This is a genomic window from Roseibacillus ishigakijimensis (genome assembly GCF_016595415.1).
In the GTDB taxonomy this organism is placed as follows: Bacteria; Verrucomicrobiota; Verrucomicrobiia; order Verrucomicrobiales; family Akkermansiaceae; genus Roseibacillus; species Roseibacillus ishigakijimensis.
The window spans coordinates 57,672-115,342 of the sequence record NZ_JAENIO010000003.1 but is presented as its reverse complement, the minus strand read 5'-3'; the positions used below and the strand labels follow the sequence as shown (position 1 = coordinate 115,342).

Here is a 57,671-nt window from a genome sequence, read left to right as displayed (position 1 = left end):
CTCCACCAAAAGCTCAGCGCCTTGCCCGACAGCGACCTGCTCCAACGCATCACCGCCATCGCCCGCCGCGAGGAAGAGCAGAAAGCCATTTCCCCCCGCAACAAGGCCAATCCCCCCGCCGACGAGGCCGAAAAAGCGCAACGCCAGCAACGCTACGACGAGCTCAAAGAAGAAATCGCTGAGCTCAAGGCAGGCAACGCCGCCTTCGCCATCACCCCCGACCTCGGCCCCGTGGCTGCGCAGTCCCTCCTCACCTACCTCGAATCCGAAGCGGGCCAGCAGGTGATCGCCCGCTTGGCCGAACTCGGCATCGACCCGGAATCGGACAATTTCGCCCCCACTCAGGAAGACCTCCTCGAACTCGCCGCCGACTCCGCCCTCGCCGGAAAAACCTTTGTCATCACTGGCACCCTCTCGCAATCCCGCGACCATTTCAAAAAGCTCATCGAGGAGAACGGAGGCAAGGTGAGCGGCTCGGTCTCCAAGAACACCGACTACCTGCTAGCCGGGGAAAAAGCGGGTTCCAAGCTCTCGAAAGCGGAATCGCTGGGAGTGACCGTGCTCAGTGAAGAAAGGTTGGGCGAGCTGCTGGGCTGAAAGGCTCTTTTTTCAGGAAAATCACCCAATCCCTGCTACTTTTTCCCTCCAAAGGCATTTAATGGCCTGACCCTCCCATGAAAATCAAACCGCTGGAATGGGCCCTCATGGCCGCCTTCATCCTCCTCGCCATTCTGGTCGGTCGACTGGTCGTCAGCGATGTGGCTGAGAAAACGCGAGGAAAAGCGGAAAAGCCCGCCCAGCGCACTCCCATCCTGACCCAGACCTCGCCCGAAGCCCGCCGCACGGAACGCGATCGGAAGAGCGCCCTTGATGTCGAGGTCGATCCCCGCCTCGCCCGTCGTAACGAACGTCTGGTCACCTTCGACACCGAAGAAGATTACCGCAATTTTCTCAACTCCCTCTCGGGTAGCAACCTGCGCCTTCTGGGGCAAATCGACGCCCTCCGCGCGGTCTGGCTGGGCTTCGACCGCTTGTCGGATTTCGATGGCCTCTTGGACGAAGACCAATTGGGTTACAATTACCTCGTCACTCTCCCCCTCCCCCCCGGGGACGGCGGAGTACAGGCCGGAGCCGTTCCCTTCGGAGGAAACGCCCTCGAATGGCTGGGCATCACCAGCGACAATTCCAGCTGGGGAAGCGGCGTGACCATCGCCATCATCGATACCGGCATCCTCGCTCACAACGCTTTACCCGAAAACATCCGCCATCTCAACCTCGTTCCCGGCGACGATCCTTCCTCCGAGTGGCACGGCCACGGCACGGCGGTCGCGTCTCTCATCGCGGGGCAGAACGGAACCACTCCGGGCGTCGCCCCCTCTGCGAATCTGCTGGACGTCCGAGTCGCCGATAGCAATGGTGACTCCAGCTCCTTCCTCCTCGCCCAAGGCATCGTCGCTGCCGTTGATGCAGGAGCCCAGGTGCTCAATATTTCCATGGGCAGCTATGGAGACAGCGCTCTGGTTGCCAATGCCGTAGCCTATGCCTACGCCAACGGAGCGGTCATCATCGCTTCCTCCGGTAACGAAGGCTACCAACAGCCAGCCTTTCCCGCCGGTTACCCCGAAGTAATAGCGGTGGGAGCCGTCGATGCCGCTGGCGAATTGGTGGATTTCTCTAACACAGGTGAGAATATCGATCTCACCGCTCCAGGGCTGGAAGTCTATGCCGCTTGGAGTGACAACAAATACATCGCCTTCACCGGCACCTCCGCCAGCGCCCCTTACCCGGCAGCCACCGTGGCCGCAGTGATGAGCGAGTTCAATTTGTCAGCGGAAAATGCGGTGGCCTTGATGATGCAAAATGCCAACGAGGCAGGCGAACCTGGCCAGGATACTTTCTACGGTCTGGGCCACTTGGCTGTGGATCGCACCATGAATTCGAACACTCCCGGACTCTACGATGTCGCGGCGGTCTCCAATCTGGTAAAAACCAACGATGGAAATAGCGTGGTGGCCATCGTGCAGAATCAGGGCACGGCCACTATTCCCCGGGGCGAAGTGGTCATTTCCACTCCCTACGCCCAGGTGCCCCAACGCTTGCATCAGCTCGCTCCCGGCGAAACCCAGGTCTTCGAGTTTCCCACCACCTTGCCCCAGGCTGGCGAAGCCTTCAGCATCACCACCAGCGTGACCCTCGATTCTTCGTTGCAAGAGATCGATAGCGAGAACAATATCAAGAGCAATCAATTCGTTCTCGACCCCGGCAACCCTTGAAAACCCTCGCTCTCCTCCTCCTCTGCCTCCTTCCCCTCGCAGCTCAGCAACTCGACTTCCGCGCCCCCCACCCCCAATTTCCTTACGTCGACCAAAACAAGGGCATCGGCAACTCCTGCGGCCCGGCCGCTCTCCTCAACGCCTTTGGCTCCGGCAGTGAAAAATGGCAGGCGGCCGCGGCCAAGATTCCCGGGGACAACGACCGCGCCCGCATCGCTTCCGTTATCAAGTCCTTTGGTCAAAAGCCTTCCAGCAACCTGCCCCAACGGGCTCGCTGGGAAATCCGCAGTGGAGTCAACTTTGCCGACCTGGCGGTGATGGCCGACGAATTCCGCTCCTTGCAATGGGGTCTGCCCAAGGTGCGGGCGGAACTTTACTTCGCGTCAGCGGGAGCGGACAGCGAGAAAAAGCTCCGCCTCGCCCACAAGCAGCTCCACAAATCGCTCGCCAAAGGCCTGCCGCCCATCCTCTCGGTGCGCCGCTTCGTCCATCGCCAAGGCCACTGGCAGAGCGTGCACGGCCACTTCGTGGTCCTCACCGCCCTGCCCCGTCAGCTTCCCCGAGGCAGCCAATCCTTCCCAGTGGAATTCGTCGACTCCTCCGGCGCCAAGACCTTTTCCGGCCTGATCTCCTTGGCCACTCAGGAGAGCGGGCTTCCCTGCCTCGTGCTCCATTGTCCGTCCAGTGAGATCGGCAAAAAACAAGTGCGTGCAGGGGAAGGAAGCGCGCTGGGACTGGCAGGCGCAATCGGGGCTTGGTAAGGTCGCCGCCTCCCGTCACCTTCCGCCACATGCGAGCCATTCTCCAACGAGTCAGCCAGGCCGAAGTCAAAAGTGAAGGCCGAGTCCTCGCCCAGCAAGGAGCGGGCCTCCTCATTCTCCTCGGGATCACGGAAGGCGACGACGCCACCGATCGCGATTGGCTGGTGCGCAAGATTGCGGCCATGCGCATCTTCGAGGACGAAGAGGGCCGCATGAACCGATCCGTGCGCGAGAGCGCCGGCGAGGTCACCGTGGTTTCGCAATTTACCCTCTACGCCTCCACCAAGAAGGGCAACCGCCCCTCCTTCATCAAAGCCGCCAGACCGGAAATCGCGGAACCTCTCTACGAGGACTTCTGCGCCGCTCTCGCCACCGCTCTGGAAAAACCGGTTGGACGGGGAGAGTTCGGAGCCATGATGACCGTCTCCCTCTGCAACGACGGACCCGTGACCATCATCCTGGACAGTAAAAATCCCGAATAGGTTTCCGAGAGAAGATGGTCCTCCCACCCGCAAGGGGCCCGTCTCAAACGGGAACAGCCTTTGCAGAAAAAAAACTGGCCTCGCCGGGCGGGATTCTGGACTCTCCCGCCCAGCAGACATGATTTTTCTCACCACCGCCATCGATTACCCCAACGGCTCTCCCCACATCGGCCACGCCTACGAAAAGGTGCTCACCGACGTGCTTGCCCGCTACCACCGCCTCTGCGGCGAAGAGGTCTACTTCCTCACCGGGGTCGACCAACACGGGCAAAAGATGGTGCAAACAGCTGAAAAAGAGGGAGTCAACGTCGCCACTCTCGCCAAGAAAAACACCAAAAAATTTCTCAAACTCCTCGATGCCCTTGCCATCTCCAACGATGGCTGGGCCGAGACCACCGACGAGCGCCACAAAGCCTGTGTCGCCAAGATCCTGACTGATCTGCACGAGAAGGGACAACTCTACAAAAAGAGCTACGCGGGATTCTACTCCGTGCGCCAGGAGCAATTCCTCACCGACAAGGAGCGCGGCGAAGACGGGGAATTCGGTCCCGAGTGGGGTGAGGTCGTGGAGCTGGAGGAAGAGAACTGGTATTTCAAGCTCAGTGAACACACTGCCTGGCTGCGGGAAGCGGTGGAGAGCGATGCCCTCAAGGTCACCCCCGCCTTTCGCAAGAGCGAGGTCCTCAACGCCATCGAAAAAGCCGAGTCCACTGACCTCTGCATCTCGCGGCCCAAGGAACGGCTCAGCTGGGGCATTCCCCTGCCCTTCGATCCCGAGTTCGTGACCTATGTCTGGTTCGACGCTCTCATTAACTACATTTCCTTCGCCGGATACCAGAAAGAGGCGGAGAGCGGTTTGCCGGATTTCGACAAACTCTGGCCCGCCCACTCCCACGTCATTGGCAAGGACATCATGGTTCCCGCCCACGCCATCTACTGGCCCTGCATGCTGCACGCAATGGGCTTCAGCAATGCCGAAATGCCCGGCCTCCTGGTCCACGGTTGGTGGAACGTGAAGAAAAAGGACGCTGCCACCGGAGAGGAGTCCTCCGAAAAAATGTCGAAATCGCTCGGCAACATCGTCGATCCCATGGAATTGGTGGAAAAAGTGGGCACCGATGCCGTGCGCTACTACCTCGCCCGCGACATCGCCACTGGCAAGGATTCCGACTTTGATCCCGAGCGCCTTTTCATCCTCTTCAATAGCGAGATGGCCAATGGCTTGGGCAATCTGCTCAATCGCTCGCTCAATATGACCAAGGCCTCCCTCGGGAGCGAATTGGCAGCCTACGAGCACGATGACGAAGAATGCCAACTGGTGCGCCGATCCCATGCCGCGCTTCTGGCCGCTTATCCGGAAAAAATGGCGGCCCGCGATCTGCGTGGCACCCTCGAGAGCATCGTCAGCTTCATCACCGACGTGAACACCTTTGCCGAGCGCACCAAACCCTGGGAGCTCAAAAAGGACGAGAGCAAGCGCGACCAGCTCACCGCCGTGCTTCACCACATGTGCGAGGCCTGCGCCCTCGCTTCCGTGCTCCTGCAACCCTTCGTGCCAGCTGCGGCGGAGAAGATGCAAGCCCAACTCAACGCCCCTCAGCTGGCGGACCTGACCCTGAGCGAGCTGAAGTGGGGCCTCCTGCGGGCCGGGCAGACCATCAACAAGCCCAAGCCCGTCTTCCCTCGTTTGCAGAAAGAAGAAGCGTAAACCAACTCAATTTCCTCCCCCGATGGTCGCCCCCAGGGAGCCATCGGCGGGGAAAAATCGATTCTCAACGCGAGCCGAAGGGAATGAGGGCCTTGAAGAAGGTGCCCAAGCCCCCGCCTTTCTCGGGCCGCTCCTCGTCCAGAATCTGGGCATAGCGAATGAGCCCGAGGGCGGTGGAATACTGCGGGTCCTTGAAGTAGGCGTGCACCCCGCTGACGTCGGGCCGCTCGGGCCGGTAAACGGGCAGGCCAAAGACTTCGCAGGCCAGCTCACCAATGCCATTCATCAAGCTAGTGCCACCGGTGAGAAAGACCCCCGTGCCCACATTCCCCCGCCAATCATTGGGCAGCCGTTTGCGCACGATTTCAAAAGTCTCCTGCAAGCGCCAACGGGCCACCTCATTGAGCTCCTGCCGCTGCACTTCCATGTCAGGGAAGCCCTTGTCATCGGCAATCTTGACCACCCCGATGGACTTGGCCGGATCGCCGGAAACATCCGCTTCGGTCACCTTGATTTTCTCCGCTTTGGAGGGCGGCACATGGGTCACGAGGTGAATATCATTGGTGATGTGGTCGCCGCCCACGGGCACACAGCCAGAGGCCGCAATCGCGCCATCGAGATAGAGAATGTAGTCGGTGGTGCCCCCGCCAATGTCGATGACCAGGGCCCCGGCTTCCTTGCGCGACTTGGTGAGGGCAATTTGTGCCGAAGCCACCGGGGCAAAGACGACATCGTCCACGTCCAGCGGCGTCTCGCGCACGCATTTGATGGAATTCTGGATGCGGGTCTCGATGCCGTGCACGATGTGAAAATCGGCCTCCAAGGTGCGTCCCAGCAGTCCCACCGGGCTATTGGAGTGTTGCTGCCCATCCAGGGTGAAGTGGCGGACGAGATTGTGAAGATAGACGTGATCGCCAGGCAGCTGCATATCGGCGGCGATTTCCTTGACCTCCTCGACGTGCTCCAGGCTGACTTCCTTCTCGTTGTCGGGAAGGCGAAAGGTGCCCACGTTATTCACTCCCTCAATATGACTACCGGTGACCGCGAGGAAAACGCTGTTGATTTCGACATCACTGGCATCTTCGGCCTCTAGGAGAGCGGCTTTGACACAAGCTTTCACCTGCAGAAAGTCCGCAATTTCCCCTTTGCGCACACCCGCTGAACGCCCCTCCCCCACGCCGAGAATTTTCACCGAGCCATCCGGCTTGACCTCTGCCACGACCATACAGGTCTTGGTGGTGCCGATTTCCAGTCCAACGTGAATGCGGGTTTTTGCCATCTTCTTTGAAAAAATTAGCTGCGGGTCAGAATTGCTTCGAGGTTGCTCTCCAAAGCAGAGCGCGGTGCGGTGAGATTGCCACCGGATTGGGTGAATACCACCGGAATATTTCGTTCCGGGATGAGATTGACCCGGGTGAGTCCCCGCGAGGTCTCGCGCGCATGCTGGAGAATGTAGAGCAAGTCCTTGATTTGCCGCTCATGCTCATAGAGACCGAAAGTCACCGAAGTGCCGGTGTGGGTCTTGGCCAGAAGGGAATAATCGTTGCGCAGCCCGACGGCGGGCAAACTCCAACCCGCCGGCTCGAGATAGCGTTTGGCGAGTTTGAGAAGCTCGAGCGCGCGGAGAAACTCACGTCCGGACACCTTTTCGCCCTCCCGAAAGATCGTGCCCTCCCGCTCCCCAGTGGTGATGACGGGAAGTTCGCTGACCAGAGACAACATCGAGCGCGAGGGCCGGAAGGCGACTCCCTCCTCATCGACCAGCAGGCCCTGCTGCACACTCCGCCCCACGATGCGGTCCCGGGGCGATTCCACCCAGGCCACCGGCACGCGCTCTTCGATGCGGATGCGAAGGACATTGGGCATGCGACGCGTGGCCCGCACCCGCTTGATCTCGGGCAGTGCGGTCAATTTTTCCTCCAGTTCATTGAGCTGAAAGGCAAAGATGCTGGCGGTGGGGTCCAAGCCCGTGATGGCGGCGAGGCGATTGGTGTCGATGAGCCGGGGCGCGTCCTCGTGGTCCCATTGCCGCAGCTCCACCCGCTCCAGGGTGAAGTCCTCGCTTTCCAAAAAAACCTGCTGCAGGGCGGAGCGCCCGGCGGCCACCGCAATGGCGAGAATGGCGAAAACCAGCACCCACTTGACCACGCGCGAGGTTCCCGCCTTGGCCCGGCACCACAGCACTCGCCCCGTCGTCGGGCGGAGATTGACCCCACGGGGGCCGGATTCCATTCGTCGGACTTTGCTGGTTCGTTTGCGCGCCATGGGGGAATAGGATGGGTTAGGAGTGAGATCCCCGCTTCTGCCACGACAATTCCGCGATGCGACGGCAAAGCCCCCCGAAGGTGTAGCCCGCCGCTTTCGCTCCCATGGGAAGGAGGCTGCTCGCCGTCATCCCCGGAATAGTATTGGCTTCCAGAACGTAAGGATTACCTAAGGAATCTAGCAAAACATCGACCCGGGAGTAAACCTCAATTCCAAGAGATTGATGGGCCTGTAGCGCCGCTGCTTGCACCGCCGCCACTTCTTCCTCCCTCAACTCCGCCGGGCACAGATAGTTACTCCCATTTTTCTGACCGCTCAACCAGGTGTATTTGGTGGCAAAATCATAGCTTCCACCCTCGGGGGGAATGATTTCCACCACCGGCAAGGCCTCGTCGGCGAGGATTCCCACCGTCAGCTCGCGGCCTGACACAAATTGCTCGATGAGGAGGTCATTGCTGAATTTTGCCCCGCGCTCGATGGCTGCTAGAGCTTGCTCCGGGTCTTTGACGATCTCGATGCCCACGCTGCTGCCCTCGCGAGGGGGCTTGACCACAAAGGGAACGGGAATGGTCGGCAGGCAAGCCCCGGCGCTCACATCCAGCACCTCGGATTGGGGGGTGGGAACTCCCTTCGCCAGAAAAACTTCTTTGCTCAGAGCCTTGTCGAAAGCCACGCGGCTATCCTCCACCCCCGCCCCGGTGTAGGGAATCCCCCGCTCCTCCAAGTAAGCCTGCAACTGGCCATCTTCGCCAAAAGTGCCATGGATCACATTGAAGACGAGACCGGTGCCGGCCGGAATCTCGGGTCGGGTATCGGTCACCTCCACCGCCACCGCCTGCAGCCCTTCTTCTTGCAAAGCTTGCAAAACGGCCCGACCGGAGGCGAGAGAAACCTCCCGCTCGGAGCCCGGCCCACCCATCAACACCGCAATCAAAATCGACTCGTCCATAGCGCGAGCCAATTGTCTTGCCCAGCGGAGGCAAGTCGAGCCCTAAGCAGTTCTTACCCTGCGGAAAGTGGGCCCTCTTTTGTCATCCCGCCAAGGGGAGGCTAGCGAATCTCCATCCCGGTCTTGGCGTGGATCCATTTGGCGAGTTTTCCTTCCTTGAAGAGAGCCTTGGCCTGCAGGGTCTTTTCCCCCAAAATGGTCATCTCGTTATAGGTCGCGATGCCGACCTGGTAATCGACCCCGTCGAAGGACTCATCTTCCCCTGCTTCCCAATTGGTCACCTTGGCGGCATCGAGCTCCACGATCGACCCATCGGCCAAGCTCGCTTTCATGGCCGCCACGATGCCCTCGGCATCCAGGGTGGTCGGCTCAGCGGGAGCGGGTTCCGGCTCGGGCTCGGCTTCCGCAGGTTCCTCGTTCGCGGCCACTGCCGCTGTCTCTTCCGCCGACTCTTGGGCCGCCACCTCTTGCTGTGCTTGCGGCGCGCCCCCACCCATGGCCGGTCCTTTTTGCCCCTGGGAGTTTGCCGCTACCGTGGTGTCCTGCTGCGTGGCAGGGGGGGTGACAGCCGCCATCCGACGCTCCATCCGCTTCTTGGCCACGCCCTCGGCGAAGTCAGTCTCTACCACCGGAATGGACCCGGTCAGGTGGGCGGCGAGGGCAGAGGTCACTTTCAACTTCAATTCGGCATCGAGCTCCAGGGGAGTGACCGGGCTGCCAGCATCGAGAATGAGCGGACTGAGGCCATTCTTATCGGTGAGGACCAGAGAGCTGGCCAGCACCACCGATTCGGGAAAATCCTTGGGATCGACCTTACGGTAATCGATGGTTTCGGTGATCGTGCCGGCCGGAGATTTGACTTTGATCTCCACTACGGAGGCGGAGTCCTCATTCTCCTCGTTGGTGCCCAGCAGGCTGGGGGCTAGCGGGCCATACATCATTTTGCCAAAGAAAAAGGCCCCGATGACCATCAACCCGTAGAAAAAATACTTCATAAAAAAAGAAACCGTTACTTGTCAGCTAGGAACGTTCCGAAAGCTGTTTTCTTCGCAAGACTTTCTCAAAAAACCGCAAAGCCCCCCCGAAAGCAAGACCAAGTGCTGACCGCCGCCGCGCGCCCGGAGAGTCCGCCGCACGGTGGAATCACTCGCCCAGCACGCTGGCTTTCAGGTCCAAGGCCTTTGCGAGAGCATCTTCTCCCAAGAAATTGGCATGACCACATTTGCGCAGCCCCTGGGTGCCGGACTTGCCATAAAGATGCCAGGTGACGTTCTCTCCCCCGCCCAAGCTACCGAACAAGTCCTCTCCCCGCCACAGGTCTCCCAGCAGATTGAGCATCACCACCGGGGTGTGCAGCCGACTGCTCCCGAGGCGAAGACCGGTGATCGCACGCAGCTGCTGCTCGAATTGCGAGGTGACACAGGCATCCATGGTGTGATGACCGGAATTGTGGGGCCGGGGCGCCATCTCATTGACCAGCAGCCCATCGGAGGCTGAAACAAAAAACTCCACCCCCATGATGCCTACATATTGCAGCCCCTCGGCCAACTTGCGCGCCCACTCGCGGGCCTCTTCCGCCAGAGAGGGCTCCACCCGTGCCGGGACGATGGAGTGGTCGAGGACATGCTGGCGATGGACATTCTCCGCCACATCATAGACCTCCATGGAGCCATCCTGCCCCCGGGCCACCATCACCGAAATCTCGCATTCAAAGGGAATCCATTTCTCCAAAACCGCTCGTGGGTAGTCGAACTCGGCCCAGACCTTTTCCCAATCCATGCCCTCCCGCACCCGTAGCTGCCCCTTGCCATCATAGCCAAAGGCTGCCGTCTTCAGCACCCCCTGGCCACCCAGCGCGATGATCCCTTCTTCCAATTCCGCCGCATTGGTGATCACCCGGAATGGAGCACAGGGAATGCCCTTCCCTTGCAGAAACATTTTCTCGGTTTCGCGATTCTGGCAAACGGCCACCGCTTCCGGCCGGGGATGAAGACCCACGGCGGCATCGACCGCCCGGAGGACATCGTGGTCGATATTCTCGAATTCCACGGTCGCGACCTGGACTTTGGCGAGGAATTCCGCCTGAGCTTCGGCATCGGTAAAGGGTTTGAGAATCACCTCGTCAGCCACCCCTACAGTCGGTTCGGCGACCTCGCTGCCGCTCCACACCACCGTGCGGTAGCCCATGCGCCGGGCTTCCAGACAAAGCATGCGGCCCAGCTGGCCTCCTCCCAAAATTCCGATTGTTCCTCCCGGTAAAATCATGATCTCTTCTTCAAAAAAACGCTCTCTCCCTAGCCCTGCGGGGGAAGGGTCTTGGCCAGCACGGTATCCCGCTGCTGCTCACGAAAGGCAAGCAACTTAGCCGTCAACTCCTCGTCAGAAGTAGCGAGAATGGACACTGCGGAAAGGCCCGCATTGGCCGCGCCCGCTTCTCCGATGGCGTAAGTGGCCACCGGAATGCCCTTGGGCATTTGCACGATGGAGAGCAGAGAGTCCATGCCACTGAGAGCCTTGGAACGCACGGGCACCCCGAGCACCGGCACGATGGTCGCCGCCGCCAGCATACCGGGTAGGTGGGCCGCCCCCCCCGCCCCGGCGATGATGCACTTCAGTCCCCGCTCCTGCGCGCTCTTGGCATAATCCATCAGAAGGTCGGGCGTGCGGTGGGCGCTGACCACCCGGGCCTCATAGGCAACCCCGAATTCCGCGAGGACCTCCACGGCTTTTTCCATCGTGGGCCAATCCGAATCACTGCCCATCACCACTCCCACTTGCACCTTTGCTGCTGCCATGGGGGAAACCCTGCGCAAAGCAAGGCCCGCCGACAAGGGCAAGTTTTTTCCCGCCCGGACTTCACGCAAACTTGAGCCCCAGAACCCCCGCCAGAATGAGGGCCACACAGAGAAGCCGTCCGGCAGTGGCAGGCTCGTTGAAGAGAAAGATGCCCAGCACGACCACCCCGATAGCACCAATCCCGGTCCAAACCGCGTAGGCAGTGCCAATAGGGAGCGACTTGGCCGCCAATCCCAGCAAGAAAACGCTCACCGCCATGGAAGCCAGGGTCGCAACCGTGGGCCACGGGCGGGTGAATCCCTCGGTGTATTTCAATCCCACAGCCCACCCGATCTCAAAGAGACCGGCCAACAAGAGCAAAATCCAAGGCATGATAAGGTCAATCGCAACCGAGGTCGTCCCCGTGAAATGACGAGCGGCGGGGTCGTCCCCGCTTCGTGGTGAAGCCCCCTTCTCGACCAACTCCTCCCTTGGGTCAAGGCCGCTTTGCCGCAGCCTCCCGAAAATACGCCACAAAAAATACTGCCCAAGCCCGGCCGGGCGGTGCAAGGTAGCCGCGATGGCGCGATTTCTTGCTTTCTTGCCTTTTCTGCTTTTCCTCACTTCCTGCGATCCTCAGAGCGATGTCGCGCAGGCCAATGAGGAAAAGATCCTCATCGTCGGCAACTCCAACGAGCCCAAGGGACTGGATCCCCACTTGGTCTCGGGGGTGCTGGAATCCAATATCATCCGGGCTCTCTTCGAGGGCCTTTGTGTGGAGCACCCTTCGCAGGATGGCCAAGCCTTGCCCGGCGCCGCCACCCGCTGGGAAGCCAGCGACGACTTCACCCGCTGGATTTTCCACCTCCAACCGGAAGGCACATGGTCCGATGGCGTCCCGGTCACCGCCCATGACTTCGTCTTTTCCTACCGCCGCCTCCTCTCCCCCGACCCGAACTGGCCCGCCAAGTATGCTGAAATGCTCTATTTCCTTGAGAATGCGGAGACCTATTCCAAAAACCGCCGGGGCGAAATCCTCTTCTCCCACGACGAGAGCTTTCCCACCAGTTGGGAGACCCTCGCGCAGGTAAACTTCGGTGGCGACGCTACCATCGACCAAGGCCCTGCCGCCGGAATCCCATTTGACAAACTTTCCTCCGATGAAAAGGCAAAAAGACTGGCTGCCAGCGGACTCGACAAGCTCACCCCGGAAGAGCTGGACTACCTGATTGCCCACCCCGCCGCCTTTGCCTGGCCGGAAGAGGTTCCCCCCGAAGTGCGCACCCTCGTCCTCACCCGTCTCCGCGAGCACCACGGGCAGGACCTCTGGCCCCTCGCCCGGGTGGGCGCGACCGCCCTCGATGACTACACTCTCGAGATTCGCCTCCGCGGCCCAGTCCCCTTCTTGCCCGAAATCACCAAGCACTACACCTGGTATCCCGTCCCCCGCCACATCATCTTGAAGCATGGCGAAATCAACACCGCCTTCTCCTCCCCCTGGACCAAGGAAGAAAACCTTGTCTCCAACGGCCCTTTCCAGCTCAAAACCTGGCGCACCAACCACCTCATCGAAGTCGAGCGCAATCCCCATTACTGGGACAGCGAACAAGTCCAACTCAACGGCATCCGCTACCTGCCCATCTCCAACTACTACACCGAGAGCCGCATGTTTGGCGACGAACAACTCCACGTCACCTACACCGTGCCTTCGGAGCTCATTCCCTATGCCCAGGAAAAATACCCCCGCGAATTGCGGCAAGAACCTTACGTGGGCGTGCGCTTCCTCCGCAGCAACATCCGTCGCAAACCCTTCGACAATCCCAAGGTGCGCCGGGCCTTTGCCCTCGCCATCGACCAAAAGGCCATTTGCGAAAAAATTCTACAGGGAGGACAGACCCCGGCTTCCGGAATCGTGCCCCCCTTCGGCGACTACGAGCCCCCCGGCCTCATTTCCTTTGATGCCGAAAAGGCCCGGGCCCTCCTCGCCGAATCCGGCTATGCGGCCACTTCCTCCTTCCCGGATATCACCATTCTAACCACCGACTCCGATTCCGGTCGCCGCGAAGCCGAAGCCCTGCAAGCCATGTGGAAGAAACACCTCGGTATCAATGTCCGCATCGTGCAGCGGGAGTGGACCACCTACCTGCAGAAACAATACGACGGCGACTTCGACCTCTGCGTCGGTGGTTGGATCGGCGATTACCTCGACCCCACCACCTTCCTGGAAATGTGGATCAAGGACGGGGGCAACAACAACACCGGCTGGAGTTCGCCGGAGTTCGAGAGCTTGCTCCACCAAGCCGAAAACACCGCCGAAGTGCCTGCCCGCATGGCCACCCTCGCCCAAGCCGAGCGCGTCATGATGGAAGAAACCCCCGTTCTCCCCATCTACTGGTATACCACCAACTACCTCATCCGCCCGGAGGTCAAGAACTGGCACCCCTTGCTGCTCAATAACCACCCCTTCAAATTCGTCCGGCTCGAGCCCTGAAGGCGACGGGTTTTTTCCACCCGATGAAGGAGATGGCCACGACGAAACGTTGACTCTGGAGAAATCGCAGAGAAGCTCTCACTAACAAAAGGGTGCAATTTTCCATCAACCAACTCCACTTCACCGCCCCCGCCGCCTACCTCTGGCTGGGCGGCGTCCTCCTCCTCGCCGTGGCCTTCTTCTCTTGGACGGCATTCCGCCGCGCCACCCGGCCCGTCCGCACCGGCTTGCTGGAGCTTCTCCGCTTCCTCATTGCCCTCCTCGTCTTCCTCCTCCTCCTCCAGCCCGAGTGGCACCGGGTGATCAATCCCACCGACGAGCCCGAGGTCGTCATCCTCGCCGACGCCTCCGGCTCCATGAGCACGGTCGATGCCGCGCGCGATGCCGGGACCAGCCAACCCGAAATCATCTCCCGCGCCCAGCAGGTGCAGGACATCCTTTCCTCAGAATTCTACCTGCCGCTCCTGGAAGACGGCAAAACCAAGGTCAACATCGAGACCTTCGCCTCTCCCCCGGAGGCAGACAAGCCCGGAACCCAGCCCGGCACCAATCTGAACGCAGCCCTCGACAACCTGCTCGAAAACCGTCCTCATCTCCGCTCCGTGGTCCTCCTCAGCGATGGCGATTGGAACCAAGGCCCACCACCAGTGACCGCCGCACAAAAACTCCGTCACCGCGACATCCCCCTCTTCACCGTCCCCATCGGCTCCGAGACCCGCCTCCCCGACCTCGACCTCGTCTCCATCTCCGCCCCCACCTACGGCATCGTGGGAGAAAATGTGCAAATCCCCTTCACCGTCCGCTCCTCGCTGGACCGCGACCTGCGCACCGTCATTCGCCTGCGCGATTCCCAAGGCGCCGAGTTCACCAAGGACCTCCTCATCCCCGCCCGCAGCACCGTCTACGAGTCCATTCTCTATCGCTTGGAAAAAGAAGGAAGCAGCACCCTCTCCCTCACCCTTCCCCCTGCGGCCGGAGAACTCCTGCCCGACAACAACAGCCGCCAATTCACCATCTCCGGCAAGCCGGAAGACATTCGCGTGCTCGTCATCGAGACCCTCCCGCGCTGGGAATACCGCTTCATCCGCAATGCCCTCTCCCGCGACCCCGGGGTGCAAGTGGACTGTCTGCTCCTCCACCCCCAGCTCAATCCCGGCGATGGCCCCGATTACATCCAGGAATTTCCCGAAAAGCCGGAAGATCTGCAGAAATACGACGTCGTCTTCCTCGGCGACATCGGCGTGGGCGACAAGCAGCTGACTCCCACCCAGGCGGAACTCCTCAAAGGACTGGTGGAAAATCTCGCCTCCGGCCTCGTCTTCATCCCTGGCAGCCAGGGAAATTGGGAGAGCCTCCTCACTTCCCCGCTGGGTGACCTCCTCCCCGTCATCCTCGACGAGCAACAGCCCAACGGACTCTCCGAGAACACCGCCGCCCCCCTCGAGCTCACCAGCGAAGGCCGCTCCTCACTCCTCACCATGCTCGCCGATACCGAAGAGCAAAACCCTGCCGTCTGGTCCTCCCTCCCCGGCTTCCACTGGCACGCCCCCGTCATCCGCTCCAAGTCCGGCACCGAGGTCCTCGCCGTGCACAGCAACCGCCGCAACGAATACGGACGCATCCCCCTCCTTGTCACCAACCGCGTAGGCAGCGGCAAAGTCCTCTTTCTGGGCCACGACTCCGCCTGGCGTTGGCGTCGCGGCGTCGAGGACCTCTACCACTACCGCTTCTGGGGCCAGGTCGCCCGCTGGATGTCCTACCAGCGCAACATCGCCACCGACCAACGCATCCGCCTCTACTTTTCCCCCGAACGGCCCAAGCCTGGCGACCGCGTCACCCTCACCGCCAACGTCTTTGATGCCAATGGAGCCCCCTTGCAGAAAGGCCCCATCCCCCTCGAACTCACCGAGCCCAGTGGACGCACCACCCGCCTGGAATTGGAAGCTGGCGAAGGCGAAAACGCCTGGGGCACCTTTACCCGCAGCTTCCCCGTCACCCAGGCGGGAGAGTGGCGGATCGACGCCTATCTACCCGACGAAACTAGCGAGGAACCCCAGCTGAGCACCGTCATCCTCGCACAAGACGAACAACTGGAGAAAGTCGGCCAACCGGCCAAAATCGATGTTATGGAGGAACTCGCCACCATCTCCCGGGGCGCGGTCGCCCGTCCCGACGAACTCTCCCGCCTCCTTCGCGAACTCCAACTCCTGCCGACCCCCCGCCCCCAGGTCATTCCCTTCCGCCTCTGGGCCCACCCAGGCACCGCCGCCCTCCTCATCGGCCTCCTCGGCCTCTTCTGGACCGGTCGCAAGCTCAATGGCACCTTCTGAATATTTTCCCTAACCCCCGGACGCAGACCCCCCTCGGCCCCTCTGCCTCCGTCCCAACGAAGCTTCGGTTTTCAGCCGACTCTGCTGGCGCTTTGCGGCGGCCCCGGCAGGCCCCTCCCTACCGGAAAGCAGCGAGCACGGTTGGCCAAGCCCCGGGTCGGGAAGGTGAAGAGAAAATCACTCTCCTCCCCGGGATTCGATCAGTCCCGCATTGGGATCCTGAAATTCGGGGTCATGGCCTTTGGCGTAGTTGAAGAGGTGCTTCCAGCCATATTCAAAATAGGCCTCCTTTTCTTCTTTGTTCAAGCGCTCCCAGATGGCGACGTTGAACGCCCGGGTGACCTTCATCATCATCTTGAGGGTGAGACGACGCCCTTTGCGCGCCCGTTGCACCTGCTTGTGGGTCAGTTGCTCGGTCGAGATTTCCACCAGATCATGATTATCCAGCCCCCACGCGGTCATCATCGCGTCGAGGGGCTGCGGGCCGAGGTCCATTTCTTCCATAGAGGAGGGAGTCTAGAAGGCTTTGCGGAGCGGGAAAAGAAGGAAGCGAAAAGAAGTGAAGCCGCTCCCCCCTACTCCCACTCGATGCTGGCCGGAGGCTTGGTGGAGACGTCGTAGAGGACGCGATTGACGCCATCGACATCGTTGAGAATGCGGTGACTGGTCTCGCGCAGAATCTCGTAAGGCAACTCCACCCAATCGGCGGTCATGGCATCTTCGCTGATGACCGCGCGCAGACCCACGGCCCACTCGTAACTGCGTTCATCACCCTTCACCCCCACGGTTTTGACGGGAATGAGGCAGGCGTAGGCTTGCCAGGTCTTGTCATACCAACCGTGTTCGCGGAGCTTGCCGATGAAGATGGCATCCGCTTCCTGAATGATGCGCACGCGCTTGCGGTCAACAATGCCAGGGCAGCGCACCGCGAGGCCGGGCCCGGGGAAGGGATGGCGATTGACGATATCGGCATCGAGTCCGAGGGCGAGGCCGAGTTCGCGGACTTCGTCTTTGAAGAGTTCGGCGAGGGGCTCGAGGACTTTGCCCTGCTTCTGCAGCTCAAGAATGCGGTCCACCCGGTTGTGGTGGGTCTTGATCTTGGAGGCCTTGGAGCCTTCGTTGGAAGCACTCTCGATGACATCGGGGTAGAGAGTGCCCTGGGCCAGCAGCTCGGCATCGCCCACCGCGTCCCAGAAGACATCCACGAAGAGATTGCCGATGATGTCCCGCTTTTTCTCAGGCTCGGCGACTCCTTCCAGTTTCTCGAAGAAAAGCTCGCTGGCATCGACGGTCTCGATGGGCACGCCCATGCGCGCGAAGTTCTTGCGCACTTCTTCGCCCTCGTCCTTCCGCATGAGGCCGTGGTCCACGAAGATGGCCCGCATGTTGACCCCGGCTTCGTTGAGGAGAACGGCGAGCACGGTGCTGTCCACTCCCCCGCTCACGCCACAAACGACCTGGCGATCACCCACGCGTTCACGAATCTCGCGCAGAAGCTCCTGCTTCATATCTTCGATGCGGAACTCGTTGAGGTCTTTTGCCAAAGAGAGAAAGTTTCGCAGCACCTGGTTGCCCTCATGACTGTGAGTCACCTCCGGGTGGAACTGGATGCCGTAAAAATCATTGCCAAAGCCGAGGCTGACCGGAGTGCCGTGTTGATTGCTGGCGAGCACCTCGGTATCGGCCGAGAGGTTCTTGACCGTATCGGAGTGGCTCATCCAGATTTGCGAGCGCTCCGACATATCGGCGAACAGTCCGCTCTTGCAGGCGGGAATGAGCTGAGCGGGGCCATACTCGCGGCGGTCGCTGGCTTCCACCGAGCCACCGAACTTGAGGTTCATCAGCTGCATCCCGTAGCAGACCCCGAGGACGGGCACCTGATGGGCCTTGAGGACCTCAAAGTCGAGGTCGGGGGCATCGGGATCGGCCGTGCTCTTGGGGCCGCCGGAAAGGATGATGGCACCCGGCTTGCCGATTTCCGACAAATCCTCCGGGCGGTAAAGTTTGGCAAAATAGCCCAATTCGCGCACGCGGCGAACGATAAGCTGGGTGTATTGCGAGCCGAAATCCAGCACCGCGACGTGATTCACTTCTTCCATGAAAAATTCAGTTTGAGATTGGTTGGGTCAGCTTCCGATGGGCTGATAGTTGGTCGGTTCTTCAGTGATGGTGACATCGTGGGCATGGCTCTCGCGGAGACCGCCCGGGGTGATGCGGACGAATTCGGCAAACTCACGCAGCTCCGCCAGCGAGCTGGCACCGACATAACCCATGCCGGAACGCAAGCCGCCCATGAGCTGGAATAGGACATCGGCCAAGGGGCCCTTGTAGGCCACCCGGCCTTCCACGCCTTCCGCGACCAACTTGCCACTGCTATTCTGGCTGTAGCGATCGCCGGAGCCCTTCTTCATGGCGCCCAGAGAGCCCATTCCCCGGTAGGTTTTGAAGCGACGGCCCTGATAGTGAACGGTCTTGCCGGGACTCTCGCGCGTGCCGGCCAGGAGAGAGCCGAGCATCACGAGGTCGGCTCCCGCCGCGATTGCTTTGACAACATCACCGGAGTAACGGATGCCGCCATCGGCGATGACGCGCACACCGGCCTCGCGCGCGACCTCGGCGACATTACGAATGGCGGTGAACTGGGGCATGCCCACACCCGCGATAACCCGGGTGGTGCAGATGGAGCCCGGCCCCACTCCCACCTTGATGGCGCTGGCACCGGCCTCGATCAGGTCACGGGCACCTTGCGCGGTGACCACATTACCCGCCACCACGGGGAGATTTCCCATAGCCCGCAATTCGCTCACCACTTCCATCACCCGGTCGGTGTGGCCCGTGGCGGCATCGATGAAGAGAGCATCGGCACCAGCCTCGATGAGCGCCTGGCCCCGGTCCCGGAAGTCGGGTCCTACGCCAACGGCAGCCCCGCAGCGAAGACGGCCATCGGGGTCCTTGGCCGCGCTGGTGTAGGTGATGCGCTTTTCGATGTCCGCTCCCGTGATGAGACCAACCAACTTGCCGGAATCATCAATCAGAGGGAGTTTTTCGATGCGGTTTTCGTAAAGGATACGGCGAGCCTCCTCCATGCTGGTATCGGGACGACCGGTGATGAGACGCTCGCGCGGCGTCATCACCTCGGCCACGGTCTCATTCTCCCCATCGAAATAACGCAGGTCACGCCCGGTCACCATGCCCTCCAGAATGCCTTCCGCATTGACCACGGGGAAACCGGAGAACCCGCGTTCTTCCACCAAATCGCGGACTTGACCGAGAGTCATCTCCTTAGTCACGATCTCCGGCTTGTGAATGACCGCATTTTCCGAGCGCTTGACCCGGGAAACCATCGCCGCCTGTTCACCAATGGGGCAAGCGCGGTGGATCACGCCGATTCCACCCTCGCGGGCGAGGGCAATGGCGAGTTCGGACTCCGAGACCGTATCCATCGCGGCGGAAACGACCGGCGAAGTGAGTTCGATATCAGGAGTCAGGGAACTGCTCAAGGACACCAGATTGGGAAGCACGCTGCTTCGCTGCGGGACCAAGAGAACGTCGTCGAAAGAAAGGCCTAGGATGGGCTCTGCCATGGGCGAATGAAGGGGACTCAGCGCCGATGTTCAAGCCCGAATTGAGGACAATTTGCCATTTAGACCACATGCACGGGAGCGGGAACCGCAACCACTTGCATGCCTGCCAATTGGGCGGCCATGATTCCCGGCGCAGCGTCTTCAAAGGCCACGCATTTGGTGGGCTCCACTCCGATGCGCTCGGCGGCCTGCAGGAAAACCTCGGGATCGGGCTTGCCCACTTTGACATCGTCAGCAGTGACCACTTCGTCGAAAAGATCGGAGAGTTCCAACACTTGCAGAGTCTTCTCCACCACCATGCGGGAGCCGCCGGTGGCGATGGCCATGGGGACCTTGCCCCGCCAAGAACGGGCGTAATCGACGACTTCATCAATCACGGTCACCTGGTCGAGACGGGAGAGAAAAGCCTTCTTTTTGGCAAAAGCCACGGTATCGGGATCCAGCTTGAGATTATTCTCGGCATTGAGCTGCACCACGATGTCCTTGGTAGGACGACCGCCCATGGCATAAAAAACATCTTCGCCAAATATCCCGGCGGCTCCAACTTGATTGAGAGCCTCGCACCAAGACTCGAAGTGAGCCGGCATTGAATCAATCAACGTTCCATCCAAATCAAAAACCAAACCTTCGAATCCGTCCGTGGGAAAATCCATATCGCGGTTCCGCAAGTGCCGAAAAGTGACCCATCCTGCAAGCGGATAATTAGCGATTTTAGAAACAACTTTGCCACGAACCTCTGCTGGCGGGTTTATAAAAATCAATTTAGCGCCCGAAATCCACTTTTCCGACGGGACCGCCGATCGCTTTGCGAGTGCCGGTCCAACGAGTTCCACTGGCTCCGGCATCTTTTTCCAGACTCCAGAGGGCCACGATCGGGCCTTCCCCTTCTCCGGCAAATTCCGCAAGGTAAAGTTTGCCTTGGGAATAGTTGAACCCCTGCACGCGACGCCCGGCGGCCTCACCGCGCACGAAGCGGGTGTGGTGCCACTCCAGGGCCACGGCCAATTCTTCCGTCCCGAGGAGACCGGTGTATGGGGTCAGCGCGACCTCATGGGCCACGGGATTGGAGGGCTCCAGACGGCGCAGAATGACGGGCGATTCCCGTCGCCGTTCGTCGAAAAACCGTCCCCGCAGATCGCCGTCCTCTTCGCGCACAAAGCCACGACCGACGCGGGAACCTTCCTGCCAGGCTTCGAAAACCACACCGCCGCGCTCCATCTTTCCCCCGTAGAAGACCATGGCATCTCCCCGGTCAGCGAGGAAGACTCCCCGCCACAATTCCTCCCCCCGCCACTGTCCGGCAAGGATGCCCGGCACATTTTCGACCTCCGCCTGGTAGAAGATCATGGCCTCGGCGCTCTCCTCATCGCCCACTTCTTTCTTCCAGTCGCGAACCGAGTTGTTGTCCCCCTGATCGGCGAGACGGCTCTCGCCCGAGGCCAGACCACGCGCGCCCACTTGCTCGGCTTGCAAGCGGGAAAGACATCCTTCCAAGGCCCGGGTGCGGTAGCGGGTCAGCTCCCGCATGGTTTGGAAATAGGCTTGGGGGTAGCGGGCCTCGCCACTGACCCCGTCGGCATCGGCCTTGGCCTGCTCTTTCACGTATTGCACCCACTCATTCTGCGCAGTGAGAAAAAGCCGCCCCCGTTCACTATCCTCTCCCACCAGGGCGAGGATCTCCGCCAGGGTAGCTTCCATGACGCGGCGCTCCGCTTCTGCCGAGGAGGCCGCCCGCTCATTGCCAGCCACGATCTGTTGAGCGGAAAGTGGGAGCGGGAGGGAGAACAAACCCACCGCCAGCAAAGGGGCGAGCGGTTGAAAAACTGGTTGGGAAAGTTGGGGAATCACTCTCGCATTCTTGGCTTTACCCGGCGACCAGTCAAGACTCCGCCCTGTCCCCATCAACTGCCCCGAGCGGTGCTGAAAAAGCGACTTTGCCAAACAAATCTCCCCCGCGCACACGCTAGCGGCGTGCAGATGGCGGCACGGACCGCTCTTGCGGACGGGAGGAGAACTGCTACTCTTACCGCCATTCACCCCTTATGAGACTCCCTTTTTTGTTTCTGATTCTGTCCAGCGGACTTGCCATCGCCCAAGAGACAGAGGCCGGGCCCGCAGCGCCGCCAGAATCACTTCCCCCCATGCCTTTGATTGAAATCCTCGGTCAGGGCGGGGTGATGATGATTCCCCTGGCTCTGATGGCCCTGCTCGCCCTGATCCTAATTGCGCTCTACACCCTGACCATTCGGCGGGCCGCAGTCGTCACCAACCGCTTCATGAATGCGGCCGACGGGATGCTGCGCAAAAAGGATTTCATGGGCCTGCTCTCCTACAGCCATCGTCGCTCGGAGATGGTGGCCCGGCTGACCTCGCGGACCCTACAGTTCGTGACCGAAAACCCGGGGGCGACCACCACCGAGGTGCGGGATGTGGCCGAGACCGAGGGCTCCCGCCAGGCCAGCATCCTGGCCCAACGCATCAACTGGCTGGGTGACATCGGAGCCATCGCCCCCATGTTGGGACTGTTGGGCACCGTCATCGGCATGATCAAATCCTTCATGCTCATCTCCCAGGGATCGGTGGGCAATCTTCCCATGCTCTTGGCCAATGGCGTCTCGGAGGCACTCGTGACCACTGCCAGCGGCTTGGTCATCGGCATCACCGCGATGGTTTTCCACTCCTTTTTCAAGGGGCGGGTCAACCGCCTCCTCTCCGAGTTCGAGGCCGCCTCCACCCACCTGATCAACCTCCTCATCTCCCAAGCGAAGGCCCCGCGCCCGCCCATCCAAGCGGCCCCCCAGCCGGCCAATGCCCCCGGACTGGTCTCGGGTGAAATGTATGGCCCTCAGGATGTGGTGATGCCGCAGGAATAGTCAGCCCCCCTTTCCCTCTTGCTGTGAAATTCAAACGTCCCGAGCCACAACCGGCGGGCTTTCAGCTCGCCCCCATGATTGACATCGTCTTTCTGCTCCTGATCTTCTTCATCGTCACCTGGCAATTTTCGCGCTCCGAGCTGGACCTGAAGGTCTCCGTCCCCTCCTCCACCGATAGCAAAGAGCGGGAAAACCGCACCTATCTGGAAATCATCATCAACGTGCGGGCCGATGGCTCGACCTACGTCAACGGCGACCCCATTACCGCCGAGGCCCTTTTTGACAAACTCTCCGCCATCACCCGGGTGGAGCGCAACCAGCCCGTGCGAGTGCGGGGGGACGCCAACACCCCCTTCCAAGACATCGTGCGGGTGATGGACATTTGCACCCGCGCCGGGGTGTGGAATGTTTCCTTCGCCACCCAGACCTCCGGCGGAGCCAGTTGAGCTCCCGGAAACTCCACCCACCACCTCAATCCCCGTTTTCTAAAATGTTAGAAAAACCGCTTCTCTCTCTACTGTCCCTCGCCCTGGCGTCCACCGACCTGATGGCCCAAGAAGGTGAGCCCTCCCCGGCCCCGGACGAACCCGCCCCCCTGCAGGCCGACCCCGCCCGCGACCTCTTCGAGGCCGGGCAGCTGGCCTACGCGGAGGGAAAGGCGAGCCCAAACAAGGGCGAGCAACAGGTGGCTTACGAAAGCGCCCTGCGCACCTTCGACCGCTTTCGACAAGCTTTTCCCCAACACCCGAACAGTGCCGAGGCCCAGTTCTACATGGCCTCCTGCTACGAAAAACTGGGCCAACAAGGCCGGGCCCTGGCCACCTACACCGCCCTCGCCAACTCAGGATTGACCAGCCCCCTGGTGGAGGCTGCCGCCCAGCAAGTGGCAGCCACTTATTATCAGGCAAAAAAATATGCCGAAGCAGAGCCTATCTTTGCCCGCTTGGCCCAGGTCACCGGCAAGGCGCAGACCCGGCACCTCGCGCTTTACCAGCGGGCCTTGTGCCTGCAGCATCTCGACCGCCAGGCGGAATTGAAAGAGGCGCTTCGGGCCGTTGTCTTTGATGATGGCTCCCCCTACAGCGAAAAGGCCCGGGCCGCAATCTCCGCACTCTACGCCAAAACCGGCGACAAGGAGCGGGCCTACGCCAATTATCGCCTGCTGGCGGACAGCAGCGACAAGGCCACCGCCGCCAACGCCATCCTCCAGAGCGCCTTGCTCGCCCGCGAACTGGGTCGCGAACGCGAGGCCGCAGGCTGGTTCGAACGCATCCTCACCACTCCGGAGCTGGGCAAATGGCACGGCAAAGCTCAGCTAACCCTGATGACCCGGGCCTACGACGAACCCGATTTCCCCACCGTAGTCCGGCTTTACGAGCGGGGGACCTACTCACTGCCCAAGAACGAAGAGGCCCAGCGCCTGGCCTTGGCCGCCGAGGCCTACCGGCAGATCGGGCAAGGAGAAAAAGCCAATCAGCTCTACGAACGGCTGGCCAAAGTCTCGACCAACAAGAACCAGGCCTTTGATGCCGCCTATGCCGTGCTCACCCGGGAATACCAGAAGGGTCAGGACAGCTTCTTAAAGGCTGGCGAGGACTTCCTCAAACAGCATGGCAAAAACCATTCCGGGGACGGGCGCCTGGACAACGTCCACCTCATGCTGGCGGAGAAATACTCCAGCCGAAAGAAATTCCGCGAGGCAGCCCACCACTATCAGGCCCTCGACTTGACCCGCGTGGCCGCCGACAACGTGGCCCAGGTGCGCTACCGCTTGGCCTATGCCCGGATGAAGGCGGGACAACTCGCAGAAGCGCGAGACGCTTTCGCCGACTTCCTGCACCACCACCCGAAGGATAAAAATGCGGTGCGCGCGCTGGCCCACCGCGCTTCCCTGCTGACCCAAAGCGGGGCCCACGAAGCAGCGATGGCTGACTACGAACGCCTTCTCACCCTCACCGACGACCCGGCCTTCCGGCTACCCGCCCTCTCGGGCATGGCAGAGTATTACCGGGAGAAAGAGGACTTCGCCAAGCTCATCGAGATTCATGAAAAGCTCTTGCGCGAATTCCCCCAGCGGAGCCCGCGCGAGCAAGCCGCTTCCCACTTCGTGCTGGGCTGGGCCCACTACAAGCGGGAGAACTGGCAGCAGGCGACCCCCGCACTGACCCGCGCGCGGGAACTCAACCCCCAGGGAGTGGGCCGCGACGCCACCATTCATCTGGCGCTCATTCATTTCAGCCAGCAGGATGAAAAAGCCCTGCAAAGCGAGCTCGACCGACTGCAACGGGACTTCCCCGGCAACGAGCTCCCCCGCCCCATCTATGCCTGGCTGGGGGCCAAAAAAGCCTCCGAGGGCGCGTATCAAGAAGCGTGGCAATACCTCCCCCAAGCGGTGACCCTGGAGGATCCGGCAGAGACTAAAACCGCGGTTTGGAAGGCCTACGCCCGGACCGCAGAGGTCCTCGGCCATCACCGCGAGACGTTGCAAGCCTGCGACATCCTGCTCCCCACGGAAGACAGTGACTACCTGCGGGCCGTCCTGCTCCACCGCAAGGCCAAAGCCCTGCTCGGCTTGCGCCAATACGAAGAGGCGACCACCGTGGCCAAAACGGCTCTCGAGCTCAAGCCCCAGGGGGAGCTCAATGCCGCCCTGCGCCTGACCCTGGGCGACATTGCCCGCGGCCAGAAGCTCATCGACGAGGCCTTGGGCCACTATGTGGTGGTGGCGGAAATCATCGGGAAAGGCTCTCACCGCACCACCGCCCTGCTGCGGGCTATCGAGCTCTATCAAGAAAAAGGCGATGCCACCTCCTTAGCCGAGGCCGCGAAATACCGCGCTCTGCTCCCCTGAAAAAAAGGGCAGCCATCTCTGGCTGCCCCGGGAAGTTTCTTATCGTGAGGCCCAGCCCCCTCAGTTGGTCACCCGCATGGGCATGAGGACGTAGAGGAAGTTGCCTGCCGCCCGGAGGACCCCCGGGCTCATCTCATCAATCAAATCGAGATGAAGCTCGTCCTCCTCCAGAGCCCGCAAGGGAGCCATCAAAAAGTCGGGATTGAAGGCAATGGCAAAGGTGGGACCGTCATACTTGATGGGCATGGACTCCTTTGCCTCCCCGATTTCCGGCGAGTTCGCGGTCACATCGAGATTGTCAGGACCAAAGACCAGCTTCACCGAATTGGATTTCTCCGAGGAGAGGAGGGAGACCCGGCGCACGGTTTCGTAGAAAGACTCGCGATTGAGGTCGAGGCGCTCCTTGCGCTCGCCGGGGATGACCTGTCGGTAATTGGGGTAGTTCCCTTCAATCAGTTTGCTGACGATGATGCTATCGCCAATTTGGAAAGAAATCTGATTGGACTGCAGCTTGACGAGCACCTCGCCCTCCAAGCCCGAGAGGCGGCCCAACTCTTGGATGGCCTTGGTCGGGACAATGATTTCGGTCTCGTGACTGGCAGGGAATTCCAAGTCGTTCTCCACCATCGCGAGGCGCCGGCCATCAGTCGCCACCAGGGTGATGCGCCCTTCTTTGAACGAAATGAAGATGCCGTTGAGAACGTAACGGGTCTCGTCTGAAGAAATGGCGTAAGAGGTCTTCTTGAGACCTTCTTTGAAAAGAATCTGCGGAATGCGGTATTCGCGCGCGTCGTTAAAGTCAGGCAGCGGAGGGAACTCCTCGTGGGAAAGGCCGATGATTTTGAAGAAGCTGGGACCACTGGTGATATTGGCCACATTCTTGCCATCAATGGCGATTTCCACTTCCGCAGAGGGAAGTTCGCGAATGATGCTCAAGAGCCGCTTGGCAGGCAAGGTGGTGGCTCCCTCCTTCAGCACTTCCGCCTCGACCGTGCCACTGACCCCGACATCGAGGTCGGTGGTGGTGAGGCGAAGCTGGTTATCCTTGGCCTCGATGAGGACATTGGAGAGAATGGGCAGCGTGGTGCGAGTGCTCACAACATGCTGGACTTGTTGCAAGCCATCGAGAAAGGCTTCCTTTGCGATACGAAACTTCATAAGGGTCCGCCCGAAGGCTACGCAAGGATTCAAAGAAGCCCGCCGCATTGCAAGCCCTTCATCCGGTTATGACCTGATGGCAGTGACTTTTCGCCCTTTTTTCAGCGATTGAGGCTGGCGGCGAGGTGTTCGATGGCCTCGCGGGTCTCCTCTTCACTTTCCATCAAGCCCTTCACTTTCTTGACGGCGTGAATGATGGTGCCATGGTCGCGCCCTCCAAAAGCATCCCCGATTTCCACGAGAGAATTCTTGGTCATGGTGCGGCTGAGATACATGGCCACCTGGCGGGCGTGGGCGATATTCTTCGGTCGGCGACGACCCGTCATATCTGCCACCCGGAGGTCAAAGTATTCCGCTACCTTGCGCTGGATGGCATCAATGGTGACCTTGCTGCTGGCCTCCTCGCGCAGAATGTCCCGCAGGAGATGGTCGACCCGACTGACTGAAAGATCGCCATTACCAAGGGAGGTGAAGGTCGCCACCCGCACGAGAGCCCCCTCCAACCGCCGCACACTGCTGCGCACCCGCTCCGCGATGTAGACGAGGATGTCGTGGGGAATGGTCGCCTTCCACTCCTCGAGCTTCTTTTGCAAAATGGCCACCCGCATCTCCAGGGAAGGCGGCTCCAAGGCCACCGTGAGCCCACTCTCGAACCGCGTCATGAGGCGGGGCTCGAGACTCTGGATCTCGCAAGCCGGCCGGTCCGAGGTCAGGATGATCTGCGCCTGCAGGTCCAAGAGCGCATTGAAGGTGTGGAAAAATTCGTCTCCGGTCTTCTCCTTGCCGCGCAGGAACTGGATATCATCCACGATGAGCACTTCCGCCTTGCGGTAATTGGCCCGGAAGCGGGAGAGACTCCCCTTTTGCACCGCATCGATGAACTCGTTGGTGAACTGCTCGCAGGTCAGGTATTGCACCCGCGTCTTGGGGCTGGTGCGCAGGATTTCCTGCCCCAAAGCCTGCGCCAGGTGGGTCTTGCCCATCCCCGAACCTCCATGGAGAAAGAGCGGATTGTAGGCCTGCCCCTTGCCTTGGGCCACCGCATAACAGGCGGCATGCGCAAACTCGTTGCTGCTGCCCACCACGAAGCGCTCGAAGGTGTTGTCAGGGTTCAGCCGTGCCTTCTTGATCAGCCGCTTGAGGCTATCCTCTTCCTCGCCAAGACCGTCCCGGGGGGAAACCGCCTCGCGAGCGGCTTTCCCACGGGACGCTCCTCCCTCCGGCCCCACCGTTCGGCCTCCCAGAGAGACCTCGGACTCGGACCGCACCCGCACCTGATGGGCCAGAGCGGGGTCCAGCACCGTGCCCAGGGCGGCACAGAGCTCGGGCATGTAGTTCGTTTCAATCCACAGGCAATGCGTATCGCTTGGCACGGTCAGGACCCGCGTGCCATCTTCTTCCTCTTCCAAGCGGGCCTCGGCGAACCAACGGTCGAAGACATTTTCGCGCACCAAAGTGCGCAATTCGGGGGCGATTTGGCTCCACAGGGCCTCGGCATTGCCCTCCCCCTCGCGCTCGCGCGGTGCCGCCTGTCCCTCTCCTGAAAAATCAGGTCGGGGAGTCACGTTGACATCGGGAACTTCGGAGTGGGGGTTGAGACTGAGCATCGTTTTAAGAGAACTAAGAGGGTTGGCATGGGGCGTTGCTTCCGCTGTGAATGGGCGAGGCCTTCACACCTGGACGGGAGCCGCCGGGAGGGGAGTTCTAGATAAGAAATCGGGCCCTCGCCAAGTGTTAGAACGCCTCTTTCGCGGGGAACTTTTTCGCTCCTAGAAAATCGAGGGTTCCACGGTAAAATTTTTCTCAGGCTTGACTCCCAAATCGCTTAAGAGGGGCAAAAGAACTTGTCACAGAATCGTCACCCACCGCCCCTAGACCGAAAGAAAAAACCGACAACCGACTCTTTTTTAGACAGATAAGAAAACACTCAAAAACTCCCGCACGCCTTTCTTCGTCCGCTTAAAAGTTTTACCCTCCCGCGAAAATCTTTCAAAAAAAACAAGATCAAGGAGTTGAAGACGAGGCAGGGAGGCCGTCTGCGGAAGCGCCGGAAAAGCCTTTTTACCATCCCTCGCAGCGGGCTGAACTTTCTCGCGAATGACCTTGCGCGATGGGCTCCGCAGAGCCAAGGGTGAGGCATGCTGACTCTCGGAATTCTGGGCTCGGGTTCGGGCTCGAACATGCAAGCCATCATGGACGCCATCGCCTCCGGGCAGCTTCTTGCCCGCATAGGCGTCGTTCTCTCGGATCAACCCGAAGCCTTCATCCTCGAGCGGGCGCGCCAAGCGGGACTGCCCACCGGGGTCATCGACTGCGGGGGCTTCCGCAACAAATTCCCCGAAGATGCCCAAAAGGCCACCGCGGATCGCTTGCAGGAAGCGGGGGTCGACCTCGTGTGCCTGGCCGGCTTCATGCGCCTGGTCAAGGCCCCGCTCCTCACGGCCTTCCCCGAGCGCATTCTCAATATCCACCCCTCCCTCCTCCCCGCCTACCCCGGGATGGCAGCCTGGGAGCAGGCCCTCGCCGATGGGGCGAACGAAAGTGGCTGCACCGTCCATCTGGTGGACGCCGGCATGGACACCGGTCCCATCCTCGCCCAAGCCCGGGTGCCTGTTCTTGCCGACGACACCGCCGCTAGTCTGCACCGCCGGATTCAGGACGAGGAGCACCGCCTTTATCCCGAGACGGTAGCGAGCTATTGGGCGCGGATTTCCCGCTAGCAGCAAGGGGATGGCCCTCAATGGGCAGGTATTCCCACTCCCCGAGATGGCGCGGACCGGTGTCCAGGATGCGCACATCGAGCCACATCTTGACCCGTGCCCCCACTTCGCGCAGCCGCGTTTTCCACCCCGCCTCGGCCTTCAGGTCCCGGGCATTGTAGCCCACGTAGGAGAGTCCTTCACTGCGCGCGATGTAAGCCGCCCGCTCATTGTGGAATTGTTGCGAAATCAAGACCACGGAGGGCGCCCGAAAGACCTTCTTGGCCCGCACCACGGTATCGAGGGTGCGCAGCCCGGCGAAGTCCCGCACGATGACCTCCTTGGGCACCCCACGCGCCAGGAGAGCATCCCGCATCATATTGGGCTCATTGTAAAAACGCTCCCGATTGTCCCCTGAGACGAGGAGGCATTCCACCTTGCCCGCTTCCCAGAGCTCCACCGCCGCATCGATGCGATGCACAAAGTAGAGATTGTCCTCCTCCCCGATCTTGTCAGTCGTTCCGAACAAGAGACCGACCGGCTGAGGCGGAACGTCTTCCACCCGATCGAAAAGGAGTCCTTCGCCCGCCCGCTTGGCCGCCAGATTGGTATAAAGCACGAAGGCTCCTGCCAGCACCATCCCCAGCAAGGCGAAGCGGGCCGCCAGACCCACCCAACGCCACCATCTGGAGCCCCCACTCTTCATTTATGCGCATTCCATGGCGACAGGCCGCGAAGAAATTCCTCCCACTTCGGCACCGCCGCATCCTTGGGAGCCAGCACCCGCAGCTTTTCCGGGATATTGTGAAAAGTGGCCACCTGCGTTTTTCCCCAAAACTCCCCGTCGACTTCCACGGGGATCTCCCGCTCGCATTCCACGCGCAGGCCGCTGGATTGAAAGTAACTCACGGTATCGGAATGCTCGGCGAAGCCGCCCCGCGCCACTCCGGCCAGAGAGTCCGCCACCAGCTTGTAGCCCGCTTCCTTAAAAACGAGCACATCCAGCAAATCGTCCGCATTGTTGGCTTTGCCAAAAAGCCGCACCTGACCGCCGTAGAGGGAGCCATTGCCCACCAGCACCGCGACCCCTTCCTCGGTGTGACCCTCCTCGAAGTTCACCGTCATCTTCGGCGGTTTGTCGCCCAGCACCTTCATGGCCGAGACCAGGTAGGCCAGCGGACCCAGCGCCTTTTTCGATTCCCACGAGGTCTCCTCAATGATCTGAGCATCAAAGCCGACCCCTGCCATCTGCACAAAGGGAGCCTGGTTCATGGCAAAGAGATCCACATTCACCGTCTCTCCTTTGAGAATAACCTCGAAGGCCCGCTTGAGCTGATCAACGGGCAGGCCCAGCTCGCGAGCAAAGACGTTCATCGTCCCCGTGGGCAGGATCCCCAGCGCGGTCTGGCTGCCGGCCAGGCCCTTGACCACGGCATTGAGCGTGCCATCGCCCCCAGCGGCCACCACCACGGGTTCGCCACTGCTGGCAAAGGCTGCGGCCAACTCCTCCGCCTCCGCTGCGGAATTGGAGGCAAATACGGCAAACTGTCCCGCATGATCCATAATGAAACGCCGCGCCCCATCCGCGCGCGCGCTCCGGGCCTTGGGGTTGAGAATGAGCGGGTAGCGACTTCCGTGACTGGTCTGAATCATTGCGCAAATTTCTGAAGTTCTTCCACCACCCGGCTGACCGGTAGGCCCATCACATTGTCCCGGCAGCCGACCACTTCCGCGATGATGCGCTCACCCCCATCCTGGATAGCATAGCCGCCCGCCTTATCGAGCACTTCCACCCGCGCCTGGTAATCGGCAATCTCCTCGTCGCTGAGTTCCTTGAAGCGCACCCGGGTCGTTTCATGGAACACCTCCTCGCCCTGCGGCGAAAGCAAAGCCACCCCGGTGACCACCTCGTGCCAACGCCCGGCCAGCAAGCGCAACATCTCCGCCCCCTGCGCCAAATCGCGCGGCTTGCCCAGGGTGCGGTCATCGACCACCACCACGGTGTCGGATCCAAGGACCACCGCCGAGCGCTCACCAGCAAAGATATCGCGGGCCTTGAGGAGAGCATTTGCGCGCGCCAGCTCGACAGGAGGCAGCGCTCCCGGAGCATGCTCTTCCACGGGCGAAGGAAAGACCGTGAAGGTCACCCCTTCGCGGGCCAACAGCTCCCGCCGCCGCGGGGAGCCTGATGCGAGAACCAACTTCATAACGCATTCATGGCCTCGGACCCTGAAGCGCGCAAGCCACAGCCGCGACTGCAGACCAGAAATCTGGGCTCACCCCTCCAGCGCACCAAGGTCATCCAATCCCGCCAGCTCACAAACAACCGCGAAGTGCTCCTTCTCCACCGGAGTGATGGACAGGCGATTGCCCTTGCGCAGGGTCAGCATTCCCTCCAGCCGTCCTTCGGCCTTCATTTCATCCAGTGGAACGTAGTGCGGCATCCGGCAGACAAACTCGAAGTCCACCAACAGCCAGCGCGGCTTGTCCTCCGAAGACTTCTCGTCATAATATTTTGCCTTTTTGTCGAACTGGGTGGGATCGGGGTAAGGTCGACTGGCCACCTTCACCACCCCCGCCACCCCTGGAGGCTTCGTGTTGGAATGATAAAAGAGGGCCAAGTCACCAATCGCCATCTCGTCGCGCATGAAGTTGCGGGCCTGATAATTACGGATACCATCCCAAGGCTCGGTGCCCGCCTTCTCCATTTCGTCGATGCCAAAGACATCCGGTTCCGATTTGATGAGCCAATACTTCATGCCCCGCAGGGTAGCGCGCCCTCCGGCCGGCGCAAGGGAAGCACGCCGCGAACAGTGTCACCCCGAGGCGAGAGGGCGGATCAAAGTGCGAACTGCTTGAAGCCCTCTGGCCACACTCCGCCCGCGCCCCGCTTTCCCTGTTGCAATCAGCCCCCCGATGTTGATTCTCGCCCCATGCAACATTCCGTCTCCTATTGGCCCTTTGCCGACATCCCCCTCCGCCAGTTTGCTGTAAAAATCGCCCCCCTCGGCTACTCGGGCATTGACCTGCTCCATCCCAGCCAGGCTCGCGAGCTGGCTGGCACCGGGGTGGTCGCCAGCGTCACCGCCGCCCCCGAACACCCCTCCGGCTTGGGCTGCATCGAGCGCGCCTTCAATCGCCTCGAGCATCACGACACTCTCCACGAAATCTACCGCTCCCTCATCCCCGCCGCCGCCGAGGCCGGCATCCGCCAAGTCATCTGCTTTTCCGGCAATCGCGAGGGACTCGATGACGCCACCGGGCTCGCCAACTGCGCCCGTGGACTGGAGCCCCTTCTGCCCCTCGCCGAGGAGCACGGCGTCACCCTTCTGATGGAACTGCTGAACTCCAAGGTGGACCACCCCGACTACCAGTGCGACCACACCACCTGGGGAGTGGAACTCTGTGAAAAGCTCGGCCACAACCACTTCAAGCTCCTCTACGACATCTATCACATGCAGATCATGGAGGGCGACCTCATCCGCACCATCCGCGACTTCCATCCCTATCTGGGCCACTACCACACCGCGGGCAATCCTGGTCGCCACGAAATCGACGCCTCGCAGGAAATCCACTACCCCGCCGTCGTGGAGGCCATCCGCGAGACCGGGTTCGCGGGATTCTTCGGACAGGAATTCGTCCCGACCCGCGAGCCCTTCGCCGCACTGCAGGAAGCCATCGAGATCTGCCGCCCCTAGCTCCCAGCCACCCCCTCCATGCGCTCCTTCTTGCTCCTCGGCCTACTCCTCGTCAGCCTCCCTCTCCTCGCCCAGCTCCCGCCCTCCCTCGGGCTGGCCCCAAGCGAGCCCCTGCCCGACGAAGACGTGGAAGCCGCCCTCTACGTCACCGGCTGGGAGGTCATCCTGGAAATCGTGGCCAAACCCCTCCCCCTACAAAATGCCCTCGGCCTCGGCTGGGATCCCGCCGCACCGATCACCCCCGCCCAACGGGCCCTGCTGGCAGAAAAAGCAACTGTTCACTTCGCCGACCATTCCACCCTCCTCCTGGATGGCGAGCCGGCCAAACTCATCACCGACTCGGTGCAGTTCATCACTCCCGACAAGCTCACTCCCGAAACTCTTCCCGCCGACGCCCTCGTCAGAGGAGAAGACTTCCGGATCATGGTGCAAGCCTCCGTCCCCCTGCCCAGCCTGCAGACCCGACTGACCCTCAACTGGCACCAGTTTCCACCCGGCCAGGACCTCCTCCCCCTGCGCGTGGCCGACTCCATCGGTTCCCGGGCCTACCTCCTCACCCCCGACTCCCCCGAGCTGACTCCCGACATCCGCCTCGCCAGCAACCTCCGCGACACCCCGCCTCCCCCCCCCCAGCCGGGAATCCATCCCCTCCCCCTGCGCTGGATTCTTCTCCCCCTGCTCGCTCTTCTCGCCCTTTGCCTGCTGCGCAAACTCTGGAAGCCAGCCCTCCTCGTGGTCTTGCTCGGTCTCCTCGCGCTCCTCCTCGTCACCACTCACAATGCCCGCTCCCTGCAAAAACTCGCCCATCAAGTCAGCGACGAGGAGGGCAAAGAAATCACCGACCGCATCCTCGAAGGCGTCTATCACGCCTTCAACTTCACCAGCGACGAACAGCAATACGACGTCCTCGCCCAGGTCCTCGCCGAGCCGGCCCTCACCGAGACGTTTCTGGAAACCAATCGCACCGTCGAAGCCCGCAAGCGCGGTGGCTCCCAGGTGCGCGTGCAAAACGTCACCGTCGAGGCCCTCACCGCCTCCCCCCTCCCGGACGGGAAAGCGGGCTTCCTCGCCAACTGCCTCTGGCGCACCCGCGGCCAGGTCGGCCACTGGGGACACTTCCACGACCGCAGCAATTTCTTCACCGCCGAACTGCATATCGAAATCGTCGCCGGGCGTTGGAAAGCCACCGCCATCGACCTCCAAAACCGCATCCGGGAGTGAATTTTGACCTTCGAAAGGTAAAGAAAAATGCTAAGAAATACTCTCATCATCAGAATCCCGAACTCATGAACCGTCGTCTCATTTCTCTCAATTTTGTTTGGCTTCTCCTTGTAGTCGCCAGCATTGCGAGCGGCCAGGAGGACAGGCCGACTCAAGTCTTTGACATTCCGAGCGTCTTCGCACGCCCCATTGAGTCTGCCAATTTGGAAAGCTTCCTACCGGTTTCCTTTTTCAATCTGAAAAAAGAGATGACCCGCGAAGAAATCATTCAGGCTTTCCCCAATCTGAAGTTTCAGCAAGTCCGTAGCTTTCCTCACATCTATGGGGAAACCCCTTCCGAACACTACTTGGAGAGAATTGATTGTTTTTGGGAGGATGATCGCCTGAGGAACGTGTCGTTGTCTTCCGTTCGGCTTCCCCCAACCCAAGGCCAATTGAAAGAATGGATCTCTGAAATCGGAATCCTGACCGAAGCCGAACCTCTGGCTTTCCACCGGTTTCGATACGAACGGGCCCAAACCAACACTCTCATTCTGGAATGGCACCGCGAACCCCACCTCCTCAGACTCACTCTAGACCAAAAAGATACCACACTCTTCACTAATTTGGATTACTATCCAGGTCCTGGCAACCCGGCAGTCCCCCGGATTCGTAAGACTCCGGTAGCGACAATTTCCTTCGAATTCGTTCAGAGCCTTCTCGATTACTATATAAGGGAAAATGAGGTCTTTCCCGCTGGAGAGGGACCCCGAGGGCCGCTTCCCCTCCCTGAAGGAGAGAGGCAGATGCTCGAATCTTTTTCGAAATTGCGCTCCAAAACTGACCCCAACTCCCGGGATGGAGTGCAATACTGGATTCCTTTCGAAAAAGAACTCATCAAAGCCCTGAACGCTCACTACGCGCCCTTAGGAAAGAAAGGAGCTTTCGAACGACTCATCGATATCGCCCGCGGCAAGGTCCCAGCGATCCGAACGGGCTCCGCTCAAGTGGGGGCTGCCGCTTTCCTCGCAAAAAGCAAAAATCCCGATGTCATCGAATATCTTTTTCGCGGCCTTGAAGTTGAGCTCCCTTCAGGCGTCGAGTCCCATTGCGCAGAAGGCCTCGCACGATTTTGCACCGGCCCCGTCATGGACCGTGTTCTCCTCTACCTAGACGACGAATCGGAATCCAAGCGCGAATCCGCAGTCAACATTCTTTCTGCCATCAAGACGCAAGCGCAATTAAAAGAGCTGTTAGGCAAAGCTCGGAAACAAAAGCCCGAAGTGAGAAGTCTTTTGCACGTCGTAGTCACCCAGCGGATTCGAGAATTAAAGAGGGATTCTCGGTAAGGACGACAGGCTCTCCCGCGAGCTCCACTCACCGCTCGTAAAGCCCCCTCCGGTAAACAATCGCAAACCATCGGGCGGCTTAAGGGACTGCAGTCCGAATTTGCCAGTGGGCTCGTTTTCGTTAGGGTGGGTCATGCAGATTACTTTTCTCGATGCTTCCACCCTCCACCGCGACGACCTCGATTTCTCGCCTTTTGAGAAATTCGGCCCGCTGACGTTCCACGACACCACCACTCCCCTGCAGCTCCCCGACCACGCCGCCGGAGCCGACGTTCTGGTGACCAACAAGGTGCCGCTGACGGCGGAGAATATCGCCCAGCTGCCTGACCTCAAACTGGTCCTCATCGCCGCTACCGGCTTCAACCACATCGACCTCGCCGCCACCGCCGCCCGCGGCATTCCCGTCTGCAATGTGGCGGGCTACTCCACGGCTGCGGTCGCCCAGCACGCCTTCGCCCTTCTCCTCAACCTCGTCACCCGGGCCCATCGCTTCGATGCCGAGATCCAAAGCTGGTCCCAGTCCCCCATCTTTTCCTCGCTGGACTATCCCGTGGTGGAGCTGGCGGGAAAAACGATGGGCCTCGTAGGCTTGGGAGACACGGGAAAAGCAGTCGCCCGCGTGGCCGAGGCCCTCGGCATGTCGGTGCAGGCGCTCGCCCGCGAGGGAGCCTCGCCCAGTGAGTATCCCCGCCTCCAGCGGGAGGAATTCTTCGCCACCTCGGATGTCATCTCCCTGCACGCTCCCCTCAATGACGAGACCGCCAAACTCATCAACAGCGAGACTCTGGGCCTGATGAAAGCCAGCGCCTATCTCATCAATACCGGACGCGGGGGACTGGTAGACGAGCCCGCGCTGGCGAAAGCCCTGCGCGAGGACAAGCTGGCCGGAGCCGGACTGGACGTGCTCTCGGTCGAGCCTCCCACCCCAAACAACCCCCTCCTCGCCGCCGACCTACGGGCCAAGAACCTCGTCCTCACCCCCCACACTGCCTGGAGCGCCCTTGAAGCCCGTCAACGCCTGCTCGCCGGATTGCTCGCCAATTTGGAAGCCTACCTCTCCGGCGAGACCACCAACCAAGTCAACTAAGCACCGCCCACGATCATGGACGATCCCGAAATCCTCGCTCTCCTGCCCGCCATCGCCGAACAACTGCAATCGCCGGAGACCCCCTTTGTCAAAGAGGCCTACGAGCACCTCCTCGCGCAAGAAGACATTGAGGAAGAAGAAGCCCGCTACATGCTGGCCTTCTGCCTGGCGGATGAAATCGAGAAAATGAACCGCGAGGAGCGGGGCTTCGACTTGGCCCGCTATCAAATGCTTCTTTCCCTCCTACCCGCTCTGCCGGAGTAAGAAAGACGCCTGCAGCTCCTTTTCTCGACGAAAGAGTCAAAAAAGCTTTACTTGACCCTTTCGTCAACTAAGGTGCGCCCGCCCATGGGAAGAACCTCCACCGCCCCCCGCCAACTGCAGGAAGCCCTCATCACCTTGATTTGGGAGCAGTGCTACACCCACGTCACCATCGATGCCATTTGCGAGAAGGCGGGCGTCAAGAAAGGTTCGTTCTACCATTTCTACAAATCGAAATCCGAGCTGGCGGTGGCGGCCTTCGAGCTTCATTGGCAGGAGGAAAGCCGCCCCCGCTGGGACGCTCTCTTCTCGGCCTCGACCCCGCCTGACCTGCGCTTTGTCAACTGGTTGCGCTACGGCTACGAGAAAACCCTGCGTCAAAAAGAAGAATGCGGCCGCATCCTGGGCTGCCCCTTTTTCAACATCGGGCAGGAAACGGCCACCACCGAGCCTGAGGTCAGCGCCAAGGTGCGCGAGCATCTCGGTCACATCCACGCCTACCTCGCCAACGCCCTGCGCGACTGTAACGCCGCCGGACTGACCACCATTACCGACCCCGAAGCAACCGCCCGCAATCTCTTCAATCTCGCCCAAGGGGCCCTCACCCAAGCCCGGATCGAAAACTCCGCCCACCCCTTGGCCGAACTCCCCAGCGCGGTTTCCCGACTGACTGGTCTAGAAATCCCCCTCCATCCCGATTCCCTAGCCACCCCGACAAACAACTAGCAAATAATCTATCAATTTCAGGAATAAGCCCGCGCCCTTCTCCTCCCACGGGCCTGCCCCGGAGTCCACGCCTCTCACCCAATCACCATCACAAACCATGAGTTCGGAATCTTCCTCTGCTACCAAGAAACAAACCGGCGGGCGCCTGCTCCGCTTTCTCCTCCTCGCCGCCCTGCTCGCGGTGGGAGTCTGGATTGGTCTGCGCACTCTGCAAAAGACAGAACCCGCCGGAGCCACGGCCGGTGGCGGCGAGGCCCCTCAGGGACCTCCCCCCTCGACCGTCAAGGTGACCCGCGTGGAAGCGCGGGCCTCCCAGAATACCCACCGGGTGGTGGGCACCATCCGGGCTGTCAGCCGGGCCGATGTCGCCGCCCGCGAGGACGGAGCGGTCATTGAGATTCTCGTCAATGAAGGCGATACCGTGGAGCAGCATCAGGTGCTGGCCCGGCTCGATGCCCGTCGCCTCGACGCCCAGATTGCCCAAGCCCAGGCCAGTCTGACCGCCGCCCGCTCCCTCATCACCCAGCGCGAGGCGGAGCGGGAACGCAACGAGACGGACTTGAGCATGAAGGAAAAGCTCTTCGCCGAGAAAGCCATCTCGCAGGCGGAATTCCTTGATGCCGAACGCTCCCAGAAGGTAGCCGGCTCCCAGGAGCAATCGGCCAGGGACTCCCTGAAGGCCGCCGCCGCAGCGCTCGATCTCCTGCAAGTGCGCAAGGACGACCTCGTCATCCGGGCCCCCTTCGCCGGCCGGGTGGTGGCTCGCCACATCGAGCCCGGCGAGTGGCTCAACCCGGGCCAGACCGCCTTCACCCTCGTCAATTCCGGTCGCGTGGAAGCCTGGCTGCAGGTGCCCGAGCGCTTTGCCAATTCGGTGGGCGGTAGCGACATCGTGGTCGAGGTGGCGGGCCGCGACTACCCGGCGACCAACCTGCGCCCCGTGCCGGAGGCCAACGAAGTCACCCGCGTGCTGACCGTGATCGCCGATATCGAAGACTCGCGTGACGAACTGGTCCCGGGTCTGGCGGCCTCCGCCTTTCTGCCCGTGACGGAGGAAAGCGAGCGCCTGGCAGTGCCCAGCGACGCGCTCGTAACCACCTACGCCGGACGCGCCCTCTACCGCGCCCAACCCCAGCAGAGCGGCCTTCCCATCGCGGAACAGCTCCCGGTCACTGTTCTCTTTCAACAAGATGGCATCACCTACATCGAGAGTGACGTCCTCCAGGAAGGCGATCTGGTGGTGACCGATGGCAACGAACGTCTCCGCGCCGGAGCCTCCCTCGCCATCACTCCTGCCGAACCCCAGACCGCTGCCAACTAATTTTTTCCCGCTCTCTGTCTCGTGAAAAACCTCATCCAAGCCGCCGTGCGGCAACCGATCAGCGTCTCCGTAGGCGTGCTTCTCGCCGTCTTTGCCGGCATTCTCGCCATCTCCCTCGTGCCCGTGCGCATGACCCCGGAGGTGTCCTCCGTGGTGGTCTCGGTGACCACCAATTGGGAATCCGCTTCCGCCGAAGAAATCGAGTCCGACATCATCGAGGAGCAGGAAAAAGTGCTCGGTGAGGTCACGGGTCTCACTTCCATGATCTCCACCTCGGCCGCCGGACAAGGTTCGGTGCGCCTGGAGTTCGAGACCGGCACCGATATCGAGAAAGCCAATGCCGAAGTGCTGCAAAAACTGGACGAAGTCCCCGGCTATCCCAGCGGCGTGCTGCAGCCGGTGGTGGAGCCCATCGATATTGAGTCCGTGGACTGGATTGCCTGGGCCGGCCTCTCGTCCTCGGACCCCGACTTCCCCGCCGAGACCCTCTACGACCTCATGGTGCGCCGCATCAAGCCCCGCTTCGAGCGCATCGACGGTATTTCCCAAGTCGGCATCCGGGGCGCGGTGCAGTCGGAGCTCCACATCCGGGTCGATCCCGAGGCCCTAGCCCAGCGCGGCATCACCTACTCCGAGCTGCGTAGCGCCATCCAGAGCGCCAACGCCAACTTCTCGGGCGGACGCATCGAGGACGGCAAGCGCGACCTCCGCCTGCGGGCCACCGGGCGCTTCGATGACCCCGAGTCCATTCGCGAGACCGTCATCCGCCGCACGGAGGCCGGCAATGTGACCGTGGGTGACATCGCCACTGTGGAGATGTCTTACAAGGAACCCACCTCCTGGGTGCGCGCCCGGGGCAACCGCATGCCCTTCTTCAACTTCCAGCTCGAACGCGGCGCCAACCTCCTCGAGACCATGGGCTTGCTGAAGGCCGAGTTCGCCGAACTGAACAAGCCCGGCGGTCTTCTCGAACAAGAGGCCATCAATCTCGGCATGGATGGCACCCTCAAAATCGTGCAAACCTACGATTCCACCACCTATGTGGAAGACGCCATCGAGCTGGTGAAATCGAACATTTTCGTGGGGGGCATTCTCGCCACCATCACCCTCCTCTTTTTCCTGCGCTCCCTGCGCACGGTGGGCATCATCGCCATCGCCATCCCCGTTTCCATCGTCACCTCGCTGGTCATCCTCGTCGCCCTCGGCCGCTCCATCAACATCATCTCCCTCGCCGGACTGGCCTTTGCCATCGGCATGGTGGTGGACAACGCCATCGTGGTCATCGAAAACATTTACCGCCACCTCGAGCTGGGCAAAAAACCGGCCGAAGCAGCTCTCAAAGGCACCCAGGAAGTGGCCGGAGCGGTCCTGGCCTCGACCATGACCACGCTCATCGTCTTTGCCCCCATCCTCATGATTCAAGAGACGGCGGGCCAACTCTTCCGCGATATCGCCCTCGCCATCATGTCAGCTGTCGGCCTCTCCATGATCGTCTCCCTCACCGTCATCCCCACGGCGGCGGCACGCTTCTTGAAGGAGAAGTCTTCTGACGGCGAGCCCAGCGCCTTCGACAAGGCTTTTTCCAATCCCTTTTTCCGCATTCTGGGCCTTCCCTTCGCGCCCCTGCTGTGGCTCTTCAACCACATGCCCGACATGGTGGCGCGTGGCGTGGCGCGCATCAATGCCAACTGGCTGACCCGCACCGCCGTAGTCATCGGCTTTACCGCTCTCACCCTGGTGGGCACGGCCAAGCTGCTGCCCCCCCGGGACTACTTGCCGAAGGGAAACCGCGAGATTATTCTCAGTCTCCTCTTCCCCCCGCCCACCTACAACCTCAAGCAAATGTCCGACATCGGGGCCGGCATTGAGGAAAAAGTGCGCCCCTTCTGGGAATCCACCGAGGACAAGTTCGAGATCGAAGGCGTCCTCCGCGGCGAACCCTCCCAAGGCGTGGACAAGCGCCACGAGGTCGCGGTCATGCCCCCCGAGCCCGGTCGCCCGGAAACAATCATGCCCCCGGCCGTATCGCAGTATTTCCTCGTCTCCTTCGAGGGCCGCATGTTCCAGGTCATTCGTTCCGAGGACAAGAAGCGGGCCATCGATGCCAAATACATCTTGCAGGAGGCCATCTCGGGCATCCCCGACACCATGGGCTTTGCCTTCCAAGCCCCCCTCTTCCGCGTCGCGGGCACCACAGGCTCGGCCATCAAGATCGATGTGCGGGGCAACGATCTCGACGATATCAGCCGCACCGCCGGGACCTTCCTCGGCGCTCTCATCGGCAAGTTCGGCCCTTACAATCTGCAGTCCTCGCCCCCCAACTTCACCCTGCCGGTGGAAGAGGTGCGGCTGCAGCCCGACGATGAGCGCTTGCGCGAAAACGGGCTCACCCGCACCGACCTCGGCCTCGCCACCCAAGCAGCCGGCGAAGGCATCCTGCTTTTCCGTGACTACGAGCAGAATGGTGAGCTGAAAGACATCAAGCTCATTAACCAGGGAGCTTTCTCCGAACGCCCCTTCGAAAGCCTCCTCGATACCCCGGTGGCCACCGCCAGGGGCGAGGTCACCGACCTGCGCTCGCTCTCCACCATCCAGCGGGTGCAAGGGCCGGACCAGATTCGCCACGTGGACCGCCTCCGCGCGGTCACCCTGGAGGTCACCCCCCCTCCCGGCCTGGCCCTGGAGACCGCCATTGCGCAAGTCGACGAACTCGTCGAACAGCTCAAGGAAGCGGGACAGGTCGCCCCCGGGGTGACGGTGGAGATCGCCGGTTCGGCCGGCCCCCTGGCCGAAATCACGACCGCTCTTGTGGGCGATGGCACGTTCTTCAAGACCCTCACCTCCTCCGTGGTGTTGGCCCTCTTCGTCATCTACCTCCTGCTGGTCATCCTCTTCCAGAGCTGGTCCTACCCGCTGGTCATTCTCCTCTCGGTCCCCCTGGCCACCTTTGGCGGCTTCCTCGGCCTCTTTCTCGTGCATCAATGGTCCCTTTCCGATCCCTACATGCCGGTGCAGCAACTTGATGTCCTCACCATGCTGGGCTTCATCATCCTCGCCGGAGTGGTGGTCAACAATGCCATCCTCATCGTGCACCAGACCCTCAACTTCATGGAAGAAGACCCCACCATGCTGCCGGACGATGCCATTCGCGAGTCGGTGCGCTCCCGCGTGCGCCCCATTCTGATGTCGACCCTGACCTCCGTTGGCGGCATGCTGCCCCTGGTGGTCTTGCCCGGCTCGGGCTCGGAGCTCTACCGCGGCCTCGGAGCGGTAGTGGTGGGCGGCCTCGCCGTCTCCACCATCTTCACCATGTTCCTGGTGCCCGCCGTCCTGAGCATTGTCCTGAACCTGGCTCACCGCGAAAACACCCAACCCGATCACGCTTAACCTCATCTTCCCGAAAACCATGTCGCGCCCCTTGCCCGCTCTCGCCATCAGCCTGACCACCCTGCTCGCCCTCGGCAGCTGCACCACCGTCGGCCCAGACTACCATAAGCCCACCGACAACCTGCCGGAGGCCTTCAAGAACGCCAACTGGCCCGCCGCCCCGGCCCCGGGCGACCCCTACGCCGCCTTCCGCGACAGCGAACTCAACCGCCTCCTGCACGTGGCTGAGAAGAACAACCAGGACCTCGCCGCCGCCCTCGCCCGCATCGACCAGTCCCGCGCCGTGCTGGGACTCTCCAAGGCCGACCAGACCCCCACCCTCGTGGGAGACTTCGCCGGGGCCCACCAGCTCGATAGCCGCAACACCAACATGCCCTCCGGAGGGGCCTACCGCGATTACGATGCCCGCCTGACCCTCAACTACGAAGTCGACCTCTGGGGCCGCATCCGGCGCCAGGTCCAGCAAGCCGAGGCCAACCTGCAGGCCAGCGAAGCCGACTACCAGGCCGCCCTCCTCTCCCTCAAAGGCGAAGTGGCCCGCAACTACCTCACCCTGCGTTCCCTGGATCGCGAGATGGCCCTCCTCAAGCAAACCGCCGACCTGCGCCAGCAGCGCCTTTCCCTTTTCCAATCCCGCCAAAAGACCGGCACCTCCAGCGGACTCGACGTCGCCCGCGCGGAGACCGAATACCAGTCCACCCAGGCCGAGATTGCCCGCCTCGCCCAACGTCGCGGCGAGCTGGAGAATGCCCTCGCCGCCCTCACCGGCGAGGCCGCCTCCACCTTCACCCTCGCCACCCGGGTGAGCGACGGCCACATCCCGTCCATCCCCGGCGCGGTCCCCTCCGACCTTCTCCGCCGCCGCCCCGATATCGTGGCTGCCGAGCGCCGCCTCGCCGCCAGCAACGAGGGCGTGGGCCTCGCCATCGCCACCTACCTCCCCCGCCTCACCCTCACCGGCACCGGCGGCACCAGTGCTCTCGACGCCAGCGACCTCTTCGACCCCGCCTCCGTTTTCTACTCGGCCGGCGCGGGCCTTTTCACCCCCATCATCCAAGGTGGGCGCGTGAAGGCCGACCGCGAGCAAGCCGAGGCCCGCTTCCGCGAAGCCCTCGCCAACTACCGCCAGGTCATGCTGGAAGCCATCCGCGATACCGAAAACGCCCTCCTCGGCACCCGCACCCTGGAGCAAGCCCTCGCCTCCCAGCGCAAGGCCGCCGAGGCCTCCCAGCGCACCGCCCGCCTGGTGCGCGTGCGCTACGACGGCGGCCTCGACTCCCTCTTCGAGGTCACCGAGACCGAACGCCAGACCCTGGAGCAGGAGCGCCTCCTCACCCAGACCGAACTCGCCCGCCAACTGGCCGCCGTCAACCTCATCCAGGCTCTCGGCGGCGAGTGGAAAGCCGCCAAATAGCCCCCTAACCCACATTTTTCTCTTTTTTGCAAAAAAATCACGTCGAGAGACGTTTCTGACTCTGATTAGACCCTGTCTTTCCGTTTATTGATTATGAAAATGACCACTTCCCGAGCCCTCGTTCTGGCCTCCTCTCTCCTCCTTGCCGCGCCGCTCACTGCGGCCTCGGAAGAAGCCTCCCCAAAGGAAAAAGCCGCTGAAAAAGCTCAAAAGGACACCCCTCCAAAGGCCAAAAAGAGCAAGCCATCTCCCACCGAAAAGATGGCCGAAACCAAGAGCAAGCTCGAACTGGAAAACGCCCTTGCCGCCGAGAAATCCAAAAAGGAACTCGCCAATCTGCGCTCCAAGGTCGCCCGCCTCAAATTGGAGAAGGAACTGCTCACCGAAGAACTCGCCCTCGCCGAGCTGAAGCAGAAGAAAGCCCTCGCCCAAGAGACCGCCAAGTTCCAAGCCGAGACCGCCGCCCTCAACCTGGAGACCCAGAAGGCCAAGATGGAGGCTGAAAAGATGACCTCCCAGCTCAAGACCCAGCAGGCCAAATTTGGTCTCGAGCTCTCCAAAAAGGAGAAAATCGTCAAAACCATTGAAGCTGACAACCAGCTCGCCAGCTACGCCAAAGCCAAGCCCGTCTACCTCAAGGATCCCCTGCAAGAGGACGGCACCCTCGTTATCTCCGACCGCCGCATCGCCCTCAATGGCCCCATCGGATCCGACACCGCCGATCACGTCACCGAGCGCATCAACTACTTCAACAACAAGACCACCGAATACCCCATCTTCATCGTCATCGACAGCTCCCCCGGCGGCTCTGTAATGTCCGGCCTCAATATCCTGAAAGCCATGCACGGCTCGGAAGCCCCCGTCTACGTGGTCGTCAAGCGCTTCGCAGCCTCCATGGCGGCCGGCATCACCACCCTCGCCGAGCGCTCCTTCGCTTTCCCCGATACCGTCCTCCTGCATCACCAGGTCCTGGCCGGCAGCTACGGCAACCTCTCCGAAACCCGTGAGCACACCCGCCAGATGGAAGAATGGTGGAGCCGCCTCGCCACCCCCGTGGCCGAGAAAATGGGCATCACTAAGGAAAAATTTATCGAACGCATGTATCAGCAAACCGTCACCGGGGACTGGACCGAGTTCGCCGACCAAGCCGTCAAGCTGAAGTGGGTCGACCATGTGGTGACCAACATGAAGGAGACGTCCCTACTGAAGAATCCCGACAGCAAGAGCGCGCCTTCCGCCCCCTCCGCCACCACTGAGGAAAAGGCCGATCACCTTCTCGAGCGGCTCAATCCCAAGGACATGCTCTACCTCTACAATCCCGACGGCTACTACCAGTTCGCCAAGTAAGGCCCTCCTTATCCACCCCCGAACCTTTTCCCACGCCTGCTCCCCGGAGCAGGCGTTTTTTTATCCCCTCAGCCCCCCTCCCGGAAGCTTCCCCTTTGGCCTAGCCGCTTGACAACTTCGCCGCTTGCTGATGCCGCAGCAGCAGCCCATAGTGCGCGCCCATTCACGCCATGCACTACTTTTCTTTCCACGACAATTCCCTTCATGCCGAGCAGGTTTCCCTAGTCGAGATCGCAGAGCAGCAGGGCACCCCCACTTTCGTCTATTCCGCGAACACCATTCGCGATCAATTCCGTCGTCTCGATGAGGCTCTCGCTCCCCTGAACCACGAAGTGGCCTACGCGGTGAAGGCCAACTCCAATGTGGCCGTGCTCGCCCTGCTGCGGGAAATGGGCGCTTCCTTCGATATCGTCTCCGGGGGCGAGCTCTTCCGCGTGGTCAAGGCGGGCGGCGATCCGGCGAAATGCACCTTTGCGGGGGTGGGCAAGACCCGGGAGGAAATCGAGTATGCTCTCGAACTCGGCATCCACGCCTTCAATGTGGAGTCCGAAGCCGAGCTGGCCTTCATCAATCAAGTGGCCGGCGAGATGGGCAAGAAAGCGCCCGTCTCGGTGCGGGTGAATCCCAATGTCGACGCCAAAACGCACAAATACATTTCCACCGGCAAATCGGAGAACAAGTTTGGCATCGACTTTGAGGTGATTGGCGAAGTCTTCGAGCGCGCTTCCCAGATGGAGCACATCGCCTTGAAGGGGCTGCAAATGCACATTGGCTCGCAGCTGACTACCGTGCAGCCCTTCCACGATGCAGTGGCCAAGGTGGCCCCTCTGGCCGCCGATCTGAAGGCCAAGTATGGCATCGAATTTTTCTCCATCGGGGGAGGAATCGGCATCATTTACGATCCGGCTTTGGAGTCCGGCAGCCCCAAGTGGTGGGAAGCCCACGCCGCTGGCGACAAGCCCCTGACTGCCGAGGAGTATGCCGCCGTGCTGGTGCCTCTCCTCCAGCCTCTCGGCCTCAAAATTCTCCTCGAACCCGGCCGCTATCTGGTCGGCAATGCCGGCGTCCTGCTGACCCGCTGCCTTTATGAGAAAAAGGGCAAAGCCAAGACCTTCAAGATCGTCGATGCCGGAATGAACGATCTCATCCGCCCCGCCCTTTACGAGGGCTACCATGAGATCGTGCCTCTCAGCCAAGGTGGTCCCCGTAGCACTGTGAAAACTGATGTGGTCGGTCCGGTGTGCGAAACCGGCGACTTCTTCTGCCAAGACCGGGAACTGCCGGACTTTCAAGAAGGAGAGCTGCTCGCCCTCATGTCGGCGGGCGCTTACGGCGCGGTGATGGGCTCGACTTACAACTCGCGGCCCCTGCCCACCGAAGTCCTCGTGGATGGCGACCAGGCCACCATTATCCGCAAGCGCCAGACCTTCGACGATCTCTTGGCTCAAGAGATTTTCTAAGCCCGGAGTGGAGAATGAGAGGGTGCTGCGGGCATCGGGCTCCGCTATCCCTCGGCCCGGACCGGAGGCCCCTGGCGGGCTTCCGCTCTCTCAAAGGTTCCCGGTCAGGCGAATAACGCGCTCGCCACCTTATCCACGTAGGCCTGCATCCGGTCTTCGGCGGCCGCGATTTCGCGAGCCAACTTCAGCTGGGTGCGGGCCCGGTCGAGATTTTGGCCCGGCCGTTTCACCCGGAAGTAGCGGTCCCCGGACAAGTAGTCGGTCAGAAAGCGCATCCCCAGCTCCAGGGAGATGAGACAACCGGAGAAGGGCAGCAGCTCAATTTCGCGCCGGGTGAGTTCCTCCCCCACAGCCTCCAGATAGCCTTCCACCAACGCTTCGAAGATGGGCATGCGCATGCACACTTTCTCCAGATCGCGCTCATCCTCCGCCGCCGGATTGGTCGAGGTGCGCACCAGATCGCCAAAGTCATAGAGAGAGAGCCCCGGCATGACGGTATCGAGGTCGATCACACACATCGCCTCGTCGGAATTCATATCGAAAAGCACATTGTTGATCTTGGTGTCATTGTGAGTCACCCGAACAGGGAGTTCTCCGGCCGCCACCAATTTGGTCACTTTGTCCATCTCGCCAGCCATGGATTCGATCCATGCCAATTCCGCTTGCACCTCCCGGACCCGATCGCACTCATCCACCGCCACGGCCTGTAGCAGATTTTCATAGCGTTTGGGAGTGTTGTGAAAGTCGGGAATCACCTCGATGATTTCCTGGGGAGACAGGTCGCTCACCAAATCCTGGAAAGCCCCGAAAGCATGTCCGGCTTGATAAGCCTGGCGGGTGTTCTCCACCACATCATAGGTGCGGCAGCCTTCGATGAAGTTGTAGCAACGCCAAATCCCCCCGTGGGGCCCTTTCACGAAACTGGAGCCCTTGCGCCCGGGATAGAGACTGAGGGTGTGGCCGCCAAAGTCTTTTTTCACCCGCAGGACCTTTTCGTTGATGTGCCGGGTCACGCATTCCACATTGCGCATCACCTCCAGCGGATCGCCAAAGACCGTTTCATTGATTCGTTGCAAAATGAAGCGGCTGCATTGCCCACGCGGATTCTGATAAGTGGCCAACCAGGTGGAGTTGATGAGACCAGTCTCCACTTCCTCGGCCTCGATCAAATGGCCCTCGATCGCGAACAAATTGGCAATCTCTTCGATCCGTTCGATAGGTCTCTTTTCACTCACGAAAGCGCAGGCTAAGGGTTTGTTGACCAAATTGACAATCCCCAAGACTGTCTCCCTGAGTCAGCGCGGCCAATCCCAGGGGTTCCCCACCAGGCAGGCGACATTCCGGCTCGCCAAAAGAGGGCCCGCCTGTCTAGCTCCCGGCAACGTGCATCTGCCGAACCGCCCTTTTTCCTACCGCGAAACTCCCGAGGATCTGGCCTCGCTGCGCCTGCTCCTGCAGAGCCATGCCGTGCCCCATCTGAGCCCCGGACTCCCGCCCGATCGGCATGTTCTTAACCTCGCTTGCGGCCGATCGGATGAGACCGGACTCCTCGCCGACCTTTTCTCCCATCCTCTGGGCGAGACCCGCTTCACCGGCATCGACATCCGCGCTGCCGAGCTGGATGAAGCCTCGGCCCGCTGGTCCGCCCAGCAGGGGCAATCCTCCCGCCTGCAGGCTCGCTTTCTCACCCTCGATGCCTCCAAGCTGCCTGAATTGCGGGAGATCCCAAGCCCGACCCACCTTGCCTTTTTCCGCCACCAAAACTTCTGGAACGGTCCCCAGCTGTGGACCACACTCTTCGACCACGCGCTCCACCAGCTCAGCCCAGACGGACTCCTCATCATCACCTCTTACTTCGACAAGGAGCACCTCCTCGCGCTCTCGGCCTTGGAATCGCTGGGAGCCCACCGCCTCACCACCGTGCGCAATCCCCGCTCCCGTCCCGTCCTTCAGACCGCGGGAAAATCCGTCGACCGTCATCTCGCCGTTTTCTCACGAGAGCCCCGAGAGGACTTGCCCCGTATCCTGGTCTGAAAAAGCCGCATTTGCAGGAGGGCGCTTTGGCGATAAGGTGAGGCCATGTATCACGAAGACGAGAGCCAGCCTCTCCCCCCCGATCCCAAACTGGACGCATTTCTCCGTATTCTGGTGGGCGCGGTGATTCTCCTCGGCGGTGGTTTCCTTCTGTTGGAATTCGTGCACTGGCTGGCCCATGGCGGGCTGCGGCCTTTCCTCGTCGGGGCCGCCTTCACCGTCGTTTTCTTTTACCTCCTCATTCTCTGGTCCCGGGTGCTTTCGGCGGGAGGCCGCGCCCTCAAGCAACGGCCCTCCCTCTACGCCTTCCTCGGGCTGCTAACCGCTATCGGCCTTCTCGTGCAGCACTTCTACGCGGGATGAGGGAAAATCCCCCCTTGCAGTCTTGACCTCACCGGGAAGCTCTGGGCAAGTTGGCAGGACGGTTTTTTCGTCCCCGTGCTGCCATCCATGAAAACGACCCCTGCCCGCATCGCCCAGGCCTCCCTTCTCCTTGCCCTCTACGCCAGCACCCCCTCACTGCCGGGAGCAGGATTTCAACTGTCCGAGCGCTCGGCGTCAGGATTGGGACGAGCCTTTTCGGGGGAAGCGGCCATCGCGGACAATGCCACCGTCCTATCCTCCAATCCGGCCGCGCTGCTGCTGCTGGGCGGCGATTGGCACTTTGCGAGTGGGGTGACTTACATCGAACCGGGCGCGGATGTCACCTACTACCCGGCCCTGCGGGGAGGGAATGACGGTCCCTCCTTCAAGGCTGACGACATTGCCGAGTCCGCCTGGGTGCCCTACCTTTACGCCACCAAGCGCGTCACCGACGATCTCGCTCTCGGTCTGGGCCTCTACACCACCTATGGACTGCGCACCAGCTATGACTCCGCCGACGCCAACCTCATGGGGACCAAGGACTCCGAAATCACCAGCGTCAACCTCAACCCGAGTTTCAGCTTCCGCCTCAGCGACCGTCTGCTCGTGGGGGGCGGCTTCAATGCCCTCTATGCGGAAGGAGAATTGACCGCCCACGCCGTCACCGGCACCGCCTTTCCCTCCTTTGGACTGGAAGGTGACGACTGGGGCTTCGGCTACAATCTGGGCCTCCTCTACGAGTTCTCGCCACAAACCCGGGTCGGGCTGAGTTACCGCTCTGCCATCGATCTCGATCTGGAGGGAGAGGTGGATGGCAGCATCGTGGGCGGGGCCACCGTCCCGGGAGACTTGGCCCTGGAATTGCCCGCGTCCATCGAGTTCAGCCTCTTTCACCAGCTCAACGAGAAGTGGTCCTTGCATGGCGATGTCTTCTGGACCCAATGGAGCAGCTTCGAAGCTCTCGAACCCAAAGTCGATACCGGCAATGCGGCAGTGGACGCGGCAATCAATGCCGGCCTGCGCACCCCGCAAAATTGGGAGGACTCCTTCCGCTATGCCCTGGGCGCCACCTATTCCCACGACTCGCAATGGACCTTCCGCGCGGGAATCGCCTTTGACGAAAGCCCGGTCGATGATGAGAACCGCAATCTGCGCATTCCGGACAGTGATCGCTTCTGGCTCAGCATCGGTGCCAGCTATGCCGTCAACGAACATCTCACTCTTGATGCGGGATACAGCTACATCTTCATCGATTCGGTATCTCTGGGTCAGAACGACAAAGGCCTCATCGATACGCGCAGCAAGGCCGAAGGCGACATCCAGCTCTTCTCTCTCGGCCTCAGCGGGAGTTTTTAAAAAAACAGTCTCTTTCCGTTACTAAAAAGCAACAAACTTTGCACAAGCTGAGTTTGGCGCACATGGCCTAGGTGCAGGGTCTTCGGATTGACCCCCACCCAAATAGCCATGAACACTCATTTCACTTTCAAGTTGGCCGCCCTCTTCGCCGGAACCCTCGCCTGCGCACAAGGAGCAAGCTACACAGTTGAAAATCTCGACTTGCGCGCGGGAATCACTCAGGGAACAGCCTCCCAAGGAAGCTTCGTCTTCACTTCAGGCTATGATTACGCCTCCAATCAAAACTCCGCTCCCTACAATGTTGAATTAACTTGGACCGGGCTCTCTGAAACCGACGTCAATCTCGTCTTCAACCTGGCTACCAACGCCGCAAACGGCATCAACCAAAATGGCCAAGGCCTCCGGCCCCGAGACGCCAGCGGTAACACTTGGCAAGTCGGCAACACCCTCACTCTCACCTTCGTCTCAGCGACCCCGGAAGATTCATCCTACACGGTTACTTTTGACGGTTTCACCGGAGCCGGTTTGGGCCAATCCTCCTCGACCGATGTGGAGGGCTTGGTCACCGAAGGAACGGTCAATAGCCAAGTCATCACCCTGTCAACAGATGGAACCGGCAGCTACGACTACAATAACAGTAACGCCGACTTTGCGGCCACGAATTCTATCGTTTGGGAACTCACCCGATTGGATGCCGGCACCAACGCATGGACCCGCAATATGGACTTCGGCATCACGGTGAACCCCATCCCCGAGCCCTCCTCCTTGCTGTTGGTCGCCAGTGGCGGTCTCAGCCTTCTGCGCCGTCGCCGCTGATTCCCCGCTCTCTCTCCCACCATCCCGAAAGTCTTTCCACGCGGGTGGAAAGGCTTTTTCCGTTCTCACGGACAGGGATTCGCGCAGACTTTCGCAATTAACTCTGGCCAGCCACCGAATCCGGGTCCATGCTCCGCTCTCGCGATGCGTAAAAAGGCTCTTTTGGCACTGGAAGACGGGCGGGTTTTTGAAGGAACCGCTTTTGGACACGAAGGAACAACCACCGGGGAGGCGTGTTTCAACACCTCGATGACCGGCTATCAGGAGATTCTTACCGATCCCTCCTACCGTGGCCAGATCGTGACCATGACCTACCCGCAGATTGGCAACTACGGAATCAATCCCGAAGACGCTGAATCGGACCAAGTTCATGTGCGCGGATTCGTGGTGGGCGAACTCTGCGACATCCCCTCCAGCTGGCGCTCCCAGCAGACTCTCAGCGACTATTTGGCGGAAAACAAAGTCATCGGCATCGACGACATCGATACCCGGGCCCTGACCAAACACCTCCGCTCGGCGGGAGCCATGCGGGCCTGCCTGACCACCGAACTCTCTGCCGAGGAAGCGGTGAAGGCGGCCCAAGACGCCCCTTCCATGCTTGGCGCGGATTACGTGAAGGAAGTCACCACCGACAAAGTCTATCACTGGGAAGGCGAATCGCGCCCGTGGACCATCCCCTCCACTTCCCAAGGAATCGAGGGCAACTACCTGCCTCTGGAGGAGCCCAAATACAAGATTGTGGCCTACGACTTCGGCATCAAACGCAACATCCTGCGCCGCCTGCGCCAGGAAGGTTTCGACGTGACCGTCGTGCCAGCCACCACGCCGGCCAAAGAGGTGCTGGCCATGAATCCCGACGGTGTCTTTCTTTCCAACGGCCCCGGGGACCCCGCTTCACTGGAATACGTGCACAGCGAGATTCGCGAACTCATCGGTCAGACTCCTCTCTTCGGCATTTGCCTCGGTCACCAGCTGCTGACCCACGCCTGCGGCGGAAAGACTTACAAGCTGAAGTTCGGTCACCGCGGCGGCAACCAACCGGTCAAGGATCTGCGCAGCGGCCAAGTCGCCATCACCGCCCAGAACCACGGTTTTGCCACTGATGGCGACAACCTCCCGCCCGATACCGAAGTGACCCACCGGAACCTGAACGACAACACGGTGGAAGGCACTCGCTCGACGGTGGCACCGGTCTTTTCCGTGCAGCATCACCCGGAAGCCGCTCCCGGCCCGAACGACGAGCGCGAGTTCTTCAGCGACTTCGCCAAGCTCATCGAGGAGCACCGCGCCAACTGAGGGCCTTCCCTCGAATCGACGGGAGAGGTGATGGCAAGGACGACGGAATTTCTCCTCCCCCTCTTCCCGAGAGTCGCTAAGGTCGCGCCATGCAACAGGCAATTGGCATCGACTTCGGGGGCACCACGGTAAAAATCGGGGTGGTGCAAGGTTCGGAAATTCTGGACAAAGCCCCCCCCATCGCCACCCAGGACTACACCTCGGCGCCCCCTCTCATCGATGATATCGCCCGCACGGCGGAGGCCCTCCGGGCTCGTTTCCCCGGCATCGCGGCAGTGGGAGCAGGGATGCCCGGCTTTGTCGACTTCCCCACCGGTCGGGTCCATCGCCTGACCAATGTGGAAGGGTGGACCAATATTTTCCTGAAAAAGGAACTGGAGGACCGCCTGCGCTTGCCCGCCACCATCGACAATGATGCCAATGCCATGGCCTACGCGGAGTGGAAGCTGGGGGCCGGACGCGGCTTCAACCACCTGGTGGCTCTCACCCTTGGCACCGGGGTGGGCGGCGGCCTCGTCATCGATGGCAAACTGGCCCGCGGAGCCAATTCAGTGGGCTCGGAGCTCGGCCACGTGTCCATCAATTACAAGGGCCGCACCGGCCCATATGGCAACCATGGCGGCCTCGAAGAATACATCGGCAACAACGAGATTGTGGCGCGCGCCCGGGAGCTCTACCGCGAGGCCGGCCACCGTCTCTCCCTCGACGACTGCTCTCCCAAAACCCTCGCCGAATCCGCCCTCGAGGGCGATCCGGTCGCTCTCCGGGTGTGGGACGGCATTGCCGAAAAGCTTGCCTGTGCCCTCACCTCAACCGTTTTTCTGCTCAATCCCGAGGCCATCATCATCGGTGGAGGGGTCTCCAAGGCCGGCGATCTCCTGTTTCTCCCCCTCAAGGAAAAACTCTTTTCCCAAATCGGAGAACCCTTCAAAGAAAATCTCCAACTTCTCCCCGCCCACTTTGGCAATGAGGCCGGTATGCTGGGAGCAGCCAACCAAGCCCTCGAACGCCTCTGAAGCCAGTGAATGGCTCTCGCTGAAGGAGGAAGCGAGATTCCTCCTTCAAGTTCACGGTCGCAGAATGGCGAGCCAAGCATTCTCCAGCTGTCCGACCGCCCTCCGCTCACTCCACCTCGCCAGCAAGCAGCTTCTCGCACCAGGTCAGCCCGGCCCGATATTCCGGATTTTCCGGGTCGAGAGCGAGCAGGGCTTGCCAAGAGGCGATTGCGGTCTCTAACAATTTTTCCCGTTGCTCACCCTGGTGGGCCCGGGCGAGATCGCCACAGAGGTAGCCGAGCACGTGGTGGATCTCCCGGGCACTGGGAGCCCGGTCCCCCCCGGCCAGCAATTGCTGCAGAAGCTCGCGCGCTTCTTGTCCCACCGATTGCTCCCCCTCGCCATCGTCGCTCTGCCCCAGCACGGCCGCCAATTGCCACTGCAAGACCGCCCGCCGGTATTTCCGCCACCGTTCCTCAGCGGGATCGGCAAAGGGTTCCCCAATCAACTCCAGACCGTCCTGCAAATAGCTGCGCGCTTCCTCAAGCTCTCCTTTTTCCCTCGCAATCCCCGCCAACACCGCCTGCTGGACCGCCAGCGAGATGGCCGTGCGGGGTCCGGGCTCAGGCGGAGCGAGAGCGATGGCCTCCCTGGCTAGCTCTGCCGCCGCAGCCAGCTCCCCCTCTGCATAGAGTTCCTCCCCCAAGCCCTCGGCCGCCAAGATAAATTGCTCCCGCAGAGCAGCCTCCATCTGTGGCGACAAAGCCTCGGCCTCCAGGCTCGTCCGCAACACGGAGATCACCTGCTCCCGAAGATCCGCTGCCAATTCGTCGCGACCGACCCCCACCGCCACCTCGGCAGCCTCTCGACGCAGACGCATTTTCCACAGCGAAATCAAGCCCGCCTCGCCTGCCACTGGCAGCTCGGCCACCCGCTCGGACAACGCCAGAAGAGCGTCCAAAGCTTCTTCCTCCTGACCCAAGTGGAGCTGGGAACGCACCGCCACCAAATCGAGAACCGCAGCCAGCCAAGCCCGCTCCTGCTCCTCAGCCATCGCGGCCACCCCCTCCCGCACGCGCGCGAGGTCCCCGGGGTCCACAGCCTGCACGAGCGATTCCTTCACCAGCAAACGAACGCCCCCCCGCGCCCCCAGCTGACCCAATTCTCCCGCCACTCCCTCGCGGGCCGCCTGCCAATCCCCCCGGGCAAGCGCCAGCAAGGCCCGCTCCGTCCGCCAACGCTCCCCCCATTTCTCCACCCCCGGCGATTGCCTCTGCAAAAGCTTCTCATATTGCGCATCCAGCTCCTCCAGGCGCTCTTGCCGCCCCTGTAAAACAGGCAAGCCATCGCCCCCCTCCCGGAAAGCCCAATCCAGCAGCAGCTCGCGACCCGCCTCCAGCAACTCGCCATCCTGTTCACTCTCAGCCAAACGCGCGGCCATCACCTGGCGCTCGCGCTCAGCCTCCTCCCGCGCCAGCCGGGCCGCCTCCTCACTGCGCAGCGCGCGGGAAGTCTCCTTCTGCAAATCCGCAATCCGGGCCGCCAGGGTCTCCTCCCTCCCGGACCAAGTCACCGCCGTCGCTCCCCCCGCCAGCAAGCTGAGCAGGAAACCCGCCCCCAGCGTATTCTTAATCCGTCGGGTGCGCCGCAGTTTCTGCTTCCAACCCGCAAGCTCGCTAGCCTGGGCCTCTTGTAAGGAAAAGACTTCCTGCGCGTGGGCCGCCGCCATCTCGGCCACTTCCGCGGCGTGTTCCGCCTTCTGGATTTCCCAGTCCCAAATCTCGCAAAGCTCAACCATATCCCGGAAGCGCTTTTCCGGATCAGGATGCAAACAACGCTCTACCACCCCACGCAAAATTTCGTCCGTCGCCCCCTCCCAGGGACGCACTTCCTCGGCTCGCAGCAGACTCGCCAGTTCCTCAAAATTCAGGTCATAGGCCGGTCCCCGGTCTTGCCCTGCCGGAGGGGCCAGATCGGAGAAAAAGACGTCAAAACGCGGAAAACACCCCTCCAACAAACGATAGGCCAACACCCCGAAGGAAAAAACATCCCAGCGATAGCCCGCCCCATGCAGGTAACCGGAGGGATCTTCCAACTGCTCGGGAGCCATGTAGAGAAGGGCATCGGTGAACTCCAAAACATCGATCCCCGGCATCCAGCCCAAACCATAGTCCGCTACCGCCACCCCACCCTCCGCAATGAGGAAGATATTCCCCGGCTTCAGATTACCATGGGCGATCTGAAAACTATGCAATGTCGCCAACGCCCGCGCCAAGTGCGGCACCAGCTCCCGGGATTCCGCAGTTGCCAAATACCCGCCCAACTGCCGTTGCAAGGTCCGCGGCTCCTGGGCATCCCCCCCCACCAAGGGGCTCACCTCCACCACCGGCTTTTGCGCAAAGAACTGTTTTTCAACCGGAAGAACCCCAGAGGAGAGCGCTAACTCCGGAGGCAAGCGCTTGACCCGTTCACGCGCGAGGTCGAAATTGACCGAAAGGGTATCCAGCACCCGCAGGGCACAAGCGCGACCACTCTCATCCCGGGCCGCCCAGACGGCACCACACACGCCCTCACCAATGAGATCACCTGTTTCGTATCCGGGGAGGGAAGGTTTCATCGCCAAATATCAATTACTCCCTGGGGAAATTTCTTCCCACCGGGCCGGGTAGTCTGGCCAAGCGACCCCAACCCGTCAACGCCCCGGACGGGAAATCCCCCTCCCGGAGCCATTTTGCCAAAGGACCGCATTGCAGTTCCCCTCCACTTGCCCTTCACTGGTCCCGTTGAAAGCCGCGCTCGTCCACTACCATCTCCGCACGGGAGGAGTCAGCAAAGTCGTTGCCAATCAATCGCAGGCTCTCAGCAGCCTCGGCATCTCCCACCGCGTCCTTTCCGCCGGACCTGCCCCCAAGGCCCTCCCCCACCTCACCCTCCCCGAACTCGATTACCAAAGCGAGCCCGCTCCGGACTCCTCCCCCCTCTTCCCCCGTCTTCGCGCCGCTTTCGCCCGGGAGATGGGTGGCGAGCCCGACCTCTGGCACCTGCATAATGCCACCTTGGGCAAGCATGCCGGCTTCCCCGGGCTCATCCGCGACCTCGCCCATAGCGGCACCCCCTTCATTCTCCAGTTGCACGATTTCGCTGAAGACAACCGGCCCCACAACTACCCCCTCCTCACCGGGGAGCACCTCTACCCCCTGGCCCCCCAGATCCACTACGCCTTTATCAACAGCCGCGACCAACGCTTCCTGAAACAAGCGGGACTCCCGGAAAGCCAAAGCCACCTCCTGCCCAATGCCGTGGTAGCGGACTCCGCGCCCGCACTCTCCGAAGGCAACACCCCGGCCCTCGTCCTTTACCCGGTGCGAGGCATTCGCAGAAAAAATCTGGGCGAAATGGTTCTCCTCGCCGCCCTCGCCCCCCCGGGCACCCGCTTTGCCATCTCCCTCGCCCCCGAGAATCCCCGTTGGCAGGCAGAACACGACCGCTGGGTGGCCTTTGCCAAGGAAAACCACCTCCCCGTCCTCTTCGACGTCACCGATCGATTGCCCCCTCGTCCGGGGAAAGAAAGCAACTTCGCCACCTGGGTCTCCCATGCCACCCATCTCGTGACCACATCCATCGCAGAAGGCTTCGGACTCGCCTACCTCGAGCCCGCCCTGCGGGGCAAACCCCTCTTTGGTCGCGACCTCCCGGAAATCACTTCCGACTTCCGCACCCATGGCATCGAACCCGGGCGCTTCTATCAACACCTTCCCATCCCTCTCTCCGCTCTTGATCATTCCGCCCTAAAAGCACAACTGCAATCCCGCCTGCAAGAAAACTACCAAAACTATAACTTCCCTTTATCCGACGAAGACCTCACCGCCGCATGGGCCCATCTCACCAGCGGGAACGAAGTCGACTTCGGAGCCTTGCCCGAAGACCACCAGGAGACAGTCATTCAGCAAGTGCTCAAAGGCCAGGCCCCCTATCTGGACTCCTTGCGCCAGTGGCTGGCCGCGACCCTCGCGCAGGAGCAGCCCACAGCCACCCCCGCACAAGTGGAAGCCTACAGCCTGCCCCGCTCCCAGGAGCAACTGGCCAGCCTTTACCACACCGCTCTCACCGCCCCCCGGCAAGCTCCCCGCTGGCTCCCCAAAGAAGCCGTTCTCGGCCAATTTCTCTCCCCCACCCGCTTCCACTTCCTACGCGACTAGTCATCCCCTCGCCTCCCTGCGCAAGGACCAAGGCCAACCCGCAAGGCTCGCAGAACCTGCTGCGCTCCCGCGCCCGGTTGCTCGCGATGCATCAGCCAAATCTCTGAATCCGGCAAATCATCCCCCGCCAACTTGCGAATCCCCAAGCCATTGTCCTTGGCCA

At 61.3% G+C, this 57,671-nt stretch carries 50 protein-coding genes (2 of these 50 cut by a window edge); 29 read left to right on the top strand and 21 right to left on the bottom strand.

The window, feature by feature from the left end; translation table 11 throughout:
* The 5 genes from ligA to metG form a co-directional block, all read left to right on the top strand.
* Positions 1-597: the final stretch of an NAD-dependent DNA ligase LigA gene (gene ligA / locus JIN78_RS01990; RefSeq protein WP_200390254.1), read on the top strand. The gene continues 1,725 nt to the left of window position 1, outside the view; 597 of the gene's 2,322 nt are visible here — the last part of the coding sequence; the start codon falls outside the window, past its left edge; the stop codon is at positions 595-597.
* Positions 598-674: 77 nt separating this feature from the next.
* The gene (locus JIN78_RS01985; protein ID WP_200390253.1) at positions 675-2,273 is read left to right on the top strand and encodes a S8 family peptidase; all 1,599 of its coding nucleotides are present in this window, start codon (positions 675-677) and stop codon (positions 2,271-2,273) included.
* Positions 2,270-3,034, top strand: a complete 765-nt coding sequence (locus JIN78_RS01980) for a hypothetical protein (RefSeq protein ID WP_200390252.1) — start codon at positions 2,270-2,272, stop codon at positions 3,032-3,034. The genes JIN78_RS01985 and JIN78_RS01980 overlap by 4 nt, the downstream gene beginning before the upstream one ends.
* Before the next feature lie 29 nt (positions 3,035-3,063).
* Positions 3,064-3,516: a D-aminoacyl-tRNA deacylase gene (gene dtd, locus JIN78_RS01975; protein ID WP_200390251.1), complete on the top strand. Its 453-nt coding sequence runs from the start codon at positions 3,064-3,066 to the stop codon at positions 3,514-3,516.
* A 118-nt stretch (positions 3,517-3,634) separates the two neighbouring features.
* The gene (gene metG / locus JIN78_RS01970; protein ID WP_200390250.1) at positions 3,635-5,224 is read left to right on the top strand and encodes a methionine--tRNA ligase; all 1,590 of its coding nucleotides are present in this window, start codon (positions 3,635-3,637) and stop codon (positions 5,222-5,224) included.
* A gap of 64 nt (positions 5,225-5,288) precedes the next feature.
* Here metG and ftsA read toward each other — a convergent pair whose 3' ends face one another.
* The 7 genes from ftsA to sugE form a co-directional block, all read right to left on the bottom strand.
* Positions 5,289-6,503, bottom strand: a complete 1,215-nt coding sequence (gene ftsA, locus JIN78_RS01965) for a cell division protein FtsA (protein ID WP_200390249.1) — start codon at positions 6,501-6,503, stop codon at positions 5,289-5,291.
* 14 nt (positions 6,504-6,517) lie between these two features.
* The gene (locus JIN78_RS01960) at positions 6,518-7,489 is read right to left on the bottom strand and encodes a cell division protein FtsQ/DivIB (protein ID WP_200390248.1); all 972 of its coding nucleotides are present in this window, start codon (positions 7,487-7,489) and stop codon (positions 6,518-6,520) included.
* A 16-nt stretch (positions 7,490-7,505) separates the two neighbouring features.
* The gene (locus JIN78_RS01955; protein WP_200390247.1) at positions 7,506-8,438 is read right to left on the bottom strand and encodes a D-alanine--D-alanine ligase; all 933 of its coding nucleotides are present in this window, start codon (positions 8,436-8,438) and stop codon (positions 7,506-7,508) included.
* A 101-nt stretch (positions 8,439-8,539) separates the two neighbouring features.
* Positions 8,540-9,433, bottom strand: coding sequence for a hypothetical protein (locus JIN78_RS01950; protein WP_200390246.1), 894 nt, complete (start codon positions 9,431-9,433; stop codon positions 8,540-8,542).
* A 148-nt stretch (positions 9,434-9,581) separates the two neighbouring features.
* On the bottom strand, positions 9,582-10,703 hold the full coding sequence (locus JIN78_RS01945; RefSeq protein WP_200390245.1) for a 5-(carboxyamino)imidazole ribonucleotide synthase: 1,122 nt from the start codon (positions 10,701-10,703) through the stop codon (positions 9,582-9,584).
* A gap of 29 nt (positions 10,704-10,732) precedes the next feature.
* Entirely contained in the window at positions 10,733-11,233 is a 501-nt protein-coding gene (gene purE / locus JIN78_RS01940; protein WP_200390244.1) for a 5-(carboxyamino)imidazole ribonucleotide mutase, read from the bottom strand.
* Positions 11,234-11,294: 61 nt separating this feature from the next.
* Entirely contained in the window at positions 11,295-11,606 is a 312-nt protein-coding gene (gene sugE, locus JIN78_RS01935) for a quaternary ammonium compound efflux SMR transporter SugE (RefSeq protein ID WP_200390243.1), read from the bottom strand.
* Positions 11,607-11,793: 187 nt separating this feature from the next.
* Here sugE and JIN78_RS01930 point away from each other — a divergent pair, with 187 nt between their 5' ends.
* Together JIN78_RS01930 and JIN78_RS01925 are read left to right on the top strand one after the other, a co-directional pair.
* Positions 11,794-13,704, top strand: a complete 1,911-nt coding sequence (locus JIN78_RS01930; protein WP_200390242.1) for a peptide ABC transporter substrate-binding protein — start codon at positions 11,794-11,796, stop codon at positions 13,702-13,704.
* Between the two features lie 92 nt (positions 13,705-13,796).
* Complete coding sequence (locus tag JIN78_RS01925; RefSeq protein ID WP_200390241.1) at positions 13,797-16,034, top strand: hypothetical protein; 2,238 nt, start codon at positions 13,797-13,799, stop codon at positions 16,032-16,034.
* Between the two features lie 177 nt (positions 16,035-16,211).
* Here JIN78_RS01925 and JIN78_RS01920 read toward each other — a convergent pair whose 3' ends face one another.
* The 5 genes from JIN78_RS01920 to JIN78_RS01900 all read right to left on the bottom strand — a co-directional run bounded on the left by JIN78_RS01920 (position 16,212) and on the right by JIN78_RS01900 (position 21,466).
* The gene (locus JIN78_RS01920; RefSeq protein ID WP_200390240.1) at positions 16,212-16,538 is read right to left on the bottom strand and encodes a hypothetical protein; all 327 of its coding nucleotides are present in this window, start codon (positions 16,536-16,538) and stop codon (positions 16,212-16,214) included.
* Between the two features lie 71 nt (positions 16,539-16,609).
* Positions 16,610-18,124: a glutamine-hydrolyzing GMP synthase gene (gene guaA / locus JIN78_RS01915; protein ID WP_345778139.1), complete on the bottom strand. Its 1,515-nt coding sequence runs from the start codon at positions 18,122-18,124 to the stop codon at positions 16,610-16,612.
* A 36-nt stretch (positions 18,125-18,160) separates the two neighbouring features.
* A complete protein-coding gene (gene guaB, locus JIN78_RS01910) occupies positions 18,161-19,618 on the bottom strand; it encodes an IMP dehydrogenase (protein ID WP_200390238.1) in 1,458 nt (485 codons plus the stop codon).
* 59 nt (positions 19,619-19,677) lie between these two features.
* A complete protein-coding gene (locus JIN78_RS01905) occupies positions 19,678-20,271 on the bottom strand; it encodes an HAD family hydrolase (protein ID WP_200390237.1) in 594 nt (197 codons plus the stop codon).
* 109 nt (positions 20,272-20,380) lie between these two features.
* Positions 20,381-21,466: a DUF1311 domain-containing protein gene (locus tag JIN78_RS01900; protein ID WP_200390236.1), complete on the bottom strand. Its 1,086-nt coding sequence runs from the start codon at positions 21,464-21,466 to the stop codon at positions 20,381-20,383.
* A gap of 293 nt (positions 21,467-21,759) precedes the next feature.
* Here JIN78_RS01900 and JIN78_RS01895 point away from each other — a divergent pair, with 293 nt between their 5' ends.
* Genes JIN78_RS01895 through JIN78_RS01885 form a run of 3 tightly spaced genes read left to right on the top strand, consistent with a single transcriptional unit; the run spans position 21,760 to position 25,342 of the window.
* Positions 21,760-22,491 carry a MotA/TolQ/ExbB proton channel family protein gene (locus JIN78_RS01895; RefSeq protein ID WP_200390235.1) on the top strand — a complete coding sequence of 244 codons (732 nt, stop codon included), beginning with the start codon at positions 21,760-21,762 and terminating at the stop codon, positions 22,489-22,491.
* 23 nt (positions 22,492-22,514) lie between these two features.
* The gene (locus JIN78_RS01890) at positions 22,515-22,937 is read left to right on the top strand and encodes an ExbD/TolR family protein (protein ID WP_200390234.1); all 423 of its coding nucleotides are present in this window, start codon (positions 22,515-22,517) and stop codon (positions 22,935-22,937) included.
* Positions 22,938-22,981: 44 nt separating this feature from the next.
* The gene (locus tag JIN78_RS01885) at positions 22,982-25,342 is read left to right on the top strand and encodes a tetratricopeptide repeat protein (protein ID WP_200390233.1); all 2,361 of its coding nucleotides are present in this window, start codon (positions 22,982-22,984) and stop codon (positions 25,340-25,342) included.
* A gap of 60 nt (positions 25,343-25,402) precedes the next feature.
* On the opposite strand, the gene dnaN is transcribed toward JIN78_RS01885, so the two are convergent.
* Together dnaN and dnaA are read right to left on the bottom strand one after the other, a co-directional pair.
* Positions 25,403-26,500, bottom strand: a complete 1,098-nt coding sequence (dnaN, locus tag JIN78_RS01880; protein WP_200390232.1) for a DNA polymerase III subunit beta — start codon at positions 26,498-26,500, stop codon at positions 25,403-25,405.
* A 101-nt stretch (positions 26,501-26,601) separates the two neighbouring features.
* Positions 26,602-28,107 carry a chromosomal replication initiator protein DnaA gene (dnaA, locus tag JIN78_RS01875; protein ID WP_200390231.1) on the bottom strand — a complete coding sequence of 502 codons (1,506 nt, stop codon included), beginning with the start codon at positions 28,105-28,107 and terminating at the stop codon, positions 26,602-26,604.
* A gap of 531 nt (positions 28,108-28,638) precedes the next feature.
* Between dnaA and purN the strand changes: the two genes are divergently transcribed.
* Positions 28,639-29,220, top strand: a complete 582-nt coding sequence (purN, locus tag JIN78_RS01870; protein ID WP_200390230.1) for a phosphoribosylglycinamide formyltransferase — start codon at positions 28,639-28,641, stop codon at positions 29,218-29,220.
* Here purN and JIN78_RS01865 read toward each other — a convergent pair.
* The 4 genes from JIN78_RS01865 to JIN78_RS01850 all read right to left on the bottom strand — a co-directional run bounded on the left by JIN78_RS01865 (position 29,135) and on the right by JIN78_RS01850 (position 31,958).
* Positions 29,135-29,905, bottom strand: coding sequence for a SanA/YdcF family protein (locus JIN78_RS01865; protein WP_200390229.1), 771 nt, complete (start codon positions 29,903-29,905; stop codon positions 29,135-29,137). The two genes, purN and JIN78_RS01865, sit on opposite strands and share 86 nt — an antisense overlap.
* Positions 29,902-30,852 carry a diacylglycerol/lipid kinase family protein gene (locus JIN78_RS01860; RefSeq protein WP_200390228.1) on the bottom strand — a complete coding sequence of 317 codons (951 nt, stop codon included), beginning with the start codon at positions 30,850-30,852 and terminating at the stop codon, positions 29,902-29,904. Before JIN78_RS01860 ends, JIN78_RS01865 begins: the two co-directional genes overlap by 4 nt.
* Positions 30,849-31,406: a Maf family protein gene (locus tag JIN78_RS01855; protein WP_200390227.1), complete on the bottom strand. Its 558-nt coding sequence runs from the start codon at positions 31,404-31,406 to the stop codon at positions 30,849-30,851. The genes JIN78_RS01860 and JIN78_RS01855 overlap by 4 nt, the downstream gene beginning before the upstream one ends.
* 69 nt (positions 31,407-31,475) lie before the next feature.
* Entirely contained in the window at positions 31,476-31,958 is a 483-nt protein-coding gene (locus tag JIN78_RS01850) for an EVE domain-containing protein (RefSeq protein WP_200390226.1), read from the bottom strand.
* A gap of 174 nt (positions 31,959-32,132) precedes the next feature.
* Here JIN78_RS01850 and JIN78_RS01845 point away from each other — a divergent pair, with 174 nt between their 5' ends.
* The 11 genes from JIN78_RS01845 (at position 32,133) to lysA (ending at position 46,449) form a co-directional block, all read left to right on the top strand.
* Positions 32,133-32,897, top strand: a complete 765-nt coding sequence (locus tag JIN78_RS01845) for a hydroxypyruvate isomerase family protein (protein WP_200390225.1) — start codon at positions 32,133-32,135, stop codon at positions 32,895-32,897.
* 18 nt (positions 32,898-32,915) lie between these two features.
* Positions 32,916-34,118, top strand: coding sequence for a hypothetical protein (locus JIN78_RS01840; RefSeq protein ID WP_200390224.1), 1,203 nt, complete (start codon positions 32,916-32,918; stop codon positions 34,116-34,118).
* A 65-nt stretch (positions 34,119-34,183) separates the two neighbouring features.
* Positions 34,184-35,446: a HEAT repeat domain-containing protein gene (locus JIN78_RS01835; RefSeq protein ID WP_200390223.1), complete on the top strand. Its 1,263-nt coding sequence runs from the start codon at positions 34,184-34,186 to the stop codon at positions 35,444-35,446.
* Between the two features lie 133 nt (positions 35,447-35,579).
* Entirely contained in the window at positions 35,580-36,533 is a 954-nt protein-coding gene (locus JIN78_RS01830; protein WP_200390222.1) for a D-2-hydroxyacid dehydrogenase, read from the top strand.
* Positions 36,534-36,548: 15 nt separating this feature from the next.
* Positions 36,549-36,797, top strand: coding sequence for a hypothetical protein (locus tag JIN78_RS01825; protein WP_200390221.1), 249 nt, complete (start codon positions 36,549-36,551; stop codon positions 36,795-36,797).
* Positions 36,798-36,881: 84 nt separating this feature from the next.
* Positions 36,882-37,520 carry a TetR/AcrR family transcriptional regulator gene (locus JIN78_RS01820; protein WP_200390220.1) on the top strand — a complete coding sequence of 213 codons (639 nt, stop codon included), beginning with the start codon at positions 36,882-36,884 and terminating at the stop codon, positions 37,518-37,520.
* A gap of 97 nt (positions 37,521-37,617) precedes the next feature.
* Positions 37,618-38,841, top strand: a complete 1,224-nt coding sequence (locus JIN78_RS01815) for an efflux RND transporter periplasmic adaptor subunit (protein WP_200390219.1) — start codon at positions 37,618-37,620, stop codon at positions 38,839-38,841.
* A gap of 21 nt (positions 38,842-38,862) precedes the next feature.
* The gene (locus JIN78_RS17665) at positions 38,863-42,228 is read left to right on the top strand and encodes an efflux RND transporter permease subunit (RefSeq protein ID WP_200390218.1); all 3,366 of its coding nucleotides are present in this window, start codon (positions 38,863-38,865) and stop codon (positions 42,226-42,228) included.
* 19 nt (positions 42,229-42,247) lie between these two features.
* On the top strand, positions 42,248-43,642 hold the full coding sequence (locus JIN78_RS01805) for an efflux transporter outer membrane subunit (RefSeq protein WP_200390217.1): 1,395 nt from the start codon (positions 42,248-42,250) through the stop codon (positions 43,640-43,642).
* Positions 43,643-43,741: 99 nt separating this feature from the next.
* A complete protein-coding gene (locus JIN78_RS01800; RefSeq protein WP_200390216.1) occupies positions 43,742-44,989 on the top strand; it encodes an ATP-dependent Clp protease proteolytic subunit in 1,248 nt (415 codons plus the stop codon).
* 170 nt (positions 44,990-45,159) lie between these two features.
* Positions 45,160-46,449: a diaminopimelate decarboxylase gene (gene lysA / locus JIN78_RS01795; protein WP_200390215.1), complete on the top strand. Its 1,290-nt coding sequence runs from the start codon at positions 45,160-45,162 to the stop codon at positions 46,447-46,449.
* Between the two features lie 104 nt (positions 46,450-46,553).
* On the opposite strand, the gene JIN78_RS01790 is transcribed toward lysA, so the two are convergent.
* Entirely contained in the window at positions 46,554-47,684 is a 1,131-nt protein-coding gene (locus tag JIN78_RS01790) for a phosphotransferase enzyme family protein (protein ID WP_200390214.1), read from the bottom strand.
* A gap of 148 nt (positions 47,685-47,832) precedes the next feature.
* Between JIN78_RS01790 and JIN78_RS01785 the strand changes: the two genes are divergently transcribed.
* From JIN78_RS01785 to JIN78_RS01760, 6 genes are all read left to right on the top strand, one after another.
* Positions 47,833-48,483 carry a class I SAM-dependent methyltransferase gene (locus JIN78_RS01785; RefSeq protein WP_200390213.1) on the top strand — a complete coding sequence of 217 codons (651 nt, stop codon included), beginning with the start codon at positions 47,833-47,835 and terminating at the stop codon, positions 48,481-48,483.
* Between the two features lie 45 nt (positions 48,484-48,528).
* Positions 48,529-48,846 carry a hypothetical protein gene (locus tag JIN78_RS01780; protein ID WP_200390212.1) on the top strand — a complete coding sequence of 106 codons (318 nt, stop codon included), beginning with the start codon at positions 48,529-48,531 and terminating at the stop codon, positions 48,844-48,846.
* An 87-nt stretch (positions 48,847-48,933) separates the two neighbouring features.
* Positions 48,934-50,202, top strand: coding sequence for an OmpP1/FadL family transporter (locus JIN78_RS01775; protein ID WP_200390211.1), 1,269 nt, complete (start codon positions 48,934-48,936; stop codon positions 50,200-50,202).
* Between the two features lie 108 nt (positions 50,203-50,310).
* Positions 50,311-51,018 (top strand): PEP-CTERM sorting domain-containing protein, encoded by a 708-nt coding sequence (locus JIN78_RS01770; protein WP_200390210.1) that lies wholly within the window; start codon positions 50,311-50,313, stop codon positions 51,016-51,018.
* Positions 51,019-51,162: 144 nt separating this feature from the next.
* A complete protein-coding gene (gene carA / locus JIN78_RS01765) occupies positions 51,163-52,314 on the top strand; it encodes a glutamine-hydrolyzing carbamoyl-phosphate synthase small subunit (RefSeq protein WP_200390209.1) in 1,152 nt (383 codons plus the stop codon).
* An 89-nt stretch (positions 52,315-52,403) separates the two neighbouring features.
* The gene (locus JIN78_RS01760) at positions 52,404-53,330 is read left to right on the top strand and encodes an ROK family protein (RefSeq protein WP_200390208.1); all 927 of its coding nucleotides are present in this window, start codon (positions 52,404-52,406) and stop codon (positions 53,328-53,330) included.
* A gap of 106 nt (positions 53,331-53,436) precedes the next feature.
* On the opposite strand, the gene JIN78_RS01755 is transcribed toward JIN78_RS01760, so the two are convergent.
* On the bottom strand, positions 53,437-55,926 hold the full coding sequence (locus JIN78_RS01755) for a protein kinase domain-containing protein (RefSeq protein WP_200390207.1): 2,490 nt from the start codon (positions 55,924-55,926) through the stop codon (positions 53,437-53,439).
* A gap of 166 nt (positions 55,927-56,092) precedes the next feature.
* On the opposite strand from JIN78_RS01755, the gene JIN78_RS01750 reads away from it, so the two are divergent.
* On the top strand, positions 56,093-57,508 hold the full coding sequence (locus JIN78_RS01750; RefSeq protein ID WP_200390206.1) for a glycosyltransferase: 1,416 nt from the start codon (positions 56,093-56,095) through the stop codon (positions 57,506-57,508).
* On the opposite strand, the gene JIN78_RS01745 is transcribed toward JIN78_RS01750, so the two are convergent.
* A protein-coding gene (locus tag JIN78_RS01745) for a LysR substrate-binding domain-containing protein (RefSeq protein ID WP_200390205.1) crosses the window boundary here: on the bottom strand, positions 57,505-57,671 show its final stretch. Its footprint extends 721 nt past the window's final position; only the last 167 of its 888 coding nucleotides appear in the window; its start codon lies beyond the right edge, outside the window; it ends in the stop codon at positions 57,505-57,507. The two genes, JIN78_RS01750 and JIN78_RS01745, sit on opposite strands and share 4 nt — an antisense overlap.

What these genes read in the sequence shown, in the direction of transcription:
- JIN78_RS01985 (WP_200390253.1), top strand. Translation starts at nt 675, where the DNA reads ATGAAAATCAAACCGCTGGAATGGGCCCTCATGGCCGCCTTCATCCTC.
- dtd (WP_200390251.1), top strand. Translation starts at nt 3,064, where the DNA reads ATGCGAGCCATTCTCCAACGAGTCAGCCAGGCCGAAGTCAAAAGTGAA.
- metG (WP_200390250.1), top strand. Translation starts at nt 3,635, where the DNA reads ATGATTTTTCTCACCACCGCCATCGATTACCCCAACGGCTCTCCCCAC.
- ftsA (WP_200390249.1), bottom strand. Translation starts at nt 6,503, where the DNA reads ATGGCAAAAACCCGCATTCACGTTGGACTGGAAATCGGCACCACCAAG.
- JIN78_RS01960 (WP_200390248.1), bottom strand. Translation starts at nt 7,489, where the DNA reads ATGGCGCGCAAACGAACCAGCAAAGTCCGACGAATGGAATCCGGCCCC.
- JIN78_RS01955 (WP_200390247.1), bottom strand. Translation starts at nt 8,438, where the DNA reads ATGGACGAGTCGATTTTGATTGCGGTGTTGATGGGTGGGCCGGGCTCC.
- JIN78_RS01950 (WP_200390246.1), bottom strand. Translation starts at nt 9,433, where the DNA reads ATGAAGTATTTTTTCTACGGGTTGATGGTCATCGGGGCCTTTTTCTTT.
- JIN78_RS01945 (WP_200390245.1), bottom strand. Translation starts at nt 10,703, where the DNA reads ATGATTTTACCGGGAGGAACAATCGGAATTTTGGGAGGAGGCCAGCTG.
- purE (WP_200390244.1), bottom strand. Translation starts at nt 11,233, where the DNA reads ATGGCAGCAGCAAAGGTGCAAGTGGGAGTGGTGATGGGCAGTGATTCG.
- sugE (WP_200390243.1), bottom strand. Translation starts at nt 11,606, where the DNA reads ATGCCTTGGATTTTGCTCTTGTTGGCCGGTCTCTTTGAGATCGGGTGG.
- JIN78_RS01930 (WP_200390242.1), top strand. Translation starts at nt 11,794, where the DNA reads ATGGCGCGATTTCTTGCTTTCTTGCCTTTTCTGCTTTTCCTCACTTCC.
- JIN78_RS01920 (WP_200390240.1), bottom strand. Translation starts at nt 16,538, where the DNA reads ATGGAAGAAATGGACCTCGGCCCGCAGCCCCTCGACGCGATGATGACC.
- guaB (WP_200390238.1), bottom strand. Translation starts at nt 19,618, where the DNA reads ATGGCAGAGCCCATCCTAGGCCTTTCTTTCGACGACGTTCTCTTGGTC.
- JIN78_RS01905 (WP_200390237.1), bottom strand. Translation starts at nt 20,271, where the DNA reads ATGGATTTTCCCACGGACGGATTCGAAGGTTTGGTTTTTGATTTGGAT.
- JIN78_RS01895 (WP_200390235.1), top strand. Translation starts at nt 21,760, where the DNA reads ATGCCTTTGATTGAAATCCTCGGTCAGGGCGGGGTGATGATGATTCCC.
- JIN78_RS01885 (WP_200390233.1), top strand. Translation starts at nt 22,982, where the DNA reads ATGTTAGAAAAACCGCTTCTCTCTCTACTGTCCCTCGCCCTGGCGTCC.
- dnaN (WP_200390232.1), bottom strand. Translation starts at nt 26,500, where the DNA reads ATGAAGTTTCGTATCGCAAAGGAAGCCTTTCTCGATGGCTTGCAACAA.
- dnaA (WP_200390231.1), bottom strand. Translation starts at nt 28,107, where the DNA reads ATGCTCAGTCTCAACCCCCACTCCGAAGTTCCCGATGTCAACGTGACT.
- purN (WP_200390230.1), top strand. Translation starts at nt 28,639, where the DNA reads ATGCTGACTCTCGGAATTCTGGGCTCGGGTTCGGGCTCGAACATGCAA.
- JIN78_RS01865 (WP_200390229.1), bottom strand. Translation starts at nt 29,905, where the DNA reads ATGAAGAGTGGGGGCTCCAGATGGTGGCGTTGGGTGGGTCTGGCGGCC.
- JIN78_RS01860 (WP_200390228.1), bottom strand. Translation starts at nt 30,852, where the DNA reads ATGATTCAGACCAGTCACGGAAGTCGCTACCCGCTCATTCTCAACCCC.
- JIN78_RS01855 (WP_200390227.1), bottom strand. Translation starts at nt 31,406, where the DNA reads ATGAAGTTGGTTCTCGCATCAGGCTCCCCGCGGCGGCGGGAGCTGTTG.
- JIN78_RS01850 (WP_200390226.1), bottom strand. Translation starts at nt 31,958, where the DNA reads ATGAAGTATTGGCTCATCAAATCGGAACCGGATGTCTTTGGCATCGAC.
- JIN78_RS01845 (WP_200390225.1), top strand. Translation starts at nt 32,133, where the DNA reads ATGCAACATTCCGTCTCCTATTGGCCCTTTGCCGACATCCCCCTCCGC.
- JIN78_RS01840 (WP_200390224.1), top strand. Translation starts at nt 32,916, where the DNA reads ATGCGCTCCTTCTTGCTCCTCGGCCTACTCCTCGTCAGCCTCCCTCTC.
- JIN78_RS01835 (WP_200390223.1), top strand. Translation starts at nt 34,184, where the DNA reads ATGAACCGTCGTCTCATTTCTCTCAATTTTGTTTGGCTTCTCCTTGTA.
- JIN78_RS01830 (WP_200390222.1), top strand. Translation starts at nt 35,580, where the DNA reads ATGCAGATTACTTTTCTCGATGCTTCCACCCTCCACCGCGACGACCTC.
- JIN78_RS01825 (WP_200390221.1), top strand. Translation starts at nt 36,549, where the DNA reads ATGGACGATCCCGAAATCCTCGCTCTCCTGCCCGCCATCGCCGAACAA.
- JIN78_RS01820 (WP_200390220.1), top strand. Translation starts at nt 36,882, where the DNA reads ATGGGAAGAACCTCCACCGCCCCCCGCCAACTGCAGGAAGCCCTCATC.
- JIN78_RS01815 (WP_200390219.1), top strand. Translation starts at nt 37,618, where the DNA reads ATGAGTTCGGAATCTTCCTCTGCTACCAAGAAACAAACCGGCGGGCGC.
- JIN78_RS01805 (WP_200390217.1), top strand. Translation starts at nt 42,248, where the DNA reads ATGTCGCGCCCCTTGCCCGCTCTCGCCATCAGCCTGACCACCCTGCTC.
- JIN78_RS01800 (WP_200390216.1), top strand. Translation starts at nt 43,742, where the DNA reads ATGACCACTTCCCGAGCCCTCGTTCTGGCCTCCTCTCTCCTCCTTGCC.
- lysA (WP_200390215.1), top strand. Translation starts at nt 45,160, where the DNA reads ATGCACTACTTTTCTTTCCACGACAATTCCCTTCATGCCGAGCAGGTT.
- JIN78_RS01780 (WP_200390212.1), top strand. Translation starts at nt 48,529, where the DNA reads ATGTATCACGAAGACGAGAGCCAGCCTCTCCCCCCCGATCCCAAACTG.
- JIN78_RS01775 (WP_200390211.1), top strand. Translation starts at nt 48,934, where the DNA reads ATGAAAACGACCCCTGCCCGCATCGCCCAGGCCTCCCTTCTCCTTGCC.
- JIN78_RS01770 (WP_200390210.1), top strand. Translation starts at nt 50,311, where the DNA reads ATGAACACTCATTTCACTTTCAAGTTGGCCGCCCTCTTCGCCGGAACC.
- carA (WP_200390209.1), top strand. Translation starts at nt 51,163, where the DNA reads ATGCGTAAAAAGGCTCTTTTGGCACTGGAAGACGGGCGGGTTTTTGAA.
- JIN78_RS01760 (WP_200390208.1), top strand. Translation starts at nt 52,404, where the DNA reads ATGCAACAGGCAATTGGCATCGACTTCGGGGGCACCACGGTAAAAATC.
- JIN78_RS01755 (WP_200390207.1), bottom strand. Translation starts at nt 55,926, where the DNA reads ATGAAACCTTCCCTCCCCGGATACGAAACAGGTGATCTCATTGGTGAG.